Source organism: Pseudomonas sp. GW823-FHT05G12 (assembly GCF_058795575.1).
In genome coordinates this window covers 2,502,495-2,560,165 of record NZ_CM179501.1, presented here as the reverse complement: position 1 = coordinate 2,560,165, position 57,671 = coordinate 2,502,495, and the positions used below count along the sequence as shown (strand labels likewise).

At 63.7% G+C, this 57,671-nt stretch carries 47 protein-coding genes and 1 pseudogene (2 of these 48 cut by a window edge); 27 read left to right on the top strand and 21 right to left on the bottom strand.

Annotation, left to right across the window (positions count from 1 at the left end; translation table 11 throughout):
* Positions 1–556, top strand: the 3' end of a protein-coding gene (locus AC3RCM_RS11635) for an acyl-CoA dehydrogenase C-terminal domain-containing protein (protein WP_492629617.1). Its footprint begins 1,214 nt before the window's first position; 556 of the gene's 1,770 nt are visible here — the last part of the coding sequence; its start codon lies beyond the left edge, outside the window; the stop codon is at positions 554–556.
* A gap of 261 nt (positions 557–817) precedes the next feature.
* Positions 818–1,825 (top strand): FecR family protein, encoded by a 1,008-nt coding sequence (locus AC3RCM_RS11630; protein WP_064492545.1) that lies wholly within the window; start codon positions 818–820, stop codon positions 1,823–1,825.
* A gap of 13 nt (positions 1,826–1,838) precedes the next feature.
* Here AC3RCM_RS11630 and AC3RCM_RS11625 read toward each other — a convergent pair whose 3' ends face one another.
* Positions 1,839–3,158: a Na+/H+ antiporter family protein gene (locus AC3RCM_RS11625; protein WP_064492546.1), complete on the bottom strand. Its 1,320-nt coding sequence runs from the start codon at positions 3,156–3,158 to the stop codon at positions 1,839–1,841.
* Positions 3,159–3,404: 246 nt separating this feature from the next.
* On the opposite strand from AC3RCM_RS11625, the pseudogene AC3RCM_RS11620 reads away from it, so the two are divergent.
* The 8 genes and pseudogenes from AC3RCM_RS11620 to AC3RCM_RS11585 form a co-directional block, all read left to right on the top strand.
* Positions 3,405–4,643 (top strand): annotated as a pseudogene (locus tag AC3RCM_RS11620) (methyl-accepting chemotaxis protein); the annotation flags it as partial.
* Positions 4,644–4,793: 150 nt separating this feature from the next.
* On the top strand, positions 4,794–5,549 hold the full coding sequence (locus tag AC3RCM_RS11615; RefSeq protein ID WP_241792063.1) for a methyl-accepting chemotaxis protein: 756 nt from the start codon (positions 4,794–4,796) through the stop codon (positions 5,547–5,549).
* 94 nt (positions 5,550–5,643) lie between these two features.
* On the top strand, positions 5,644–6,660 hold the full coding sequence (locus tag AC3RCM_RS11610; RefSeq protein WP_104887756.1) for an ABC transporter substrate-binding protein: 1,017 nt from the start codon (positions 5,644–5,646) through the stop codon (positions 6,658–6,660).
* The gene (locus AC3RCM_RS11605) at positions 6,657–7,505 is read left to right on the top strand and encodes an ABC transporter permease (protein ID WP_049587118.1); all 849 of its coding nucleotides are present in this window, start codon (positions 6,657–6,659) and stop codon (positions 7,503–7,505) included. Before AC3RCM_RS11610 ends, AC3RCM_RS11605 begins: the two co-directional genes overlap by 4 nt.
* Positions 7,506–7,598: 93 nt before the next feature.
* Positions 7,599–8,462 carry a LysR family transcriptional regulator gene (locus AC3RCM_RS11600; RefSeq protein WP_003247790.1) on the top strand — a complete coding sequence of 288 codons (864 nt, stop codon included), beginning with the start codon at positions 7,599–7,601 and terminating at the stop codon, positions 8,460–8,462.
* 135 nt (positions 8,463–8,597) lie between these two features.
* Positions 8,598–9,515: an AEC family transporter gene (locus tag AC3RCM_RS11595; protein ID WP_019751855.1), complete on the top strand. Its 918-nt coding sequence runs from the start codon at positions 8,598–8,600 to the stop codon at positions 9,513–9,515.
* A gap of 34 nt (positions 9,516–9,549) precedes the next feature.
* Complete coding sequence (locus AC3RCM_RS11590) at positions 9,550–10,161, top strand: cell wall hydrolase (RefSeq protein WP_003247785.1); 612 nt, start codon at positions 9,550–9,552, stop codon at positions 10,159–10,161.
* Between the two features lie 206 nt (positions 10,162–10,367).
* Positions 10,368–11,219, top strand: a complete 852-nt coding sequence (locus AC3RCM_RS11585; protein WP_010954417.1) for a CAP domain-containing protein — start codon at positions 10,368–10,370, stop codon at positions 11,217–11,219.
* A gap of 1 nt (position 11,220) precedes the next feature.
* Here the strand turns inward: AC3RCM_RS11585 and AC3RCM_RS11580 are convergent, their stop codons facing one another.
* Positions 11,221–12,198, bottom strand: a complete 978-nt coding sequence (locus AC3RCM_RS11580; protein WP_104887758.1) for a GlxA family transcriptional regulator — start codon at positions 12,196–12,198, stop codon at positions 11,221–11,223.
* Positions 12,199–12,302: 104 nt separating this feature from the next.
* On the opposite strand from AC3RCM_RS11580, the gene AC3RCM_RS11575 reads away from it, so the two are divergent.
* Positions 12,303–12,914 (top strand): LysE family translocator, encoded by a 612-nt coding sequence (locus tag AC3RCM_RS11575; RefSeq protein WP_010954419.1) that lies wholly within the window; start codon positions 12,303–12,305, stop codon positions 12,912–12,914.
* A 48-nt stretch (positions 12,915–12,962) separates the two neighbouring features.
* On the opposite strand, the gene AC3RCM_RS11570 is transcribed toward AC3RCM_RS11575, so the two are convergent.
* Both AC3RCM_RS11570 and AC3RCM_RS11565 read right to left on the bottom strand, forming a co-directional pair.
* Entirely contained in the window at positions 12,963–14,162 is a 1,200-nt protein-coding gene (locus tag AC3RCM_RS11570; RefSeq protein ID WP_104887759.1) for an MFS transporter, read from the bottom strand.
* Between the two features lie 106 nt (positions 14,163–14,268).
* Positions 14,269–15,174, bottom strand: a complete 906-nt coding sequence (locus tag AC3RCM_RS11565; RefSeq protein WP_064492680.1) for a LysR family transcriptional regulator — start codon at positions 15,172–15,174, stop codon at positions 14,269–14,271.
* 117 nt (positions 15,175–15,291) lie between these two features.
* On the opposite strand from AC3RCM_RS11565, the gene AC3RCM_RS11560 reads away from it, so the two are divergent.
* The 3 genes from AC3RCM_RS11560 to AC3RCM_RS11550 all read left to right on the top strand — a co-directional run bounded on the left by AC3RCM_RS11560 (position 15,292) and on the right by AC3RCM_RS11550 (position 19,691).
* Complete coding sequence (locus AC3RCM_RS11560; protein WP_003247774.1) at positions 15,292–15,642, top strand: cupin domain-containing protein; 351 nt, start codon at positions 15,292–15,294, stop codon at positions 15,640–15,642.
* A gap of 262 nt (positions 15,643–15,904) precedes the next feature.
* Complete coding sequence (locus AC3RCM_RS11555; protein WP_409322523.1) at positions 15,905–18,322, top strand: glucose/quinate/shikimate family membrane-bound PQQ-dependent dehydrogenase; 2,418 nt, start codon at positions 15,905–15,907, stop codon at positions 18,320–18,322.
* A gap of 100 nt (positions 18,323–18,422) precedes the next feature.
* The gene (locus AC3RCM_RS11550) at positions 18,423–19,691 is read left to right on the top strand and encodes a carbohydrate porin (RefSeq protein WP_064492650.1); all 1,269 of its coding nucleotides are present in this window, start codon (positions 18,423–18,425) and stop codon (positions 19,689–19,691) included.
* Positions 19,692–19,733: 42 nt separating this feature from the next.
* On the opposite strand, the gene argE is transcribed toward AC3RCM_RS11550, so the two are convergent.
* A complete protein-coding gene (argE, locus tag AC3RCM_RS11545; RefSeq protein ID WP_392525839.1) occupies positions 19,734–20,894 on the bottom strand; it encodes an acetylornithine deacetylase in 1,161 nt (386 codons plus the stop codon).
* Positions 20,887–21,564, bottom strand: coding sequence for a DUF1028 domain-containing protein (locus tag AC3RCM_RS11540; RefSeq protein WP_104887760.1), 678 nt, complete (start codon positions 21,562–21,564; stop codon positions 20,887–20,889). Before AC3RCM_RS11540 ends, argE begins: the two co-directional genes overlap by 8 nt.
* Positions 21,565–21,881: 317 nt before the next feature.
* Between AC3RCM_RS11540 and AC3RCM_RS11535 the strand changes: the two genes are divergently transcribed.
* Both AC3RCM_RS11535 and AC3RCM_RS11530 read left to right on the top strand, forming a co-directional pair.
* Positions 21,882–23,201: a flavin-containing monooxygenase gene (locus tag AC3RCM_RS11535; RefSeq protein ID WP_104887761.1), complete on the top strand. Its 1,320-nt coding sequence runs from the start codon at positions 21,882–21,884 to the stop codon at positions 23,199–23,201.
* Complete coding sequence (locus AC3RCM_RS11530; RefSeq protein WP_014590706.1) at positions 23,201–23,617, top strand: RidA family protein; 417 nt, start codon at positions 23,201–23,203, stop codon at positions 23,615–23,617. Before AC3RCM_RS11535 ends, AC3RCM_RS11530 begins: the two co-directional genes overlap by 1 nt.
* Positions 23,618–23,815: 198 nt before the next feature.
* On the opposite strand, the gene AC3RCM_RS11525 is transcribed toward AC3RCM_RS11530, so the two are convergent.
* Both AC3RCM_RS11525 and AC3RCM_RS11520 read right to left on the bottom strand, forming a co-directional pair.
* Complete coding sequence (locus AC3RCM_RS11525) at positions 23,816–24,556, bottom strand: SDR family NAD(P)-dependent oxidoreductase (protein ID WP_064492653.1); 741 nt, start codon at positions 24,554–24,556, stop codon at positions 23,816–23,818.
* 177 nt (positions 24,557–24,733) lie between these two features.
* Positions 24,734–25,561 (bottom strand): amidohydrolase family protein, encoded by an 828-nt coding sequence (locus AC3RCM_RS11520; RefSeq protein WP_274141795.1) that lies wholly within the window; start codon positions 25,559–25,561, stop codon positions 24,734–24,736.
* 148 nt (positions 25,562–25,709) lie between these two features.
* Between AC3RCM_RS11520 and AC3RCM_RS11515 the strand changes: the two genes are divergently transcribed.
* Complete coding sequence (locus AC3RCM_RS11515) at positions 25,710–26,648, top strand: LysR family transcriptional regulator (RefSeq protein WP_064492655.1); 939 nt, start codon at positions 25,710–25,712, stop codon at positions 26,646–26,648.
* 80 nt (positions 26,649–26,728) lie between these two features.
* Here AC3RCM_RS11515 and AC3RCM_RS11510 read toward each other — a convergent pair whose 3' ends face one another.
* The 4 genes from AC3RCM_RS11510 to pgm form a co-directional block, all read right to left on the bottom strand.
* Entirely contained in the window at positions 26,729–29,134 is a 2,406-nt protein-coding gene (locus tag AC3RCM_RS11510; protein ID WP_492629616.1) for a TonB-dependent siderophore receptor, read from the bottom strand.
* Positions 29,135–29,201: 67 nt separating this feature from the next.
* Positions 29,202–30,146, bottom strand: a complete 945-nt coding sequence (locus tag AC3RCM_RS11505) for a FecR domain-containing protein (RefSeq protein WP_198747671.1) — start codon at positions 30,144–30,146, stop codon at positions 29,202–29,204.
* Positions 30,143–30,655, bottom strand: a complete 513-nt coding sequence (locus AC3RCM_RS11500) for a sigma-70 family RNA polymerase sigma factor (protein ID WP_010954430.1) — start codon at positions 30,653–30,655, stop codon at positions 30,143–30,145. The genes AC3RCM_RS11505 and AC3RCM_RS11500 overlap by 4 nt, the downstream gene beginning before the upstream one ends.
* A gap of 78 nt (positions 30,656–30,733) precedes the next feature.
* A complete protein-coding gene (gene pgm / locus AC3RCM_RS11495) occupies positions 30,734–32,371 on the bottom strand; it encodes a phosphoglucomutase (alpha-D-glucose-1,6-bisphosphate-dependent) (RefSeq protein ID WP_064492658.1) in 1,638 nt (545 codons plus the stop codon).
* Positions 32,372–32,544: 173 nt separating this feature from the next.
* Here pgm and AC3RCM_RS11490 point away from each other — a divergent pair, with 173 nt between their 5' ends.
* Positions 32,545–33,192: a DUF1345 domain-containing protein gene (locus tag AC3RCM_RS11490; RefSeq protein ID WP_020191439.1), complete on the top strand. Its 648-nt coding sequence runs from the start codon at positions 32,545–32,547 to the stop codon at positions 33,190–33,192.
* 274 nt (positions 33,193–33,466) lie between these two features.
* A complete protein-coding gene (locus AC3RCM_RS11485; RefSeq protein WP_003247746.1) occupies positions 33,467–33,727 on the top strand; it encodes a DUF1652 domain-containing protein in 261 nt (86 codons plus the stop codon).
* Here AC3RCM_RS11485 and AC3RCM_RS11480 read toward each other — a convergent pair.
* The 6 genes from AC3RCM_RS11480 to tpx all read right to left on the bottom strand — a co-directional run bounded on the left by AC3RCM_RS11480 (position 33,724) and on the right by tpx (position 45,782).
* Positions 33,724–35,811 (bottom strand): putative bifunctional diguanylate cyclase/phosphodiesterase, encoded by a 2,088-nt coding sequence (locus AC3RCM_RS11480; protein WP_409320402.1) that lies wholly within the window; start codon positions 35,809–35,811, stop codon positions 33,724–33,726. The two genes, AC3RCM_RS11485 and AC3RCM_RS11480, sit on opposite strands and share 4 nt — an antisense overlap.
* Positions 35,812–35,940: 129 nt before the next feature.
* The gene (locus AC3RCM_RS11475; RefSeq protein ID WP_064492660.1) at positions 35,941–37,431 is read right to left on the bottom strand and encodes an efflux transporter outer membrane subunit; all 1,491 of its coding nucleotides are present in this window, start codon (positions 37,429–37,431) and stop codon (positions 35,941–35,943) included.
* The gene (locus tag AC3RCM_RS11470) at positions 37,428–40,535 is read right to left on the bottom strand and encodes an efflux RND transporter permease subunit (RefSeq protein WP_457250560.1); all 3,108 of its coding nucleotides are present in this window, start codon (positions 40,533–40,535) and stop codon (positions 37,428–37,430) included. Before AC3RCM_RS11470 ends, AC3RCM_RS11475 begins: the two co-directional genes overlap by 4 nt.
* Complete coding sequence (locus tag AC3RCM_RS11465; RefSeq protein ID WP_064492662.1) at positions 40,532–43,630, bottom strand: MdtB/MuxB family multidrug efflux RND transporter permease subunit; 3,099 nt, start codon at positions 43,628–43,630, stop codon at positions 40,532–40,534. Before AC3RCM_RS11465 ends, AC3RCM_RS11470 begins: the two co-directional genes overlap by 4 nt.
* The gene (locus AC3RCM_RS11460; RefSeq protein ID WP_064492663.1) at positions 43,627–44,934 is read right to left on the bottom strand and encodes an MdtA/MuxA family multidrug efflux RND transporter periplasmic adaptor subunit; all 1,308 of its coding nucleotides are present in this window, start codon (positions 44,932–44,934) and stop codon (positions 43,627–43,629) included. The genes AC3RCM_RS11465 and AC3RCM_RS11460 overlap by 4 nt, the downstream gene beginning before the upstream one ends.
* A 347-nt stretch (positions 44,935–45,281) precedes the next feature.
* Positions 45,282–45,782 (bottom strand): thiol peroxidase, encoded by a 501-nt coding sequence (gene tpx, locus AC3RCM_RS11455; protein ID WP_003247734.1) that lies wholly within the window; start codon positions 45,780–45,782, stop codon positions 45,282–45,284.
* A 300-nt stretch (positions 45,783–46,082) separates the two neighbouring features.
* On the opposite strand from tpx, the gene AC3RCM_RS11450 reads away from it, so the two are divergent.
* Positions 46,083–47,270 (top strand): Bcr/CflA family efflux MFS transporter, encoded by a 1,188-nt coding sequence (locus AC3RCM_RS11450; protein WP_492629615.1) that lies wholly within the window; start codon positions 46,083–46,085, stop codon positions 47,268–47,270.
* Positions 47,271–47,341: 71 nt separating this feature from the next.
* On the opposite strand, the gene AC3RCM_RS11445 is transcribed toward AC3RCM_RS11450, so the two are convergent.
* The 3 genes from AC3RCM_RS11445 to AC3RCM_RS11435 all read right to left on the bottom strand — a co-directional run bounded on the left by AC3RCM_RS11445 (position 47,342) and on the right by AC3RCM_RS11435 (position 51,475).
* Positions 47,342–48,622, bottom strand: coding sequence for a serine/threonine transporter (locus AC3RCM_RS11445; protein WP_012052080.1), 1,281 nt, complete (start codon positions 48,620–48,622; stop codon positions 47,342–47,344).
* Between the two features lie 411 nt (positions 48,623–49,033).
* Complete coding sequence (locus tag AC3RCM_RS11440; RefSeq protein WP_103462591.1) at positions 49,034–50,230, bottom strand: amino acid aminotransferase; 1,197 nt, start codon at positions 50,228–50,230, stop codon at positions 49,034–49,036.
* Between the two features lie 219 nt (positions 50,231–50,449).
* Positions 50,450–51,475, bottom strand: a complete 1,026-nt coding sequence (locus AC3RCM_RS11435) for an Ldh family oxidoreductase (RefSeq protein ID WP_409322621.1) — start codon at positions 51,473–51,475, stop codon at positions 50,450–50,452.
* Between the two features lie 142 nt (positions 51,476–51,617).
* Here AC3RCM_RS11435 and AC3RCM_RS11430 point away from each other — a divergent pair, with 142 nt between their 5' ends.
* The 7 genes from AC3RCM_RS11430 to AC3RCM_RS11400 form a co-directional block, all read left to right on the top strand.
* Complete coding sequence (locus AC3RCM_RS11430; RefSeq protein WP_064492667.1) at positions 51,618–52,490, top strand: MurR/RpiR family transcriptional regulator; 873 nt, start codon at positions 51,618–51,620, stop codon at positions 52,488–52,490.
* 22 nt (positions 52,491–52,512) lie between these two features.
* A complete protein-coding gene (locus AC3RCM_RS11425; protein ID WP_003247722.1) occupies positions 52,513–53,265 on the top strand; it encodes a transporter substrate-binding domain-containing protein in 753 nt (250 codons plus the stop codon).
* A gap of 103 nt (positions 53,266–53,368) precedes the next feature.
* The gene (locus AC3RCM_RS11420) at positions 53,369–54,088 is read left to right on the top strand and encodes an ABC transporter permease (protein ID WP_003247720.1); all 720 of its coding nucleotides are present in this window, start codon (positions 53,369–53,371) and stop codon (positions 54,086–54,088) included.
* The gene (locus AC3RCM_RS11415) at positions 54,085–54,795 is read left to right on the top strand and encodes an ABC transporter permease (protein ID WP_003247716.1); all 711 of its coding nucleotides are present in this window, start codon (positions 54,085–54,087) and stop codon (positions 54,793–54,795) included. The genes AC3RCM_RS11420 and AC3RCM_RS11415 overlap by 4 nt, the downstream gene beginning before the upstream one ends.
* A gap of 16 nt (positions 54,796–54,811) precedes the next feature.
* Positions 54,812–56,056, top strand: coding sequence for an NAD(P)/FAD-dependent oxidoreductase (locus AC3RCM_RS11410; protein WP_121783654.1), 1,245 nt, complete (start codon positions 54,812–54,814; stop codon positions 56,054–56,056).
* 22 nt (positions 56,057–56,078) lie between these two features.
* A complete protein-coding gene (locus AC3RCM_RS11405; RefSeq protein WP_010954443.1) occupies positions 56,079–56,861 on the top strand; it encodes an amino acid ABC transporter ATP-binding protein in 783 nt (260 codons plus the stop codon).
* 428 nt (positions 56,862–57,289) lie between these two features.
* Positions 57,290–57,671, top strand: the start of a protein-coding gene (locus AC3RCM_RS11400; protein WP_020191450.1) for a gamma-glutamyl-gamma-aminobutyrate hydrolase family protein. It continues 428 nt past the right edge of the window; 382 of the gene's 810 nt are visible here — the first part of the coding sequence; the start codon lies at positions 57,290–57,292; its stop codon lies beyond the right edge, outside the window.

Sequence of the window (57,671 nt, the reverse complement as noted above, 5' to 3'; positions counted from 1 at the left end):
CGGCCTGGAAAGCTGCGTGCTTGGCCAGCAGGTGTACGGCGGTCATGGCTACATCCGCGAATGGGGCCAGGAGCAACGGGTGCGAGACGTGCGCATTGCACAGATCTATGAAGGCACCAACGGCATCCAGGCCCTTGATCTGCTGGGGCGCAAGGTGCTGGCCGACGGTGGCCAGGCGTTGGCCAGCTTTGCCAGCGAAGTGCGCGCCTTCAGTGTGGATGCGCCCTTGCACCGCGAGGCCCTGCAGGCGAGCCTGGCGCGGCTGGAGGCCACCAGCAGCTGGCTGCGGGCGCAGGCTGGCGAGGATGCCAACCTGGTCAGCGCGGTAGCGGTTGAGTACCTGCAGCTGTTCGGGCTGACGGCCTATGCGTACATGTGGGCGCGGATGGCGGCGGTGGCGCTGGCCAAACGTGATGAGGACGACGCGTTTCATGGCGCGAAGCTTGCCTGTGCGGCGTTCTATTTCCAGCGGGTCTTGCCGCGGGGGTTGGGGCTGGAGGCGAGCATTCGGGCCGGTAGTGGCAGCCTTTATGGGCTAGAGGCCACACAGTTCTGACCGGTGGGTCGCCGACGCGCTTGTTGCAAGGGCAGCCGTGTGCTGCGAAGAGGCCGGTACCTGCAAACACTGACATCTTCGCAGCACCAGGCTGCACCGGAGGCCATTGCAGGCATCGTCTTTTGCCCGCGAAGGGTTCTCAAACACTGAAAAACCGTGGCTAATCCGACGAAAAACCGGCACAACTGATAGTCATTCGCCATTACATTGGTTCTCGGGAGCCCTCCCGCAAGGGTAGAATGCGCAAAACCCGGAGCCGCAATGAACCACGACCGCCTCAATCCCAACCCAGACGATGCCATCACCGACGCCGCAGCGCATTGGTGCATGCGCCTTCACGCCGAAGATTGCACGCAGGCCGAGCGTGAAGCATTCGCTGACTGGTTGGCGGCCGACCCGCGGCATGACGAAGAATATCAGGCGATGCTGGAAATCTGGCAAACAGCCGACCTGCTGCCGCGCAGCGCCACCGTCATCGACTTCAACCCACCCGCCAGACACGCCGCCCGCCCTCGCAACTGGCGGCCGCTGGCGTCTGCTGCGGCCATCGCCCTGGCAGTGCTGCCGCTGGCCGGCTGGATGGGGTGGGAACAGGGCTGGTTGCCCAACCACTACCAGCACTTCGAAGCCGGTGACCGCATGCAGACCGTGGAGCTCAGCGACGGCAGCACGGTACAGCTCAACCTCCACACCGAACTCACCTTCCTCAACTACAAGGACCAACGCCAGGTCACGCTCAAGCGCGGCGAGGCGTTCTTCAAGGTGCGACACGACAGCAGCCACCCGTTCATCGTGCGTGCCGGCAGTGGCCAGACCCGGGTCACCGGCACCCAGTTCAACGTGTGGAAGTACCAGGACCAGGTGAAGGTCACCCTGGTGGAAGGTTCAGTGCTGGTGTCCAGTGAGGGCAATGCCGGTGGCTACCGCCTTGGCCCTGGCATGCAGGCCAGCTACCACAAGGGCGACTTCGAGCCGCAGCTGGAGCAAAGCGACGACTATGGCAACAGCCTGGCATGGCGCAGCGGCAAGCTGGTGCTCGATAACCTGAGCCTGGAACAGGCGCTGCCGGTGATCAACCGCTACCTCGACGCCCCGCTGCTACTGGCCGATGCCAGCACCGGCCGCATTCGCATCAGCGGCATCTACAACACCCGTGAAGTGGGGCACCTGGTCAACAACCTGCCCAAAGTCCTGCCGGTCTACCTGACCCGCAGCAAGGACGGCAGCACCGTGCTCAATCGCATCTCGCCGCCGCCCGACAAGGGCTGACGCCCTCCCCGCCTTACAAGGTCATCGCTGCCAACCAGCCGAACGCCATCAACGGCAGGTTGTAATGGATGAAGGTGGGCACCACGGTGTCCCAGATGTGGTGGTGCTGGCCATCCACGTTCAGGCCCGAGGTCGGGCCCAGGGTCGAGTCCGAGGCAGGCGAACCTGCATCGCCCAACGCACCGGCAGTACCGATGATGCACACCGTGGCCAACGGGTCGAAGCCCAGTTGCACGCACAGCGGCACGAAGATCGCAGCCAGGATCGGCACGGTGGAGAACGACGAGCCGATCCCCATCGTCACCAAAAGGCCTACCAACAGCATCAGCAAGGCACCGATGCCCTTGCTGTGGTCGATCCACTGCGCCGAGGTTTCCACCAGGCTCTTAACCTCACCGGTGGCCTTCATCACCTCGGCAAAGCCGGACGCGGTAATCATGATGAAGCCGATCATGGCCATCATCTTCATGCCTTCGGTGAACAGGTCGTCGGTCTCTTTCCACTTGACGATGCCCGACAGCGAGAAGATCAGGAAACCGACCATGGCACCGATGATCATCGAGTCCAGCAACAGCTGGACGATGAAGGCTGCAGCGATCGCCAGCCCGGCCACCAGCAAGGTCAGCGGGTTGTACTGCACGCTCACCTGCTCCACCTGCTGGATGCGCGCCAGGTCGTAGTCACGTTTCTTGCGGTAGCTGATGAACACCGCCACCAGCAGGCCGACGAGCATGCCGGCAGCCGGGATGGCCATGGCGTGGGTGACGTTGACGCCGCTTACATCGACACCCGCGCGGGCAACATTGGCCAGCAGGATCTCGTTGAGGAAGATGTTGCCGAAGCCCACCGGCAGGAACATGTACGGGGTGATCAGGCCAAAGGTGATCACACAGGCGATCAGCCGGCGGTCGATACGCAGGCGCGTCAGCACGTACAACAGAGGGGGTACCAGCAGCGGAATGAAGGCAATGTGGATGGGCAGGATGTTCTGGGACGACACGGCCACCGCCAGCATCAGGCCGATCATCAGCCATTTGAGCTTGCCGCCATTGGCGTCGCCCCGCCGGTCGATCATGCCCAGGGCGCGGTCGGCCAGCGCATGCGCCAGGCCAGACTTGGCAATCGCCACGGCAAAAGCACCCAGCAGTGCATAGGACAAAGCCACCGTGGCACCACCACCGAGGCCACCGTTGAAGGCCTTGAGCGTGCCTTCGATGCCCAGGCCGCCCACCAGCCCACCGGCCAGGGCGCCGATGATCAGGGCGATGACCACGTGCACGCGGGACAGGCTGAGTATCAGCATGATGCCGACCGCGGCGATCACTGCATTCATGGTTGGCTTACCTCATTACGACAGAAAAAAGCGCGAACTCTGAAGCAGTGGGCGGCAGATGTCAAAAGCGCCTTGATGCGGCGCGTTAGTGGCGTTCAAATTTAAATTGAATGTTTGAATAAAGAAAAAACGGCAGGGGCCGATATTGTGGGAGGCAGCGAGGTGCCTGGCGGGAGCGCTTTGACACCTCCCGGCCCCATCGCAGATACAGCCATAACCCTTATTGCCAAAAAGGGATCCGCCCCCATGCCTTTGCGACAACTTTCCATCCAGTGGAAGATCACCCTGCTCGCCGGTCTCTGTCTGGCCGCTATCGTCACCTTGCTCGTCGGCCTGTCGCTGTACCGCATGGATCACAGTTCGGACCTGGTCAAGGCCAGCAGCATGCAGATGCTGACCGAGGCGGCGCAGTCGCGTATCGAGTCACAAGGTGAAGTGCAAGCGTTGAACATTCGCCGCCAGTTCATGGATGCCTACCAGTACGGCGCCGGCTTCGCCCGTCAGGTGCTGTTCCTGCGCGAGCAGGCCGAAAAGCGCTTTCTCGATGCCTTCGACCTGCGCGAGGACATGACCCGCCAGGTGCGCGCCGCACTGCAAGCCAACCCCGACCTGCTCGGCCTGTCACTGGTGTTCGAGCCCAATGCCCTGGACAACAAGGACAGCCTGTTTGCCGGCAAGGCAGAATTGGGCAGCAACGAAACCGGGCGCTTTGCCCTGTACTGGTCGCAGCCACGCGCTGGCCAGCTGACCTCGATGGCCCTGCCCGAACATGACATGGCCAACACCGAGATCGGCCCCAGCGGCCAGCCGGCCAACACCTGGTGGGTATGCCCACGCACCTCCGGCAAGGTGTGTGTGGTGGAGCCCTACTTCTACGACATCGACGGCCAGCAGGTGCTGATGACCAGCATCGTGTTCCCGCTGGCGGTCAACGGCAAGATCATTGCCACCCTGTCCATCGACATCAACCTCAATAGCCTGCAGGCACTGAGCCAGGAGGCCAGCCGCAGCCTCTACGAAGGCCGCACCACGGTCGGCATTCTCACCCCGGTCGGCCTGTTGGCCGGCTACAGCGCCGATGCCAGCAAGCTGGCCCAGCGCTTCGACCAGGTAGACCCGACCAAAGGCGCCGAGCTGGTGCGCAAGCTGGCCGAGGGCAAGCTGACCACCCTCCACGACCGGCAGCGCTTGAAGGTGCTGGCGGCATTCCGGCCAATCCCGGACGCCCAGCCCTGGGGCGTGTTGCTGGATGTGCCGGAAAACGCCCTGACCGGGCCGGCCGAAACCCTGAAGCAGGAACTTGACGCGCTCAATACCAGCGGCACCTTGCTGGAACTGAGCCTGGGCCTGGCCGCCGCCATTGCTGGCTTGCTGCTGGTATGGCTGATGGCCCGCGGCGTTACCCGGCCGATCCTCGGCGTGGCAGCCATGCTGAAGGACATTGCCAGCGGCGAAGGCGACCTGACCCGTCGCCTGACCTACCAGAAACAGGACGAACTGGGCGAACTGGCCGGCTGGTTCAACCGCTTCCTCGACAAGTTGCAGCCAACCATTGCCGAGGTCAAACGCTCGGTGCAGGCCGCTCGAGGCACGGCCGACCAGTCCTCGGCGATTGCCACTGAAACCAGCGCCGGCATGGAACAGCAGTACCGCCAGGTCGACCAGGTGGCCACCGCCTCGCATGAAATGAGCGCCACCGCCCAGGACGTTGCCCGCAGCGCCGCCCAGGCTGCGCAGGCGGCGCGCGATGCCGACCAGGCCACCCGCGAGGGCTTGGCGGTAATCGACCGCACCACCAGCAGCATCGGAGCCCTGGCTGCCAACATGAGCGACACCATGGCCGAAATAGAAGGCCTGGCGCAGAACAGCGAGAAGATCGGCTCGGTACTGGAAGTGATCCGCTCGATCGCCGAACAGACCAACCTGCTGGCGCTCAACGCTGCCATCGAAGCTGCCCGCGCCGGAGAGGCCGGCCGTGGCTTTGCCGTGGTCGCCGATGAGGTGCGCAACCTGGCCCAGCGCACTCAGGAGTCGGTGGAAGAAACCCGTCAGGTCATCGAAGCCCTGCAGAACGGCACCCGCGAAGTGGTCGGCGCCATGGACCACAGCCACCGCCAGGCCCAAGGTGGCGTGGAGCAGGTCGGCCAAGCCGTCACGGCATTGCAGCGCATTGGCCAGGCGGTGACGGTGATCACCGACATGAACCTGCAGATCGCCTCTGCCGCCGAGGAGCAAAGCGCGGTAGCCGAGGAAATCAACAGCAACGTGGCGACCATTCGTGATGTCACTGAATCCCTGTCTGGCCAGGCCAACGAGTCGGCGCGGGTCAGCCAGTCGCTGAACAGCCTGGCCAACCAGCAGCAAGCGCTGATGGACCAGTTCCGCGTCTGAAGCGAACGGGGCCACTCCAGTGGCCCTGAAACTGACAAAACCTCGTCGTCTACACTTGCCCCACTGCCAAGGCGTGGCGAACGACGAGGTTTACATGAAGAGCATTTCAACGCTGCTGGCCGGCCTGCTGTTGACGGTGGGTTTGGCCAGCACCGACAGCGCCGCATCGGCAGAGCAACCTGCGCCTATCCATTTTGGTGCCATCGGCTGGGAAAGCGGCGCCCTCACCACCGAGATCCTGCGCCTGATCGTGGAGCGCGGCTACGGCTACCGCACCGACACCCTGCCTGGCAGCACGGTCAGCATGGAGGTGGCCCTGGCGCGCAATGACCTGCAAGTGATCGCCGAGGAATGGGCCGGGCGCAGCCCTGCCTGGGTCAAGGCCGAACAGGCCGGCCAGGTGTTCGCACTGGGCGATACGGTCAAAAATGCAGAAGAAGGTTGGTGGGTACCGGCCTATGTGATCGAGGGCGATGCCGCACGCAACCTGAAGCCCGTGGCGCCTGAGCTGCACAGTGTCGAGGACCTCAAGCGTTACCCGCAGGTATTTTCCGACCCCGAATCGCCCGGTAAAGGGCGTTTTCTCAACAGCCCAAGCGGCTGGACGTCTGAAACCGTCAACAGCCAAAAGCTCAAGGCCTATGGCCTGGATGGTCTCTACAACAACTTCCGCAGTGGCTCCGGCGCCGCGATGGACGCCGAGATCGGTTCGGCAATCCGGCGCGGCAAACCCGTGCTGTTCTACTACTGGAACCCGACCCCGCTGATGGGGCGCTACAAGCTCATCCGGCTGGAAGAACCCCCGTTCGATGCCCAGGCCTGGGCCACCCTCACCGACCCCGCCAACCCCAACCCGAAAGGCAGCCGCTCGCTGCCGGCAAAGTTGTCGATTGGCGTGTCCAAAGCCTTTCGCGAAACCTACCCAGACCTGGTCAGCGTGTTCGAACAGGTAGACCTGCCCATCGATCGCCTGAACAAGGCCCTGGCCGTCATGAGCGAAAAACGCACGCCCGCGCGCGAAGCCGCCCTGACCTTCCTGCGCGATAACCGCGAGGTGTGGAAAGCCTGGCTGCCGGCGGACATCGCCGCCAAGGTCGAGGCCAGCCTGTGAGCAGCGGTTTCCCGCAGACCCTGCAGTTTTCCTTTGCCGACAGCATCAACCGCCTGGTCGACTGGTTGGTATTGAACTACGGCGACCACCTGCGCAGTTTGTCTGACCAGTTGCTGCAACTGCTGGTCGGCCTGGAGAACCTGTTGCGCCTGTTGCCTTGGTGGCTGTTGTTGTTGCTGGTGGGTCTGCTGGCCTGGCACGCCAGCCGCAGCCTGCTGCGCAGCGCCGTGCTGGTCGCGCTGCTGGCCTTGATCGGTATGCTCGGGCTCTGGGACAAGTTGCTGCAGACCCTGGCCCTGGTGCTGGTCAGTACCGGCCTGTGCGTACTGGTGGGTGTACCGCTGGGCATCCTGCTGGCCGCCCGGCCACTGGCCAGACGGCTGCTGTTGCCGGTCCTCGATGTGATGCAGACGCTACCTGCGTTCGTTTACCTGATCCCGGTGCTGATGCTGTTTGGCCTGGGCAAGGTGCCTGCCGTGTTCGCCACGCTGATCTACGCCCTGCCGCCGCTGGTGCGGTTGACCGAACTGGGCCTGAGCCAGATCGACCCCTCGTTGTTGCAGGCCGCACACGGCCTTGGCGCAAGCCGCTGGCAGCGGTTGCGGCGCATTGCCCTGCCCCTGGCGCTGCCAAGCATCATGGCCGGGCTCAACCAGTCGGTCATGATGGCCTTGTCGATGGTGGTCGTGGCGTCGATGATCGGCGCCCGTGGGTTGGGTGAGGATGTGCTGGCGGGAATCCAGACCTTGAATGTTGGCCAAGGGATGGAGGCCGGGCTGGCAATTGTCGCCCTGGCCATGGTGATCGACCGGATCAGCCAGGCCTATGGGCGTAGCAGTCGCTGAGCCGTATCGGCAAGGCCTGGAAGCAGCCTTGTGCTGCGAGAGGGCCGGGCCTGACAATACGCCTCTGTCAGCTGAGAGCCGGACCTCAACCGCATGTCCCTGAAAGCCCTGCGCACCTTGGTGACCATCGCCCGCCACGGCACCTTTGCCCGCGCCGCCGACCTGCTCAGCCTCACCCCCTCGGCGGTCAGCCTGCACATCAAAACCCTCGAAGACGAACTGAAGGTGACCTTGTTCGACCGTAGCCGCAGGCAGGTGGTGCTGACCGAAGCCGGCCAGTTGGCGGTGGCCCGCGCCGAAAGCCTTCTGGCTGCCTATGACGAACTGGCCGATGCCCTGGCCAGCGGCCCAAGCCTGCGCGGCCGCTTGCGCCTGGGGGCGATACACACGGTGCTGGCGCGGCGTTTGCCCAAGGCGCTGGTGTGGATCAAGGCCCATCACCCGCAGCTACACATCAGCGTGGCCTCGGGCATGTCGGCGGAGCTGGCGCGGCGCGTGGAAGACGGTGAGCTCGATGCAGCGATCACCACCGAACCGGTCAGCCCTTACCCGCAGAACCTGGACTTTACACCGCTGTTCGAGGACCGTTTCTGGGCCATTGCCAGCCCTGAGCTGGCCGGGTATAGCGTGCCGCAGTTGCTGGCCAGCCAGCCATTCCTGCGCTTCGACAAGCGTGCCTGGGCCGGCCGGCAAATCGAGCAGGAGCTACGCCGCCAGCAGGTGCAGGTGAGCGAACTGATGGAGCTGGACAGCCAGGAAGCCCTGGCGCGCATGGCGGTGATGGGCCTGGGCGTGGCGGTCATCCCCATGGCGGATGACGACCTGCAACGCTTGCCACCCGCCACCTGCCTGCCGTTTGGCGAGCCGCAGCTGACCCGGCGGGTGGTGTTGCTGGAGCATGAAAAAAGCCAGCGGCGGCATTTGAGTGCGGTGTTGAAGACCGCCCTGGAAGCCTGAAGCCAGGCTGATCCAAGGCGCGATATGCCCCCACCAACATGCATTTTTCCTCAACGGTCACTGAAGAAAACAACGTTTTTACAGATCGATCCGCCCCCGTAGTCTGTGCACGTACCCGACCACGGAATGCTCACCATGCTGCACTTGCTGCTAACCACCCTGCTCCCCATCATCCTGCTGATTGCCCTGGGTACCTTCCTGCGCCTTCGCGGTTTTCTTGCCGAAAGCTTCTGGCCTGGTGCCGAGCGCCTGAGCTACTACGTCCTGCTGCCGTCGCTGTTCCTTCATGGCCTGGCCACCGCCAACCTCGATGGCATACCGGTGCTGGGCATGGCCGGCGCACTGATGCTCTCGACCCTGGCCGGTGCCGTGTTGCTGGTGCTGTATCAGGGCGCGGCGAACCATGATGGAGCCGATTTCACTTCGGTGTTTCAGGGCGGTATCCGCTTCAACAACTACATCGGTGCCACCCTGGCTGCGGGGATTTACGGCAGCGCCGGGATTGCCCTGGCGGCGGTGGCCAACGCAGCCATCGTGCCCTTGGTCAACCTGCTCTGCGTGCTGGTGTTTGCCCGCTTCAGCGCCCGTCACAGTTCGCCCGCCACAGTGCTTCGGGCGATCTTCGCCAACCCGTTGATCGTCGGCTGCGCAGGGGGGCTGGTGCTACGGGCCACGGGGCTGGGCTTGCCGGCCGGTATCGACGCCACGGTCAAGGCCTTGGGCCAGGCCGCACTGCCTTTGGGCCTGCTGTGTGTCGGCGCTGCCCTGGGCGGCGCCAGCCTCGGCCAGCAGGTACGGCCGCTGATGGCGGCATCGACGTTCAAGTTCCTGGTCATGCCACTGACCACCTGGGGCGTTTGCCGGCTGCTCGGCCTGAGTGGCCAGGCAGCGGTGGTGGCGGTGTTGTTCCAGGCGCTGCCAACCGCTTCGTCATCTTATGTCATGGCCCGGCAAATGGGCGGCAATGCGCCACTGATGGCCACCCTCATCGCCCTGCAGACCGTGGCTGCGGCCGCCACCCTGCCTTTGGTATTAATGCTTACGCTTGGCTAGACTGAAATTCTGCCCACTGCCTGGTAATGTGCCCATGCGCCTTCACTTGATGCTGATCGGCTTGACCTCGGCCCTGCTCGCAGACCCCCTGTATGCCGCTGATCCAGCCAAAGCCGCCGTTGCCGAGGACAAGGCCGCAGTGCTTGAAGAAAAGGTCGTCGAAGATGCGCCGCCCCCCAGGAAGGCAGAGAAACTGACCCCAGGCGAAACGCAGGCAGTGGACCCGGCTGGCCAGGCGCCGCTGGATGACAGCATCACCTGCCTGGCACGTACCATCTACTGGGAAGCCAAAGGCGCCGACGCCAAAGACATGACCGCAGTGGCCAGTGTAGTGCTCAACCGCCTGGGCCACGATGGCTTTCCCGACACCATCTGCGCGGTAGTCAAACAGGGTGTGGAGACCAAGGCCTGTCAGTTCTCATGGTGGTGTGACGGGCGCCCGGACCAGGTCGAGGAACCGCAACGCTACGACGTTGCCAAAGAGATCGCACGCAAGGCGCTGAACCAGCAGTTGAAAGACCCCACCGGCGGTGCGTTGTACTTTCACGATCGAACGGTGCGCCCCGACTGGGCGAAGGCTTATCGCAAGACCGCGCAGACCACCCACTTCCTGTTCTACAAGCCGAACCAGGCGTTGGCCCATTGACGCGTAAACGGCTGACAACGCCGGCCCGATGCGAATGACTGGCACCTGACCGCACTTTTCCACGGGCCTGGGGTCTACTCCCTCTTTTGCCGCCAGTAACGATTGCCGGTGTTTTCATTGCCTTGCACGACCTCGGGCCAAAAGCCCCGGGCTTGTGTAGGATGAGCAGCGCACACCACGACGCTGCCAGTCATAGGGAGATCCACATGCGCGTCCTGACATCCGTTGTCGCCTTGTCACTGGGCCTGGTCGTTTCGACCGGTGCGCTGGCAGCCACCGGCGAAGAGGCGCAGTTGATCGATTCGATCAATGTCTACCGCAGCAAGGCCCAGCCCTGCGGTGGCGAGGCGTCGTTGGAACTGCCGCCGCTCAACAGCGACACACGCCTTGCGCTGTCGCCAGAGGGCACCCGCGACCTGCAACAGGCCATGACCCGCGCCGCCTACCCCATGGTCAGCGTCCAGGCCATCAGCCTGTCGGGGCCACGCGACGCACGCGCCGCCATGCATGCCATCGAGGAAAGCTTCTGCCAGGTGGTGCTCGACCCGCAATTCGTCGATATCGGCGTCAGCCAGGAGGGCCGCGACTGGCGCATCGTGCTGGCCCGGCCGCTGCTCAGCGGCCGCCTGGGCGACTGGCAGGCCGAGGGACAGAAGGTGCTGCAGGAGGTCAACGCCGCGCGCAAGGTGCCACGGCAATGCGGCGGCCAGCCGTTTGCCGCCGCCCCGCCACTGAGCTGGAGCACAGTGCTGGCCGGGGTCGCCGCCAACCACACACGGGCCATGGCCAACCAGAACTTCTTCGACCACATCGACAAAGATGGCCGCACACCCGGTGACCGGGCGGAACTGGCCGGGTACCTGTACCAGCAGATCGGCGAAAATATCACCGCCGGGCGTGACACCGCGCAAAAGGTCGTCAACGGCTGGCTGGACAGCCCGGGGCACTGCGCCACGCTGATGAATCCGGACTTCCGTGAATTGGGCGCTGCCTATGCGATAGACCCCAAGAGCGATGCAGGGATCTACTGGACAGGGTTGTTCGGGACGCCGCAATAGATCACGTGAGCGGGTAATGACCTGCACGCAACTGCAGGGCCGTACACCCAAACCGACGCCGCACGCACTTGCCAAGGTAGCTGGCATCACCCAGGCCCACCTCATCGGCAATCTGCGCCAGGCTGTGGCTGGAGTTGAGCAAACGCCAGCGCGCCTGCTGCAAGCGCATCTCCAGCCACCAGGCCTTGGTGCTCATACCGTGGCTGGCCTGGAACTGCCGGTCCAGTTGACGCCTGCTGATGCCCAGCTCTGCGGCCAGTTGCTCCACGGCCAACGGTGTGCCCAGGTGATGACGCATCAGTGCTTGCGCCCGTTGCACCTGGCGCCCCTGACCAGCACCCAGCTCCAGCGAGCGCAAGGCGTGACGGCTGTCGCGGGTCTCGTCCACCAGCATGTCAGCCAGCCCTTTGAGCGCACGGGTTCGCCCGCAAGCGCGTGACAGTAGTGCAACGGCCAGGTCTATGGCGGCAGTGCCACCGGCGCACGTGATGCGGTTGCCATCGATGCAGTACAACTGCTCGCGCAGCAGCTGCAACTGCGGAAACGCAGCACGAAACTCGGCTTCGTGACGCCAGTGCACCACCACCTTGTGCCCCTGCAACAGGCCGCAGGCAGCCAGCAGGAAGGCGCCATTGTCGACCCCCACCAGCTTGACTCCCGCCTTGGCGGCCTGCCTGAGCAACGCCTGGTAACGTGGCGCCAGCGCCGCGGTGGCCATGGCACTGCGACCGCCGAACACCACCAGGTAGTCGAATAGGTCAAGGTCGAGCTGATCGGCAATGGCCTCGACCTGCAGCACTGCGCCACTGCTCGACGGTACCGGCTCAAGGCTGAGCCCCGCCACCGTCCAGCTGCAATAGCGTTGTTGGCTGTAGTCCTCGTCGTCGGCGCTGAAGCGCAATTTGTCGAGAAAGGCGCCAAACGGCAGCAAGGCAAAATCCGGTAACGGCATGATCAGCAAGCGAATGTCGGGCGGCATGAAACCACGTCCAGAAAAGACTCTTGTATGACCAGATAATACTCTTTCAGCGTGAGCGTTGCGCCATAGACTGTCGCCCTCTCTCGAACAAGGCAGTTTTCAACATGGCACTGGACACCTGGCTCATCTACCTGCTGGCCAGCATCGGCCTGTCGCTGACCCCAGGGCCCAACAGCCTGTTGGCGTTGACCCATGGCGCGCTCTATGGCGCACGGCGAACGCTGTTCACCATCGTGGGCGGGGTATTGGGTTTCAGCGCCCTCATCGCCTTGACCATGTTCGGCCTCAGCGCACTGCTGCAGACCTCGGCGGCAGTGCTGAGCGTCCTGAAGTGGGTGGGTGGGGCTTATTTGATCTGGCTGGGCATTCAACTGTGGCGCAGTCCAGGCCTGCAGCTGGAATTGACCGCGCACAGCGCGCGGCTGGGCAATGCCGGGCTGTTTCGCCAGGGCCTGCTTTCGGCCATGGCGAACCCCAAGGTGCTGCTGTTCTATGGTGCCTTCCTGCCGCAGTTCATCGACCCACAGCGAGGGCTGGTGCTGCAATTTGCGGTGATGGCCGCGACCTTTGCCAGCGTCGAATTTCTGGTCGAATACCTGCTGGCGCGCCTGGCGTTTCGCATTCGGCCATGGCTGGCCAAGGGTGGCAAAGGTTTCAATCGTTGCTGCGGGAGCCTGTTTGCCTTGATTGGCCTGGCGCTGCCGCTTGGCCGATAGCGGGCCCGCGAACACGAGCGAAGCCCGTGCCCTGCACCGCGTAACGGTTCAACCCCGGCGTGCTTTGAGTAGGAACACAACCAGCGCCACACCCGGCAACCCCGCCCCCACCAGTGCCACGCCCTGCCAGCCAAACTGGCTGAACAACGCACTGGCCACCGCCGACCCCAGCGCCCCGCCGAGGAAGATGCTGGTCATGTACACCGCATTCAGCCGCCCGCGGCTGGCCGGGTCCAGTGCGTACACTTCACGCTGGCCGATGACCATGTTCATCTGCACTGCAAAGTCCAGCAACACGCCGGTAAGGCCCAGGCCAATCACGCTGTATCCCGGCACTGTCAGCCCCAGCAACAAGGCCGCCGGCGCCAGCAACAGCGCCAGCAGCGAGCCTGCCCGGGCATGCCCGGCATCGGCCAGGCGGCCGGCCATGGGCGCAGCAACGGCACCCACCGCGCCGACAAGGGCGAACACAGCGATCTGGCTTTGTGACAGGCCATGCTCCCCGGCAAGCGCCATCGGCACCGCCGTCCAGTAAAGGCTGAACGCTGCAAACATCAATGCCTGGTACAACGAACGCTGGCGCAACAGCGGATAACGACGCAGCAGTGTGAGCAGCGACAGCATCAGCCTGGCATAGCTGGCTTTGTGCTCGGGCCGCCGCTGCGGCAAGGTCAATGACAGCAACAGGATGATCGCCAGCATTACCCCGGCGGCGCCAATGAACACCGCACGCCAGCCGAAGTGGTCGGCCACCAGGCTCGACAGCGGTCGCGCCAGCAGGATGCCCAGCAGCAAGCCGCCCATGATGTTACCGACCACACGTCCACGCTGCTGCTCCGGCGCCAGGTGCGCCGCCAGCGGGATGAGCATCTGCACCGACACCGAACTGAAGCCGATCAGCAGTGCGTAACCCAGGAACAGCTGCCCCTGGCCACTGCTGCTGGTGCCCGCCAGCAGCAGGCTGACGCAGGCCAGGACCGCGGTGGCCACCATCAGGCGGCGGTTTTCCAGCAGGTCGGCCAGCGGTACCAGCAATAACAGGCCCAAGGCATAGCCCAACTGCGTGAGCGAAACGATCAGGCTGGCATGCTCGGTGGACAGCCCCAGGTCGGGGGCGATCAGCCCGACGATGGGCTGGGCGTAGTAGATGTTGGCGACAATCGCGCCGCAGCAGAACGCCAGCAGCACTACCAGAGCCCGACTCAGGCTGGCGGCTGCCGGTTGCGCTGTCGCAAGGGAGGGGTTCATGCGAAGTTCCTCGACAAGGGTTGGGTATATGCTGGCCACCTTACCCATGGACGTCAGCGCCGAGAATCCCGCGGTGGCGCAATGCGGCTTTGCGCACTGCGCAACACTAGTGACCGTGTATGAGCAAATTTTCGCAAAAGTCGATGAATGCGTTTACTCGCCGTGAGCCCCGGTGGTTGGGCATATACAGGGCGTTGATGCTGCTATTGGCTGCGCCAGGACTGGCCTGCCAGTCGGGGAATACCCGTTGCAGGCGCCCTGCCAACACATCCTCGCGTACCAGCCAATCAGCCAGCAGTGCGATACCACTGCCTGCCAGTGCCGTTTCACGCAACATGTCGGCATTGGCGCTGCGCAAGGGCCCGCTTACGTCCAGTTCCAGGCTGTCCTGGCCACAGGTCAGGCGCCAGGGGCGCGCTTTGTGCCCATAGCGAAAGCGCAGGCAGGCATGGTCAAGCAACTCCCGGGGATGCTGCAGTGGCTCACGCCCGGCCAGGTAAGCCGGGCTGGCCACCAGCCAACGCTGAAAACGGCCGAGCCGGCGGCACACCAATTCGTCATTGGGCGAGGGGTCACCCAGGCGAATCGACAGGTCATAGCGCCCGTCAAGCAAGTCGTCCAGGCGGTCGCTGAGATCGATGTCCAGTTCCAGCGCCGGGTGCTGCGCCAGGAATGGCCCCAGGTGCGGGGCGATGACCCGCCGGCCGAACTCCACTGGCAGGCTCAGGCGCAGTACACCCACAGGCTCCTCGCCGCGATCGGCGATGCTGGCATCCGCCTCGTCCAGTGCTTCAAAAATGCCCCGTGCCCGCTGGTAGTAACGGGCGCCGGCCTCGGTCAGGCTGACCTGGCGCGTCGAGCGGTTGAGCAAGGTGGCGCCCAGCGACGCTTCCAGCGCATCGACCAGACGTGTCACCGACGATGTCGCCAGCCCTAGCCTGCGCGCGGCAGCAGAAAAGCCTTGGGCATCGACAGTGGCCACGAACATTTTCATCGCCAGCAGCTTGTCCATGTTCAGCCCGTCTTCCAAAACTCGGAAAGTTCTTACAAACAGCCGGGCGGGTCAAGCCGCGCGCGCCAAGGCGATTGCGTCCATAGTGGAATCCACCCATTTCCAAGGAGGCTTACCATGACCCTGAACAACCTGCTGACCGCCCTGCCGCCCTGCGATCCCGCCAGCGCCGAACGTGTCGACGAATTGCTCAGCCGCCCAGGTATCCGCGTGGAACGTATCGTCTCCAGCGGGCAGGCCAGCCCACCCGGCTTCTGGTACGACCAGGCCGAAGGCGAGTGGATCATGTTGCTCAGTGGTGCTGCCGCCCTGCGTTTCGAGCACGAGCACCACACCCGCCTGCTGGCGCCGGGCGATTGTCTGGACATCCCCCCGCACGACCGCCACCGCGTGGAATGGACCGCGCCCGGCACGGCCACCATCTGGCTCGCGGTGTTCTATAGCAGCAGCACCCCATGGCCGGCCTGAAGGGGCCATGCCGGCCCGTGCACAAGGCGCAATTGTCCCGACGCCGTGCAAGGTTGGGCTTACGACCAACGCATGAATACAAATCGAAGAGGCGTCATAAACGCCTCGTTCAATGCGTTTTTCTGCACCTTATCTATACTTTTGGCCACATCTTCGTAAGTTCAGCCCTGCGACAATCAGCCTCGCTCAATTATGTACCAACTTGTTAATTAGCAAGCTAAGGGCTTAAACTGCGCGCATTCCACCTGCTGAGATCCCTGGCATGAAAGAAACACCGCGCGCCTCTGGCGCCACAAACTTCATCCTGGTCGGCCTGGGCGTGATCATCGCCCTGCTCGGCCTCCTCCTCGCTGCTGGCGGCGTCAAGCTCGCCGGTCTGGGCGGTTCCTGGTACTTCCTGATCGGCGGCTTGGCCATGGCCATCGCCGGTGTCCTCATTGCTCGCCGCAAGAAGGCGGGCGCCTGGCTGTATGCCGTGTTCCTGGTCGGTACTGCCATCTGGGCACTGATCGATGCGGGCCTGGTGTTCTGGCCGCTGTTCTCGCGCCTGTTCATGTTCGGCGCAATCGGCATGGTCGTGGCGCTGGTCTACCCGCTGCTGGCGCGTGCCAACGGCGCCAGCGCCGGGCGCGGTGCGTACGGCGTAGCCGGGGTAATGGCCGTGGTACTGGTGATCGCGGTCGGCAACATGTTCGTTGCCCACCCAAGCGTCGCCCCCACCGGCAAAGGCCCGGGCATGACCCCGGTCGAAACCGGCAAGGAACAGAAAGACTGGGCCCACTATGGCAACACCGAAGGTGGCAGCCGCTTCGCCGCGCTTGACCAGATCAACCGGGACAACGTCAACAAGCTGAAAGTGGCCTGGACCTACCAAACCGGCGACGTTGCAATCAGTGACGGCAACGGTGCCGAAGACCAGCTCACCCCGTTGCAGATCGGCAGCAAGGTGTTCATCTGCACCCCGCACAACAACCTGATCGCACTCGATGCCGACACCGGCAAAGAGCTGTGGAAGAACGAAATCAACGCCCAGTCCAAGGTCTGGCAGCGTTGCCGTGGCATGGCCTACTTCGACGCCACTGCAGCCATCGCCCAGCCAACCCAGCCGAACAGCTCGCCGATCACCGGCGTTAGCGTAGCGGCCGGTGCCAACTGCCAGCGTCGCCTGCTGACCAACACCATCGACGGCCGCCTGATTGCCGTCGACGCCGACACCGGCGAGTTCTGCCAGGGCTTCGGCAACAACGGCCAGGTCGACCTCAAGGCAGGCCTGGGTGATGTCCCGGACTCCTACTACCAGCTGTCCTCGGCACCGCTGATGGCCGGCACCACCGTGGTGGTCGGCGGCCGTGTTGCCGACAACGTCCAGACCGACATGCCAGGCGGCGTGATCCGTGGTTTTGACGTGATCACCGGTGAAATGCGCTGGGCCTTCGACCCGGGCAACCCGGAAGATCGCCAGGCTCCGCAGGGCGACAAGACCTACGTGCGCAGCACCCCGAACAGCTGGGCACCGATGTCCTACGACCCGGCAATGAACACCGTGTTCCTGCCGATGGGCTCGTCCTCCACCGACATCTACGGTGTTGAGCGCAGCAAACTGGACCACACTTACGGCGCTTCGGTGCTGGCCCTGGACGCCACCACCGGCAACCAGAAATGGGTGTTCCAGACCGTGCACAACGACCTCTGGGACTTCGACCTGCCCATGCAGCCAAGCCTGATCGACTTCACCAAGGACGACGGCCAGTCGGTACCTGCGGTGGTGATCGGCACCAAGGCCGGGCAGATCTACGTGCTCGACCGCGCCACTGGCAAGCCGCTGACCCAGGTCGACGAAGTACCGGTCAAGCCAAGCAACATCCCGAACGAGCCGTACTCCCCTACCCAGCCCAAGTCGGTGGGCATGCCGCAGATCGGCGCGCAGACCCTGACCGAATCGGACATGTGGGGCGCCACCCCGTATGACCAGTTGCTGTGCCGCATCGACTTCAAGAAGATGCGCTACGACGGCCTGTACACCGCGCCGGGTACCGACCTGTCGCTGAGCTTCCCGGGTTCGCTGGGTGGCATGAACTGGGGCAGCATTTCTACCGACCCGGTACATGGCTTCATCTTCGTCAACGACATGCGTCTGGGCCTGTGGATCCAGATGATCCCGTCGCAGAACAAAGGTGGCGCGGCTTCCGGTGGCGAAGCACTGAACACTGGCATGGGCGCGGTACCGCTCAAGGGCACCCCGTATGCCGTGAACAAGAACCGCTTCCTGTCGGTCGCCGGCATTCCATGCCAGGCACCGCCGTTCGGCACCCTGACCGCCATCGACATGAAGACCCGCCAGGTGGCCTGGCAGGTGCCGGTCGGCACCGTTGAAGACACCGGTCCGCTCGGTATCCGCATGCACCTGCCGATCAAGATCGGCCTGCCAACCCTTGGCGGCACCCTGTCGACCCAAGGCGGCCTGGTGTTCATCGCAGGTACCCAGGACTTCTACCTGCGCGCCTATGACAGCAGCAACGGCAAGGAAATCTGGAAGGCTCGCCTGCCCGTGGGCAGCCAGGGCGGCCCGATGACCTACGTCTCGCCGAAGACCGGCAAGCAGTACGTGGTGATCACCGCTGGCGGCGCCCGCCAGTCGACTGACCGCGGCGACTATGTGATTTCTTACGCTCTGCCGTAAGACCGCGTCGCCTGCTTCGCGGGCAAGCCCGCTCCTACAAGGCCCCTGTAGGAGCGGGCTTGCCCGCGAATGCCCCTCAAAGACAATCCGAGATTCTGTAATGCCATCCGCAATTCGCATCACCCCCACCCTGCTGCTGGCCCTGGCCAGCACCACCGCCCTTGCCAACGACGACCTCATGACCCGCAGCACCCTGACCGGTGACTGGGGCGGCCTGCGCCATCAACTCGAAGAAGACGGCGTCAAGATCACCGGCGACTACAGCGGTGAAACCGCCTACAACGCCCACGGTGGCCTGCACCGTTCGGCGCGCTATTCGCAGAACGTCAAGCTGGGCGTGCAGTTCGACCTGTCGAAACTGTACGGCCTGGACAACGGCGGCAAGGTCCAGCTGACCATCAACGACCGCCGCGGCAACAGCGCTTCGGAAGACTTGGTAGGCAACCGCCTGCCAATCCAGGAAAACTTCGGCGGCCTGTACACCCGCCTGACCGAGCTGAGCTACGAGCGCACGCTGTTCACCCCGGCGCTCAACGTCAAGCTCGGCTACATGGCCATGGGCAACGACCTCGGCGGCCTGGACAGCGGTATCCTGTGCAACTTCATGAACGCCGGCTTCTGCGGCCACCCGCTGAACATGTCGGGCGGCAGTGGCTGGACCAACTACCCCAACGCCCACCTCGGCGTGCGCGTGAAGTACGACCTGTCACCTGCCTGGCAGTTGCGCGTGGCGGCGTTCAACGTCGACCCCGAAAGCAACGGCAACTCCAGCCGCGCCTGGCACCTGGGGCCCAAGCACACCACCGGCACCGTGGTACCGGTAGAACTGGTATACAAGCTGCAGGCTGAACTGCCAGGCGAGTACAAGCTTGGCTACTACTACGACAGCTCTGATGTGAAACGCATCGGCAGCGATGATGAAGTGTCCGGCCGGGGTGGACATTACCTGCTGGTCGACCAGGCGGTGTGGAACGACCAGGCCTCCCCAGGCCGAAGCCTGCACGCCTTCGGCCAGTACTCGGCGTCGAGCAAGGCCGCTTCGCCGTTCACCAAGTGGTATGGCGCCGGCGTGGTGCTGTACAAGCCGTTCGAAGGCCGCCCAAAGGATACCGTGGCACTGGGTTACGGCCGCGCCGTACCCAACCCGCGTAGCCGCGATGTGCTGGAAGATGCCGCGTTCAACGCGGGCCAGCAGTTCCCGGACATCGACAGCGCCGAGCAGTTGATCGAACTGAGCTACGGCTACCAGGCCACGCCATGGCTGAACCTGCGCCCTGATGTGCAATACATCATCGAGCCAGGGGCGTTCTCGGGCAAAGACATCGACAACGCACTCGTGGTCGGCCTGCAGGTCAAGGCGACCTTCTGAACCGCCGGGGCCGCACTGCGGCCCCATCCGCCGGCGCAACCCTCAAGCCTGTTTGAGGTAGTCCACCAGCCTCAGCAGCATGGCATCACAGCCGCGCAACTGCTCGACACTGACAAACTCATCCGGCTTGTGGCCCTGGTCCATGCTGCCAGGCCCGCACACCACGGTGGGGATGCCCGCCTGGTCGAACAAGCCACCTTCGGTACCAAACGCTACCGTACCGAACGTATCCGAACCGCTGAGTAGCGCCACCAACCGCGCAGCCTCGCTGTCTTCCGGTGTCGCCAGCCCCGGATAGGCACTCAGCGGCGCCAGGCGAATGGCGCTGGCGGTATTGACCTTGCGCATACGCGGCAGCAACTCGGCTTCAGCATAGGTTTGCAACTGGTCGGCGACCGCCTGCGCCTCGAACCCTGGGAGCGCACGCACTTCGAAATCGAACTCGCACTCGTCCGGCACGATGTTCAGCGCCCTGCCCCCTTTGATCACGCCGGTCTGCACCGTGGAGAACGGCGGATCGAAGCGCTCGTCGTGATGAGCCGGCAGTGCCAGGGCATCGCCGATTTCACCCAACTTGCCAATCAGTTTCGCCGCATACTCGATGGCGTTCACCCCATACGGCGCGTACGCCGAATGGCACGCTGCGCCCTGTACCTGGCAACGCATTGCCAGCTTGCCCTTGTGCCCCAGCACCGGTTTGAGTTCGGTGGGTTCACCGATCAGGCACAGCCGTGGTTTACACGGGCGCTTTTCGAGGGCAGCCAGCATCGAGCGCACGCCCAGGCAACCGACTTCTTCGTCGTAGGAAAACGCCAGGTGTACCGGCATGCGCAACGGCTGCGCGAGAAACGCGGGCACAGCAGCCAACACCGAGGCGATAAAGCCTTTCATGTCGGCCGTGCCGCGGCCATACAGGCGGCCGTCACGCTCACTCAGGGCAAACGGCTCGACCGTCCAGGCCTGGCCATCCACCGGCACCACATCGGTATGCCCAGACAGCACCACACCACCAACATCCTTGGGGCCGACAGTGGCGAACAGGTTGGCCTTGGTGCCCTCCGGGTTATGGAACAGCTCGCATTCCACCCCCAGCTCGGCCAGGTAATCACGGATAAAACTGATCAGCGCCAGGTTGGAGTCGCGGCTCACCGTGGCAAAGCCGATCAGCCGGGCCAGCAGTGCGCGACTGGCAAATTCACTCATCGCCCGGCACCCCATAGCTTGGCGCGGCGGTCGGGTTGAGGGCGCGGGTGACGTAATCCTGCATCTGCGGGCGATAGGCTTGCCACAGGCCATCGAGCACGCCGATCGGGTCGCTGTCGGCCCAGTCGACGCGCAGGTCCACCAGCGGCCAGGTCAGCTCGCCAGCAATCTTCAGCGCCGCCGAGTGCACGGGCCCCGCTTCGCCACCCGCGGCCATCGCCGCGTGCATGGCTGCCAGCAGGCGGTCGGCCAGGTGGCCGCCGGCCTGCTCGAAGGCCAGCACCATGGCTTCGATCACCTGGGTCGAGGACAGCAGGTTGCCAGCCGCCGCGCATTGTTCGCCGGCCATTGCATGGTGTGTGCCCAGTGCTTCCCGCCCGGTGAACAGGGCCACCTGGCCGTGGCTGTCGATCACCGTGACCTGGCGGTACTCGCTCCAGCCATTGGCACTGAGCACCCTGTCCAGCGCAGCGGCGGGCGGCAACTGGCCATGCTCCAGGGTATCGAGAATCTGCGGGCCCAGCGCCGGCAGGGTGATGTTCTGGGTCGAGACTGCGCCCACACCGGCACGCACCCAGGGGCAACGGGCACCCACGGCGATGCTCGACGAGCTGATGGCAATACCGACCTGGCCGGTTTCCTGGCAACGACCAATGATGGAGAACGTCATGTCATGGTTCCTGTTGTGCTGTGCGATACACGGCATTCTGAGTGGAACCTTCGGGCGGGCGAAACGACCTTTTTCCGAGGGGGTAGGCAGGAAAAAACTATGCTCTAGGGCCCGCCCTCCGCACCCGCTCGAAAAACCACGTCACCCACCCGGCCAACCTGCCCCACAGGCCAGAGAAATCAAGGCCTTCGCCGTTTTATCGGCAAGCACCAGCTAAATACTATTTTCGCCATTTCCACGGCATCCCTAGTCTGGCTCCAGGCAACGGCGGTCCTCCAAACCGACCTGACAATAACCGCCTGAACAAGGGCTCGGACATGACACTGAACAACCTCGAAATCGACACCCTCGTCGTCGGCGCCGGCCAGGCCGGCGTGGCCATGAGCGAACACCTGAGCAAGCTTGGCGTGCCGCACCTGGTACTGGAGCGCAACCGCATCGCACAGGCCTGGCGTACCGGCCGCTGGGACTCGTTGGTCGCCAACGGCCCGGCCTGGCACGACCGCTTCCCGGGGCTGGAATTCAACCTCGACGCCGATGCATTCGCCGGCAAGGATCAGGTGGCCGACTACTTCGAGCAGTACGTACGCAAGTACAACCTGCCCGTGCGCACCGGCATTGAAGTGAAGCGCGTGGTGCGTAACAGCGACCGCCCTGGCTTCACCATCGACACCAGTGAAGGCGTGATTCGCGCCAATCGCGTAGTCGCCGCCACCGGCCCGTTCCAGAAACCAGTGATCCCGGCCATCGCGCCGAAAGACAGCAACCTGCACCAGATTCATTCCGCCGCTTACTTCAACCCAGAGCAGTTGCCTGAAGGCGCGGTACTGGTGGTCGGTGCCGGCTCTTCCGGCGTGCAGATTGCCGAAGAGCTGATGCGCGCCGGACGCCAGGTGTACCTGTCGGTCGGCGCCCACGACCGCCCGCCGCGTGCCTACCGCAACCGCGACTTCTGCTGGTGGCTGGGCGTGCTGGGCGAGTGGGACGCGGAAATTGCCAAGCCCGGTCGCGAGCATGTGACCATCGCAGTCAGCGGCGCCCGTGGAGGCCACACCGTGGACTTCCGTGCCCTCGCCCACCAGGGCATGACCCTGGTCGGCCTGACCCAGTCGTTCGAAAACGGCGTCGCGCACTTCCAGGACAACCTGGTCGAGAACATCAACCGAGGAGACGAAAACTACCTGGCCCTGCTGGATGCGGCCGATGCCTACATCGAACGCAACGGCCTGGACCTGCCGGAAGAGCCCGAAGCCCGCCAGCGCCTGGCCGACCCGGAGTGCATGCGCAACCCGCTGCAGCAGCTGGACCTGGCCAAGGCCGGCGTCAGCAGCATCATCTGGGCCACCGGTTACGGCGTGGATTTCAGCTGGCTGCAGGTAGACACCTTCGATGCCAACGGCAAGCCCCAGCACCAGCGTGGTGTGGCCCGTGAGCCGGGCGTGTACTTCCTCGGCCTGCCGTGGTTGTCGCGCCGTGGTTCATCGTTCATCTGGGGGGTGTGGCACGACGCCAAGCACGTCGCCGGCCACATCGCCACACAACGCACCTACACCGCCTACCGCGACCGCGAGCAACGCGCAGCGGATGAGCAGCAAACCGCCAAGATCAGCAATGTCAGCACCCTCGGAGCCCACTGATGCCTACCCATACTCGCATCCGCATGTTCAACACCAAGGAAACCTACCCCAACCAGACCCTGGACAACGACTTGTGTCAGGCCGTGCGGGCGGGCAATACCATCTACGTGCGCGGCCAGGTCGGTACCGACTTCGAAGGCAAGCTGGTGGGCCTGGGTGACCCGCGCGCACAAACCGAACAGGCGATGAAGAACGTCAAGCAACTGCTTGAAGAAGCCGGCTCGGACCTGTCGCACATCGTCAAGACCACCACCTACATCACCGACCCGCGTTTCCGCGAGCCGGTGTACAAGGAGGTGGGCAAGTGGCTCAAGGGCGTGTTCCCGATTTCCACCGGGTTGGTGGTAGCCGGGTTGGCCCAGGCCGAGTGGCTGATGGAGATCGACGTGATCGCCGTGGTACCCGATCAGCAATGACCGCAGGCCTGAATGGCGGGTGGTGACTGCCACCTGCCGTCCAGCCACGCCTGGGTTGCCCGTGCCGCAGCGTGCAAGCGCTGAGGTGCGGGCACGTCAACGGACGACAGTTCCACGCTGACACGTCGCCCGCAGTTCGCGCGTGGCTGGCTACCCGGCGCAGCTCCAACGCCATTGGGCGTACCACACCCAGTCCATTCAGTAGGTCGCCCTCCCGCCGCTGAGGTCAAACACAAAGCCAGTGGTAAAGCTGCACTCAGGCCCGGCGATCCAGCTGACCATGTTGGCAATCTCCTCGGCCTTGAGGAAGCGCCCCATGGGGATCTTGGCCTTGCTCGCGGCAATATGCTCGGCCGTCATCTCGGCCATCAGCGGCGTCTCGACCATCGCCGGTGCCACGCAGTTGAGCAGCACGCCATCCTGCGCCAGCTCCTTGGCTGCCGCCTTGGTGAAAGCGATGACCCCGGCCTTGGCTGCCGAATAGCCCGAGATGTACTGCACACCCTCCTTGCCGGCCATGGAGGCGATATTGACGATGCGCCCGTAGCCGCGCTCACGCATGTGCGCGATGGCGGTGCGGCAGCAATAGAACACACCGTTCAGGTCGATGGCGATGACCTTGTCCCAGGCCTCTGGCGGGTACTCCCAAGACGCCACCACCGGGCCGTTGATGCCGGCATTGTTGACCAAAATCTGCACCTGCCCCAAACGCGCCAGCGTCTGGGCAAAAGCCGCCTCCACCGAGGCCAGCGACGACACATCCACTGCCTGGCGCAGCACCGGCTCGAAGCCGTTTTCCGTACTGCTCCAGCCATCGACGGCAAGGTCCCAGATCACCACCTGGGCGCCGGCGACATGCAAGCGGCGGGCAATCGCCAGGCCGATGCCACGCATGCCACCGGTGACGATAGCGGTTTGGCCTTGCAGGTACTGGCTCATTGTTCAGCTCCATTTTCGACAGAAGGAATATCCGGCAAGCGACGCAGGTCACATGCCTTTTGGGGCGCTAGCCGAGACGATCCTCCAGGCCATGGAGGATGCCGCCCGGGACGGGTGTTCTGTTCAGTGTTCATCAGGATTGCGCGCTTGTTGTTGGAAGGGCACACAACGGAGGGGCTAGGCAAACCCGAACAATCGCCGAGGGGTGTCCCACATCACTGTGCGGCGCAGCCGGGCATCTGGCATCAGGCGCTCGGCCAGCTTCAGCAGCGGGCCGTAGTCCACCCGCGCGGGCTGGCGAATGAACGGCCAGTCCGAACCCCACACACAGGCTTGGGCGCCAAAGGCTTCGAGCAGGGCCTGCACGTATGCACAGCTCTGTTCGAACAAGGCATCCGCTGCGGCAAACTTCTGCATGCCTGACAGCTTCACGCAGGCGCGGCCACTGTCGGCCAGCCGCAGCAACGCCTGGAAGCCGGCCTGCTGCACACCGGCAGCGACATCCGGGCGGCCGCAATGGTCAATCAACAGACGAGCCTGCGAGCCTTGCAGCAGGCCGTGCAGGTCCAGCAACTGGTCGTCACACACCTGCAGCTGGGCGAACAGGCCAAGCTCGGCGAGCTTGCCGAACAGACCGTCAACGCCCTTGAGGCTGGCTACCCCGTACAGCGCGGGGTTGAAGGCGATACCCACCACGCCTTGCGCCTGCAAGGCCGCCAGCGCATCAAGGTTGATGTCCGCCTTGACCACCGCCACCCCCTTGAACCGCCCCTGCCCGCTGGCCAAGGCATGCAGCAGGCAGCGGTTGTCGGTGTGGTAGCCGCTGTTGGGGCCCACCAGCAAGGCATGTTGCACGCCGTAAGCGTCCATCACCCGGGTGAACTGCGCCTGGGTGGCGACCTCCTGGCCGGAGGGCGCATAGGGTGCGTCGGGGTGATAGGGGAAACGGGGAGGGTCAAACAAATGGTTATGGCAATCGATCTTCGCTTCGTCAAATATGTTCACCCAGCACTCCCGTCAAGCGCCACTGCGCTTGTCTGCAGATCTTGTTATTGTGCGCCGCAAGGGCGATTAGGCTGGGGTTCACGATACTGTGTGGCCGGCTTTGACGCTCATGCCCAGATGGCGAAAACCATAACCGAAGGTAATACACATGCTGCTTGGCAACGAAGGCGCGGACGCAAGCCCCATGGTGTTCAAGCTGCGGCACATGGAAGTGTTCAGGGCGGTGATGCTGACGGGCTCGATCAGCGCGGCGGCCAAATTGCTGTATGTGTCGCAGCCGGCGGTGAGCAAGCTGATCCAGTACATCGAAGCGCGCCTGGCCTACCCGCTGTTCGAGCGCGTCAACAACCGCCTGGTGCCGACGGCCGAAGCGCAGGTGCTGTTTCGCGAGGTCGAGCGGGTGTACCAGGCAGCGTTGCAGGTCAACGAATGCGCCCTCGCGCTGGGCGCTGGCGGCCAGCGCAAGTTGCGTATCTCGTGTAGTGCATCGTTGTCCACGGTGGTGATCCCGATGGCCCTGGCCCAGCTCAAGCGTGAATCACCGTCACTGAATATCGAGTGGCAAACCTCGTTGATGGGCGAAATGCCCAATCAGATCCTGTCGAAGAAGGTTGACCTGTCGATCGCCGCCCTGCCGGTGGTGCACGACCACCTGCATTCGCAAGCGTTCATGCGTGGACGCATGGTGGTGGTGATGCCGCCGGGTCACCCTTTGGCCGGTCAGCCCGCGCTGACCTTGCAGCAGCTGGAGGGCCATGCGTTGCTGCTGTTCCGGCCCGACATGCCGTTTGGCAAGCTGTTGGCCGAACACATCGGGCGCCGCGGGCTACAGCTGAAATCACTGTTGTCGTTCACCAATGCCAACGAGGCTGTGGCGTTGGTCAAGCAAGGCATGGGCATCAGCGTGATCGACGAGTTCGTTGCACAGGACAGCGGGCTCGCGGTGGTGCCGTTGGCCGATGAGATTCACTTCGATATCAGCTTCGTCTATTCGCGCTTCGAGCCGCCCTCGCATGCAGCGGTGCAGTTGATGCGGGTGTTGCAGGGGCAGGCGCAGAAGCTGGGGCGGGCGCTTGCGCCGGGCTGATCATCTACGCAACCGCCCCACCGAGTCGCCTGATTCCCGGTCGCACCCGCTCCCGCTGGGTAGGTATACAAGGGTCCGGTTTAAAAGCCGACCGTGGCCGAGAGCAAATAGGTCCGCGGCGTAGACAGGGTCAACCCCGGCTCACTGTCATCCGACGCCCCCGCCGAGCTCCAGTAGCGATCATCGAGCACATTCTCGACACTGGCCCGCAAGGTAACCTCGGTGGCGTCCACCTTGAAGGCGTAACGTGCGCCCAGGTCATAACGCTCCCAGCCATCGATGCGCTTGCTGTTGTTCTGGTCCAGGTACTGGGAACTTGAGTGAATGCCGCGCGCTGTGAAGGTTAGGCCGTTCACCCCTGGCACGTCCCATTCAGCCCCCAGATTGACGTTGTATTCGGGCGTGGCCGGCGCACGGTTGCCATCGTAGGCACCGCCGACGGTGTCGGTCAGCTCGCTGTCGATAAACATCACCCCACCCAACACCCGCACGCCCTGCACCGGTTCACCGAACACACTCAGCTCGATGCCGCGGTTGTCACGCTTGCCATTGGGGCCGAACACCCGCGAGGTGGGGTTGGTCTCGTAGGCCGGCTGGCGAATGCGGAAGGCGCTGGCGGTAAAGGCCACCTGGCCGAGGTCGTACTTGGCCCCCACCTCGATCTGGCGGCTGGTGAACGGCGGGAAGATCTGGTCTTCGTTGATCGAGGTCGATGGGGCGATCTTGCCTTGGCTCAGGCCCTCCATGTAGTTGGCGTACAACGAGAGCTGGTCGGTGACCTTGAGCAATACGCCCCCAGAAGGCGAGACCTTTTCTTCGTCATAGCCCGTATCGCCTTTGACGCCGTCGCTCCAGTCATCCACCTGCACCCGTTGCCAGCGCGCACCCAGGGTCAACAGCAGGCGGTCGTCAAAAAAGCCAAGGGTGTCGGCCAGGGCCACGCCGGAGAAGCGGTTTTCCGTGTAGACCTCGGGGTCGAGGCGGGTTGGCGTACCGGGTGTCGGTGCGGCCACCGGGTTGTAGAGGTTGCTCGGCGCCGAGGCATAGCGCGCCCCGCCGTTGGTGAAGTCCATGTAGTAATAGGTGGCGGCCAGGTTCAGCTCGTGGCTGACCGGCCCGGTATGGAACCAGTGACGTAAACCGGCCATGGCGGTGCGCACCGACTCGTCCCGGGTAAAGTCACGCGGCTGCACGGTGAAGTCGCCGGCATCGTTGGTGATCGACACGTTATGGCGCAGGAAGTCATGGTTGCTCTTGCGCGCACCGACCGCACCATAGGCCAGCAGCGATTCGCTGATATCGTACTCGGCGTTCAGCGCACCGAAGGTGTCGTTGGTACGCGCCTTGCTCCAGGCCTGGGCGTAGTTGTGACGTACGTCATTGGCATTGGGCACCTTGGCATTGGCACCGACCAGCACACGCTCCTGCGGGGCGTCGGTGTCGCGTTCGGTGTGGCCAAGGTCTGCCGAGAGACGCAGGCGCTCGCCTCGAAAATCCAGGCCCAGCACCGCCATTTCACGGTCGACGCGCTGGTGGTCCCATTCGGTATCACCGGCCTGCTTCACGCCATTGAAGCGCACGCCGAACTGCTGGCCTTCACCAAAGCGACGGCCGATGTCCACTGCGCCGCCAGCCTGGCCGGCCGAGGCGTAGCTGCCGGTGAATTCGGTGATCGGCTTGTCAGCGGCTCGCTTGGGCTGCACGTTGATACCGCCGCCCACGCTGCCACGCGGCGATATGCCGTTGATCAACTGGCTGGGGCCTTTGATGATGTCTACCCGGTCGGCCATTTCCATGTCGATCGAATAGGTCGGCAAGATGCCATAGAGACCGTTGTAGGCCACATCACTGTTGAACAGGCTGAAGCCGCGAATGGTGAACTGCTCGAAACGCCCGCCCGCCGGGTTGGTAGCACGCACCGAAGGGTCGCTGGCAATCAGCTCGCCCAAGGTGCGCGCCTGCTGGTTCTTGACCAGTTCGCTGGTGTAGCTGGTGATGCTGAACGGGGTTTCCATGAAGTCGCGCGAACCGAGCAAGCCTTGCGCGCCCTGGCGTGCCACTTGGCCACCGGCATACGGCTGCGTTTCGTTGCCTGCGGCCAGGCCGCCGACGATGCTGGTGGGGGCGATTTCCAGCGCGCCACTGGCCTGGGGGGCTGGCATCAGGGTGAAGGCCCCCTCACCCACCGGTAGCGCCTGCAAGCCGCTACTGCGCAGCAACTGGCTGAAGCCTTCATCGACACTGTAACGACCGGACAAGCCGTTACTTTGCCGGCCCTCTACCAATGCCGGGTCGAGCGAAAGGCTGACACCGGCCTGGTCGGCGAAATGGGTCAAGGCGGCACCCAGGCTGGCTGGCGCCACCTGGAACGTACGCCGGGCCGGCTCATCGGCCCATGCGGGTGCACACAACAGCAGGCTCATCGCGAACAATGGATGTGCTGCGCGCGCCAGTGGGCGCAGGCGGCAGGATTTTACTGCAGGCATTGAACAAGGCTCCCCTTTTATTTTCTCCTACCGGTAATGACCGGCGAGTGAAAAAAAGGGGACAGCCTCATGCTCGATTTTCTCGTGCGGTCAGGCTCACCCAATAACGCGTGCGGGTCTGCACTTGCAACGGCAGGCTGGCGGCGAGCAGGGCCAACACCCGGTCGGTGTCGTCAAGGCGGAACGTGCCGGTAACACGCAAGCGCTCCAGTTCTGGTGCCCAGCGCAGTACGCCGGGGCGATACCTGCGCAGTTCGTGCAGCAACTCGCCCAGTGGGCGGTCGTCCAGCCGTAGCGCACCTTCGCGCCAGCCCAGTTGCCATGCGTCGAGGGCTTTGACAGGGCCAACGCCAGCCGCCTGCAAACTGGCCTGTTGGCCGGCCTGTAGCATCACGGCAGATCCACGCAACGGCTGCAGGCTGACTAAACCCTTGATCGCCGACACCCGGCAGGCCTCATCAAGCAGGCGCAGGCACGCCTCGCCCTCACTGAGCACCACCCGGCCGTAAGGCACCTGCAAGGTGAGGCTCAGGTTAGCGGGCACGCTGACGGCCACTTCACCGCGCAGCAGTGCCACGCGGCCTGCACCCAGCTCGATATCGACCGCACTGTCGGTGTTCAACTGCAACAAGGTGCCGTCGCTCAGCAGTGCCTGCCTGCGCTCCCCGACTGCGGTGCGCATGTCGGCGGTCCAGGCATCCAGCGGCAGCTCACGGCTCACCAGCCAGGCCACCGGCAACAACGCCGACACACCCAGGGCTTGTTTGAGCAGAGCCCGACGACCGGCATCCGGACGATCCAGGGCGGCCATCGCCAATGCGCCGGGCAACCCGGCAAACCGCGCTCGCAGCAGCGATGCCTTTTGCCAGGCGTCTTCGTGCAGGTGACTGCTGGCGCGCCATTGCGCCAGACGCAGCAGGTCAGATTCGCTTGCGTCGCCAGAATCCAGCAATGCCAGCCAACGGGCTGCAGCACGCAGCGCCTCGCGGGTTTCTGGGGGGTGGGGGCTCATTGCAACTCGGCCAACAGGCAATGTTCGTACGCCTGCGCCATGTAGCGTTTCACCGAGCGCTGGCAGACGCCCAGGCGCTGGCCAATTTCGGCGTAGCCCAAGCCTTCCAGCTGGCTCCAGAGAAAGGCCTTGCGTATCGCCGGCTTGAGGCCGTCGAGCAATTCATCCAGTGCTTGCAGGGTTTCGAGCAGTACCCAGCGCTGTTCTGGCGACGGCACGTGTTGCTCGGGCAACTGCGCCAAGGCATCAAGGTAGGCCTGCTCCAGGCTACGTCGCTGGTGGAAGTTGCTGAGCAAACGCTTGCCCACGGTCAGCAGGTAGGCACGCGGTTCGCGTATGTCTGCCAGCGGCTGGGCGCTGGCCAGAATGCGCAGAAAAGTATCCTGGCTGAGGTCGGCGGCATCCCAGGCATTGCCCATACGCCGGCGCAGCCAGGCTTCAAGCCAGCCGCGATGCTCCCGGTACAGGGCAGGCAGGCCAGGCTCCGGTGGCGGCGCGGCGTCGATCATGAGGAGGGTCCTGCGGCGGAGTAAATAAGATTAATTCTAATTTACATCACACCACAGAACCAAGCGGTTTGTTACCGGTCAGGCAATGGCTTCATCGACCAGCACTTGTGCTTCCTGCACCAGACGCTGCAAATGCGCCTCGTCGATGAAGCTTTCGGCGTAGATCTTGTAGATGTCTTCAGTACCCGACGGGCGCGCGGCGAACCAGCCATTGGCAGTCATCACCTTAAGCCCGCCAATCGCCTGGCCATTGCCTGGGGCGTGGCTGAGGATCTGCACGATCGGCTCACCGGCCAGCTCTGTCGACTTCACCTGCTCCGGCGCCAGCTTGCTCAGCAACGCCTTCTGCCGCGCATCGGCCTTGGCCTCGACACGGGTGGCGAACGGCTTGCCCAGCGCCTCGGTCAGGTCGGCATAAGCCTGGCTCGGGTTACGCCCGGTACGGGCGGTCATTTCGGCGGCCAGCAAGGCCGGGATCAACCCGTCCTTGTCGGTGGCCCACACCGAGCCATCGCGGCGCAGGAACGAAGCCCCTGCACTTTCTTCGCCACCAAAACCGAGCGAACCGTCGAACAGGCCCTGGGCGAAGAACTTGAAGCCCACCGGCACCTCATACAGATCGCGGCCCAGCCGTTGGGTAACGCGGTCGATCAGGCCGCTGGAGACCACGGTCTTGCCCACGGCGGCGTCACTGCGCCACTGCGGGCGGTGGCGGAACAGGTAGTCGATGGCCACGGCGAGGTAGTTGTTGGGTTGCAGCAGGCCGTCAGGGGTGACGATGCCGTGGCGGTCGTGGTCCGGGTCGCAGGCGAAGGCCACGTCAAAGCGCTCGCGCAGGCCTATCAGGCCCTGCATGGCATACGGCGAGGAAGGGTCCATGCGGATCTGGCCGTCCCAGTCGACGGTCATGAAGCGGAAGGTCGGGTCGACCTCGGTGTTCACCACTTCCAGGTCCAGCTGGTAGTGCTTGGCAATGGCCGACCAGTAGCGTACCCCTGCCCCGCCCAGCGGGTCGACGCCCAGGCGCAACCCGGCGCCACGGATGACATCGAAATCGATGACGTTTTCCAGGTCGGCCACATAGTTGCTGACGTAATCGTGGCGGTGGGTGGTCGGCGCCTGCAGCGCCTGGGCATGGTCCATGCGCTTGACGCCCGCCAGGTTAGCCGCCAGCAGCTCGTTGGCCTTGCCCTCGATCCACTTGGTCACGTCGCTGTCGGCCGGGCCGCCGTTGGGCGGGTTGTACTTGAAGCCACCGCTTTGCGGCGGGTTGTGCGACGGGGTGATGACAATACCGTCAGCCAGGCCCTGCGTGCGGCCGCGGTTGTGACAGAGGATGGCGTGGGAAACCGCCGGCGTAGGCGTGTATTCGTCATCCTTGGACAGCATCACCTGCACGCCGTTGGCGGCCAGCACTTCCAGTGCGCTGGCGGTCGCCGGCGCTGACAGGGCGTGGGTATCGGCGCCGATGAACAGCGGGCCATCGATGCCTTTTTCCTGGCGGTACAGGCAGATCGCCTGGCTAATGGCCAGGACGTGATACTCGTTGAAACTCAATTCAAGCGAACTGCCCCGGTGCCCCGAGGTGCCGAAGGCCACGCGCTGGGCCGCCACGGCAGCGTCTGGGCGGCCCGTGTAATAAGCGGTAAGCAGCCGGGGAATATCGACCAGCACGCTGGCCGGAGCCGGCTTGCCTGCCAAAGGACTGAGCGTCATGCAAAAACCTCGAGTTCAACGGATGTTGGTGTTGGAACGTGCAGTGTACTGAGAGTTGCAATGCCGTGCGATGGGGGCATCAAAGAAACCCCAGGCCCTGCAGGGTATTGCGCATCCCGCCCAACCCTATGACGGTCTAGAGTACAAGCCATACCCCTTGTGAACGAGGCTCCATGGCTTTCCATCGCCTGACCCGCACCCACCCTCGCCTGAGCATCGCCGCTGCAGTCGGCCTCGCTGGCGCCTGGCTGATCCCCGCCGGTGATACCGTGCAGCACATCCTCGCTGGCTGGAACCTGGGGGTGTGGCTGTACCTGCTGCTGGTGCTCTACCTGAGCTGGACAGCCAGCCCGGAAAAGGTCCGCAAGGTCGCCGGCGTCGAAGACGAGAACGCAGGCCTGGTCCTGCTGACCGTGTGCATCGCCGCCATCGCCAGCCTTGCCGCGGTCACCCTGCAACTGGTCTCCAGCCGCGGCCTGCAAGGCACGGCCCTGGCCGTGCACTATCTCTACACTGGCCTGACCGTCGCCGGTTCCTGGCTGCTGATCGGCTGCATATTCACCCTGCACTACGCCCGCCTGTTCTACACCGGGCAAAACCACGAACCCCCACTGCGCTTCGCTGATGGCGAGCGCAACCCGGATTACTGGGACTTCCACTACTTCTCGTTCACCATCAGCGTGGCGGTGCAAACCTCAGACGTGGGTGTCGCCGGTCGTGGGTTGCGGCGGGTGGTGCTGGCGCATTCGCTGGTGGGCTTCGTGTTCAATACGGCGATTCTGGGGTTCACTATCAACATCGCCGCCGGGTTGTTGGGTTAAGCAAGCCGCTCGTCTGAAAAACCTGCGCGTCGAACGTCCGCGAAAGTCACCAAACCCGATGGTTACCTGGCACCTTGCGGCCGGGAAAACGTTTGCCATGCAGCCAGCCGTCACACTGCGCCCATGACAAGGGTGTGACCAGTGTCAAGCATTCGCACATTTGTCGTACTTGCAACCGAAAATTGCGCCTAGCAGGTGCTATCTTTAGTTTCCCGGCGGCCGCATCGATGTGGCCACCCGCTCATCACGTCCAGGTACGGACAAGGAGGCTGGCATGAACAAGATGACGTTCCCCAACGCCTGCCAGGTGATGCGCTGGCATTTCCATCCGTTAGGTTTCGAGGCCAGCATGGATGCGCCACGCAGCATGGTCGCGCGGCTGTTCGACCGCGCCAGCGGTGAAACCCTGCTGGCGATTGCGGGTATCCCCTGTGCAGCGATCATGGCCGCCGCCGATGTAGAGCGCATCATCGAGGCCGTCGAGGCGGAAATGGATGCGTTCATACCCGCCTTTACCTTGCGCGATGCAGTCTAGCCCGCAGCAGTGAGTTCCGGGGCCATGGCCTGCAACTTGCTCATGAACTGCTCGGCCGGCACGGGCTGGCCCAGCAGGTAGCCCTGCAACGAATCACATCCCAGACGGGTCAGGAAGTCCTGCTGCTTGTCGGTTTCAACCCCCTCGGCAACGATACGCAGGCCCAACGCCTGGCCCAGTGCGACGATTGCCGAAACAATCGCTGCATCGTCACTGTCCTGCTCCAGATCACGTACGAACCCGCGGTCGATTTTCAGCTCGTTGGCTGGCAGGCGTTTGAGGTACATCAGGCTGGAATAGCCCGTACCAAAGTCATCGATGGACAAGTCCACGCCCATGTCGGACAGGCGCTGCAGCACGGTCAGGCTGGCGTCGGCATCGTGCATGGCGGTGGTTTCGGTAATTTCCAGTGTCAGGCAGTTTGCTGGCAAGCCGTTCTGCTGCAGGGCGCGGGCCACGCTGTCGACCAGACCGGCATGGCAGAACTGGATGGCCGACAGGTTCACCGCCATGCGCCAGCCATGGTGCCCCTGGTCCAGCCACTGACGCATCTGGCGGCAGGCCTCAGTGAGTACCCACTCACCGATGGGGATGATCAGGCCGGTCTTTTCCGCCAGGCCGATGAAGCGGTCAGGCAGCAGCAGGCCCTGCTGCGGGTGCTCCCAGCGCAGCAACGCTTCGGCACCGATCGGCTGGCAGGCCTGGGCGTCGAACTTGGGCTGGTAATGCAAGCGGAACTGGCGCTGCTCCAGCGCCAGGCGCAAGTCCTGCAACAGCTGCAACTGCTGGCGCGCATTGCTGTTCATCGACACATCGAAGAAGCTGTAACCGTTCTTGCCGGCGCTCTTGGCATGGTACATGGCAGCGTCGGCGTTACGCAGCAGCTCATGCTGGTCCTGGCCGTTGCCCGGATACAGGACGATGCCCAGGCTGGCCGACAGTTGCAGGTCGTGCTCGGCCACGCGGAAAGGCCGGGACACCAGGTTGACCTGCTTGACCGCCACGTCCATGGCATCGTTCGGCTCCTGCAGTTCCACCAGCAGCACGAATTCGTCGCCGCCAATCCGAGCCAGCGTGTCCTGGCTGTGCAGGTGACCGCGCAGGCGGGCCGCCACTGCCTTGAGCAGAAGGTCACCGATATGATGGCCAAAGGCATCGTTGACGGGTTTGAAGCCGTCCAGATCAATGAACATCAGGGCAAAACAGCCGCCCTGCTCCGCCACTTTGGCGATGGCCTGTTCGATACGATCGGCCAGCAAGGTACGGTTGGGCAGATCGGTGAGGGTGTCGTGCAGGGCCAGTTGGGTCAGTTCCTGGTTGGCCAAGGTCAGCGAACGGGCCAACTCGGCAGTACGTGCCTCGAGACGCGCGTCCAGCACCGAAGTCAGCAAAGCCACTGCCAGTACTGCCAGCGTGGTGATCAGCACCAGGTAAACCAGGCTGTCACCCTGCAATCCGCCCCCCAGCGCGCCGCAAAAGCTACCCTCGGGGAAGTTCGCCGCGGCCATGCCGGTGTAATGCATGCCAACGATGGCAACGCCCATGACCACCGCCGCCAGGCCGCGGATCTGCCGTACATAGGGGGTGTGCTTGCGCAGGCGGAAGGCAATCCACAATGCCGCCGCCGAGGCGCCTACGGCAATCAGCAGCGAAGCGCCGAACAACGTCGGGTCGTAATCGATGCCAGGCAGCATGCGCAGCGCGGCCATGCCGGTGTAGTGCATGCAAGCGATACCGGCGCCCATGATCAGCGCGCCGAACCCCAACTGCAGCGCTGGCAGGCTCGGCTGGCTGACCAGCCACAAGGCAAAGCCCGAGGACAGCACAGCGATCAGCAGCGAGAACGCGGTCAGGGCCAGGTCGTAGCCCAAGTCGATGGGCAAGCTGAAGGCAAGCATGCCAATGAAGTGCATCGACCACACGCCGATGCCCATGGCCAACGCACCGCCGCCCATCCACAGGCAGGCCGCGCGGCCCTTGGCCGTGGCGATGCGGCCGGTCAGGTCAAGGGCGGTATAGGATGCCAGGATCGCCACGCACAGCGAAATCAACACCAGCGAAGAGGAGTAGCTACCGGTCAGCATTGAAAGTTCCAGCGCCGGGACAGGGGGCCCGGCAAAGCTGACGATTGTACTCAAGCTTAAGGGAAACGCACGGGGTTTTTGCGAATGGGAATGGATCCAATAACCCCAGCGCCCCGCCCCTGCGCGTGGTCAATTCTGCTCGGCAAACGCCTGCTCTGCATCCCAGCCGCCGCCCAACGCAGCCACCAGCTGCACACTGGCCACCAGGCGCCCTTGCAGCAGGTTCAGCACGCTGCGCTCGTTGCTCAGCGCCGTGGTTTGCACGTTGACCACATCCAGATAGCCGATCAGACCGGCACGGTACTGGTTCTCGGTCAGGCGCAACGACTCACGGGCGGCATCAAGCGCCTCTTGGCGCACCACGGCTTCATCGCCATACACCTTCAGCTGAACCAGCAGGTTTTCCACTTCCCTGAAGCCGTCCAGCACGGTCTGGCGGTACTGCGCCACCGTCTGGTCATACACGGCCACCGTGCGGTCGACCTCGGCGCTGCGTTTGCCGGCGTCGAACAGGGTCAGCGCCAGCTGCGGGCCCACCGACCAGTAGCGGTTGGGCAGCTCGATCCAGTTGCTGAAGCTGCTGCTGGAATAACCACCACTCATGCTCAGGCTGAGGTCCGGGAAATAGGCTGCCCGCGACACCCCGATGTTGGCGTTGGCCGCCATCACGTTGCGTTCGGCTGCAGCGATGTCCGGGCGCCGCTCCAGCAGCTGCGAAGGCAGCGAAACCGGTATTTGCGGCAACGCGGGAATCGCCTTGCTGTCGGCCAGGGCGAAGTCGGCCGGAGCCTTGCCCAGCAGCACGGCGATGGCATTTTCGAACTGCGCACGCTGCCAGATCAGGTCAATCAGGTCAGCCTGGGTGCTTTTGAGCTGGGTGCGTGCCTGGGCCACGGCATCCGGGCCGGCGACACCGGCGCGGTACTGGTTTTCGTTCATTCGCAGCGAGCGCTCATAAGCCGCCACGGTGGCTTCCAGCAAGCGCTTCTGCTCATCGATAACCCGCAATTGCAGGTAGTTCTGCACCAGCTCCGACTGTTGGCTCAAGCGGATCGACGCAAGGTCGGCGAAACTGGCTTCGGCACTGGCTTCGTTGGCATTCAGGGTTTCGCGCAGCTTGCCCCACAGGTCGATCTCCCAGCTCACGCCCAACTGCGCGTTGTAGGTGTTGCGAATGCCGCTGCTGTTATTGGACAGGCTGGAACTGGAGCTGCCGGTGCCCTGCGCCGAGCGGTTCTTGCTGGTGCTCAGGTCCAGACTGGGGAACAGCGCCGCACGGCTGCTGCGCACCAGCGCCTGGGCCTGGCGATACTGGGCTTCTGATTGCGCCACGGTCTGGTTGCTGCGGTTGAGCTCTTCGACCAGCGCATTGAGCCCGGCATCGCCGTAGATTTCCCACCAGGCGCCGCGGGCGATGGCGTCGGACGGCGAGGCCTGGGTCCAGCCTTCGGCGTGCTTGAACTGCGCCGCCGTGCTGTTCAGCTCGGGGCGTTGGTAGTCGGGGCTCAGGGTACAGGCACTGAGCAAGGCCACGCACAACCCGGCGCCGAGCAGGCGCGAGCCACGGCCACGGGTCAGTGCCTGCAGGGCACGGTGAAGTGGGGTCTGGGCAAAAGTCATAGCGGGGTTTCCAGAGCGGCGTCGGTACGCACGCCGCGCCAACGGTTGAAACGGTGGCGCAGGCGGTCCAGGTACAGATAAACCACCGGCGTCGTATAAAGGGTGAGGATCTGGCTGAACACCAGGCCACCGATGATGGTCAGGCCCAGCGGCTGACGCATTTCTGCGCCTTCAGCCTGGCTCAGCAGCAACGGCAATGCGCCAAGGATCGCCGCCAGGGTGGTCATCAGGATCGGCCGCAGGCGCAGCAGGCAGGCCCGGCGGATCGACTCTTCCGGCGAAAAGCCCTGATGGCGCTCCAGCTGCAAGGCCAGGTCGATCATCAGGATGGCATTCTTTTTCACCACCCCGATCAACAGGAACAGCCCCAGCAACGAGATCAGGCTGAACTCGCCACCGGTGACGTACAGCGCCAGCAAGGCACCGACGCCCGCCGAAGGCAGTGTCGAAAGAATGGTCAGCGGGTGAATGTAGCTTTCATACAGAATGCCCAGCACCAGGTACACCAGCAGCAGTGCGCCAAGAATCATGAAGGGCTGGCCCTGCTGGGTCTGGGCAAAGGCATCGGCAGTGCCGCCGAGCTTGGCAATCACCTCCTCGGGCAGGCCCAGTTTGGCCACCGCGCGCTCCAGTGCCGCCATGGCCTGGTCGGGGCTGTAGCCCTCGGCGACGTCGAAGGCAATGTCTTCCGAAGCGAACTGGCCTTCGTGGCTGACCCGGTCGTTGGCCAGGCTGTTCTCGTAATGGGCGATGGTCGACAGCGGCACCCGGGCGCCGTCGGCGGTGATCACCTGCACTTGCTCCAGCGTGCTCGGATCCCAGGCGTATTTGGGGTTGATCTCCAGCACCACCTGGTACTGGTTGAGGCTGTCGTAGATGGTGGAGATCTGCCGCTGGCTGTAGGCGTTGTTCAGTACTGCGGTGACCATGTCCATGTCGATGCCCAGGCGCTTGGCCTGGTCACGGTCGACCACCAGCGTCACCTGTTGGGTACCGGCACCATCGCGGGCGTCGATGGCGGTCAGCTCAGGCAGTGCACGCAGCGCCGCGACCACCTTGGGAAACCATTCGCGCAACGCCGCCAGATCGCCGCTTTGCAAGGTATACAGGTACTGAGAAGAGGTCTGGTCACGCCCACCGCCCCCCAGTTGCAGGTCCTGGTCAGCCATCAGGAACAGGCGCCCGCCGGGCACCTTGGGCAGTTCCTTGCGCAGGCGCTCGATCACCTTCTGCGCGTCGATCTTGCGCTCGCTGATCGGTTTCAGGCGCACCAGCACAAAGGCGTTGTTGGTACCGCTGTTGCCACCGATGAAACCGGCGACGCTCTGTACTGCCGGGTCGGCCAGCAAGGCGCGGCGGTAGATTTCCATCTTCGGCTGCATCACCGTGAACGACAGGCCGTCGTCACCCCGGATGAAGCCCATCAACTGGCCGGTATCCTGCTGGGGCATCAGCGTCTTGGGCACCACCACGTACAGGGCGATGTTGATGCCGATGGTGGCCAGCAGGCTGAGCAGGGTCAGCCGCTTGTGGCGCAGGGCCCAACCCAGGCTGCGGTCATAGGCAGCAACCATGCGCTGATGCAGCTTGTCGCTCCAGCGCTGCAGGCGTGTCTGCTCGGCCTGTTGCGGCTTGAGCCAGCGGGCGCAGAGCATCGGTGTAAGGGTGAGCGACACTACCAGCGAGACAATGATCGCCGCCGCCAGGGTGATGGAAAACTCCTGGAACAGGTTGCGCACGATACCGCCCATGAACAGGATGGAGACGAACACCGCCACCAGCGACACGTTCATCGACAGCAAGGTGAAGCCCACTTCCTTGGCGCCCAGGTAGGCCGCCTTCATCGGCGGCTGGCCGTTCTCGATGTGCCTGGAGATGTTTTCCAGCACCACGATGGCATCGTCCACCACCAGACCGGTGGCAAGGATCAGCGCCATCAGCGACAGGTTGTTGAGCGAGAAACCGCACACGTACATGACCGCGAACGTACCCACCAGCGATACCGGCACCGCCAGGCTGGGGATCAGCGAGGCGCGCAGGCTGCCGAGGAACAGGTAGACCACCAGGATCACCAGCACCACGGCGATCAGCAGGGTGTGCTCGGCCTCTTTGAGGGTGGCCTTGATCACGGGCGAGCGGTCCATGGCCACGTTCAGTTGCACGCTGGCTGGCAGCAACGACTGCAGTGCCGGAAGCTGCGCCTTGATCTGGTCGACCGTTTCGATGATGTTGGCGCCGGTCTGGCGGTTGACCACCAGCAGCACCGCTGCCTGGTCGTTGAAGAAGCCGCTGTTGTAACGGTTTTCAACGCCGTCGGTGACGGTCGCCACGTCAGACAGGCGCAGAATGGTACCGTTCTGTTGGCGAATCACCACCGGCTCGTAATCCTTGGCGCTTTCCAGCTGGTCGTTGGCCCGCACCTGCCAGTTGCGCTCGGCGTCTTCGACAAAGCCCATGGGCCGGCGCTGGTTGGCGTTGGATACTGCGGTGCGCACTTCGTCCAGCGACAGGTTGTACTGGTTGAGCAGTTGCGGCTCGACGGCAATGCGCACGGCCGGCAGCGAACTGCCACCGATCTGCACCTCCCCTACCCCCGACACCTGAGCCAGGCTCTGTGAAAGGATGGTGTCGGCCAGGTCATACAGCTGGCCTTTCTGCAACACATCCGAAGTCAGCGACAGCACCATGATCGGCGCCTGCGACGGGTTGATCTTCTTGTAGGTGGGCATGCTGCGCATGCCACTGGGCAGCAGGTTGCGGGTAGCGTTGATCGCCGCTTGCACCTCGCGGGCTGCGCCATCGATGTCACGGCCCAGCTCGAAGCCGATGACTACCCGTGTCGAACCCTGGTTGGAGCTGCTGGTGAGCGTGGTGACGCCGGCGATGCTGCCCAGCTTGCGCTCCAGCGGTGTGGCCACGGTGGACGCCATGACCTCGGGGCTGGCACCAGACAGGTTCGCCGACACCACGATCACCGGGAAGTCCATTTGCGGCAGAGGTGCCACCGGCAGCAAGCCAAAGCTGACCCCGCCCAGCAGCATGATCGCCAGGCTCAACAGCATGGTCGCCACCGGGCGACGAATGAAAGGCCCGGACAGGTTCATGCCTGGGCCTGCTTCACGTCAGTGGCCGGGCGCAGGCGGCGGGCCAGGCGATCGAAGTACAGGTAGATGACCGGAGTGGTGAACAGCGTCAGCACCTGGCTGACCAGCAACCCGCCGACCATCACCAGGCCCAGTGGCTGGCGCAGCTCGGCACCGGAACCGGTGGCAAGCATCAGCGGCACCGCACCAAATAGCGCGGCCAGGGTGGTCATCAGGATCGGCCGGAAGCGCAGCAACGCCGCCTGGTAGATGGCATCGCGCGGGCTCATGCCCTGATTGCGCTCGGCCTCCAGGGCGAAGTCGATCATCATGATCGCGTTCTTCTTGACGATACCGATCAGCAGGATGATGCCAATGATGGCGATCATGCCCAGGTCGTTACCGCTGATGAGCAAGGCCAGCAAGGCACCGACCGCCGCCGACGGCAGGGTCGAGAGGATGGTGATCGGGTGGATGTAGCTTTCGTACAGCACCCCCAGCACGATGTACATGGTCACCACCGCCGCCAGAATCAGCAGCAGGGTACTCGACAGCGACGCCTGGAAGGCCTCCGCCGCACCCTGGAAGCGGGTCTGCACACCCAGCGGCATGCCGATGTCCTTCTGCACCTGCTCGATCACCTGCACGGCTTCGCCCAGCGACGCGCCGTGGGCCAGGTTGAACGACAAGGTCACCGCCGGGAACTGGCCGATGTGGGAAATAGCCAGCTGCGCTTGACGCTGCTCGATCCGCGCCAGCGCCGAAAGGCGCACCTGGCCGCCATCGGTGGCCTTGACGTGGATCGACTCCAGCGCCTGCGGGCCGATCGTGGCGGCGTCCCTGGACTGCAACACCACGCGGTACTGGCTGGCCTGGGTGTAGATGGTCGAGATCTGCCGCTGGCCGAAGGCGTCGTACAGGGCATTGGTGATCTGCGAGACGCTGATCCCCAGGCGGCTGGACATGTCACGGTCGATTACAAGGTACACCTGCAAGCCCTTGTCCTGCAGGTCGCTGGCCACATCGGCCAGTTCCGGGCGCTGCTGCAGCGCCTGCACCAGCTTGCCGCTCCACTGCGCCAGCAGGTCGGCGTCCGGCGACGACAGGCTGAACTGGTACTGGGTCCGGCTGACCCGGTCCTCGATGCTGAGGTCTTGCACCGGCTGCATGAACAGGCGGATGCCCACCAGCCGGTCGACCTGCGGCTGCAGGCGGCTGATCACTTCGCTGGCGCTGACATCGCGCTCGCCGTGGGGCTTGAGGTTGATCAGCAGGCGACCACTGTTGAGCGTGGCGTTGTCGCCGTCTACGCCAATGTAGGACGACAGGCTCTGCACGGCCGGGTCTTGCAGGATGACCTTGCTCAGGGCCTGCTGACGTTCGCTCATGGCAGCGAACGAGGTGGACTGCGGCGCTTCGGAAATACCCTGGATCACCCCGGTATCCTGCACCGGGAAGAAGCCCTTGGGCACGACCATGTACAGGAACACCGTGAGCACCAGGCTGGCCACCGCCACCAGCAAGGTCAGCGGCTGATGCTTGAGCACCCACTGCAGAGCACTGCCGTAGTGCTGGATCAGCCAGTCGATCCAGGCGCCACTGGCGCGGTAGAAGCGGCCTTGTTCTTCTTCCTTGGGCTCGCGCTTGAGCAGACGCGCGCACATCATCGGCGTCAGGGTCAGGGACACCACCAGGGAAATCAGAATGGCCACTGCCAGCGTGATGGCGAACTCGCGGAACAGGCGACCGACCACGTCCGCCATGAACAGCAACGGGATCAGGACCGCAATCAGCGAGAAGGTCAGCGAAATCAGGGTGAAGCCAATCTGTCGGGCGCCCTTGAGTGCCGCCTGCATGGGCGTCTCGCCCTCTTCGATATGCCGGGAGATGTTCTCCAGCATGACGATGGCATCATCGACCACAAAGCCGGTGGCGATGGTCAGGGCCATGAGTGTCAGGTTGTTGACCGAGAACCCGGCCAGGTACATGACCCCGAACGTCCCGATCAGCGACAGTGGCACGGCAATCGACGGAATGAGGGTGGCGCTGAAACGGCGCAAGAAAACGAAGGTGACCATCACCACCAGAACGATGGCGATCAGCAGTTCGTGCTGCACGTCCTTGACCGCGGCGCGGATGGTCTGGGTGCGGTCGGTCAGCACCGATACATCGAGGCCCGCCGGCAAGTTGTCGGTGATCGACGGCAGCAGGCCCTTGATGCGGTCGACCACTTCGATCACGTTGGCGCCCGGCTGACGCTGGATGTTCAGCAGCACTGCGTGGTTCTGGTTCGCCCAGGCGGCCAGCCGCTCGTTCTCGGCGCCGTCGACGATTTCGGCCACATCTTTCAGGCGCAGCGGCGCACCGTTGTTGTAGGCCAGGATCAGGTTGGCGTATTCCTCGGGAGAGCGCAGCTGGTCGTTGGCATCGAGCATCGACACCCGGGTCGGGCCGTCGAAGTTGCCTTTGGGCTGGTTGACGTTGGAGGCACCGATCAGCGTGCGCACGTCATCCAGATTCAAGCCATTGGCCGCCAGGGCGTCGACGTTGACCTTGATGCGTACCGCCTGGCGCTGGCCACCGGCAATGCTGACCATGCCCACGCCGCTGATTTGCGCAAGCTTTTGCGCCACGCGGGTGTCGACCAGGTCGTTGAGCTTGGGCAGCGGCATGGTCTTGCTGGAGATGGCCAGGGTCAGCACCGGGGTGTCGGCCGGGTTGACCTTGTTGTACACCGGCGGTGCCGGCAGGTCACTGGGCAGCAGGTTGCTGGCGGCGTTGATCGCGGCCTGCACCTGTTGCTCGGCAACGTCCATGTTCATGTCGAGGTTGAAACGCAGGGTCAGCACCGACGCGCCGCCAGAACTGGTCGAGGCCATCTGTTCCAGGCCCGGCATCTGGCCGAACTGGCGCTCCAGTGGCGCGGTGACGGCGCTGGTCATCACCTGCGGGCTGGCGCCGGGGTAGAGGGTCATGACACGAATGGTCGGGTAGTCCACCTGCGGCAAGGCGGAAACCGGCAGCAACTTGTAGGCGATCAGCCCGGCCAGCACGATGGCCAGCATGCTCAGCGTGGTGGCGACCGGGCGCAGGATGAACAGGCGCGAGAGGTTCATGCGCCCGCCTTGCCTGCTGCGTTGCCGGGTTGTGCTTCACCTGTTTGCGCCGCGCCCTTGGCTTCCTGCCCTTGCAGGTGCTGGCCCGGGCTGGTCGGCACTTGCGAGCTGTCTTCGACCACTTCCACCTTGGTGCCTTCGCGCAGGCGGTCGGTGCCTTCCAGCACCAGACGGTCGCCAGCCTTCAAGCCGTCGAGAATGACGCTGTTCTCGCCATCGCTGGCGCCCACCTTCAGCTTGCGGACATTGACGGTGCTCTGCTCGTTGACCACATAGGCGAAGGTGCCATCGTTGCCAAACTGGATGGCCGCGGCCGGGGCCATGACCACCTGCTTGAGGGTGTCGGCCAGCAAGCGCACGTTGACGAACTGGTTGGGGAACAGGGCCAGGTCCTTGTTCTCGAAGCGGCCTTTGAACTTCAGCGTGCCGGTGGTGGTGTCGATCTGGTTGTCGATGCTGCCCAGCACACCGGTGGACTGCAGCTTGCTGTCACCGCGGTCCCAGGCCTCGACCGGCAGGCTGGCGCCACTGCGGTAGCGCTCCAGCACCGTGCTCAGTTCGGTTTCCGGCAGGGTGAAGGCGACGTTGATCGGCTCGGTCTGGGTGATCACCACCAGCGCGGTGGTGTCGTTGGCGGCCACCAGGTTGCCCAGATCGAGCTGGCGCAGGCCCACACGGCCACTGATCGGCGCACGGATCTGGGTGAAATCGAGGTTCAGGCGGGCGTCGTTGACCTGTGCCTGATTGGTCTTGACCAGCCCCTGGAACTGCGCAACCTGGGCTTCGGCGGTGTCCAGTGTTTGCTTGGCGATGCTGTCTTCAGCGTACAGGCCTTTATAGCGGGCCAGGTCGACCTGAGCGTTCTTCAACTGTGCCTGGTTCTGCGCCAAGGTGCCTTCGGCCTGCTGCAGGGCGATGCGATAAGGGCGCGGGTCGATTTCGGCCAGCAGGTCGCCAGCCTTGACGCGCTGGCCTTCCTTGAAGTGGATTTTCACCAGTTCGCCAGCCACGCGGCTGCGCACATTGACCGTATTGGTCGCGGTAACCGTGCCCAAGGCTTTGTAGTAGAGGGGGAAGTCGCCTATCCGCACCGGCACGACGCGTACGGGTACCGGGTCGCTGGAGCCGCCAAAACCTGGGCGGCCGCCGATCATGCCCATGCCCTTGCCACCGCGCCCGCCACCGGCTTCTTTATGCGCAGGCGTCGCTGCGGGCCACAGCCACCAGGCTAGTGCAGCCACCAGCAGCAGGATCAGCAGGCCGACGAGCCAGCGACGAAGGGAACGGGAATTGGACGCTTGCATGGGTTGAACGAACCTTGTTCGGAATGACGACTTGAGGAGGATGAACGATAAGCACTGCCATCGTTTTAGCAAAGGGCCTTTACCAGAGGTTTACCTTTGCCTGACGTTGCCAAGAGGCGGAATTTTAAATGAAAACGGCCCGGAACGTGTTCCGGGCCGTTACAGGGTGTTGCTTGGAGCGGTGGCGGGCCTGAAGGTTCGGTTGCCTGGTCTGGCCCTTTCGCGGGTGAACCCGCTCCTACGGGGATGTCACAGCCTTTGAAACCTGTGCCGCACGTTGTAGGAGCGGGTTTACCCGCGAAGAGGCCATCACAGGCTACAGACGCCCGCCCTGCCCCACGCAATCCTTACTTCAGTACAGCCAGCGCCGCGTCGTAGTTCGGCTCGTCAGCAATTTCGCCAACCAGTTCGCTGTGCAGCACCTTGTCGTTCTCGTCCAGCACCACCACGGCGCGGGCGGCCAGGCCGGCCAGCGGGCCGTCGGCGATGGCTACGCCGTAGTTCTCGAGGAACTCGCGGCCACGCAGGGTCGACAGGTTCTTCACGTTGTCCAGCCCTTCGGTGCCGCAGAAGCGTGCCTGGGCGAACGGCAGGTCAGCCGAGATGCACAGCACCACGGTGTTGGCGACGTCGTTGGCCTGGGCGTTGAACTTGCGCACCGAGGTGGCGCAGGTTGGGGTATCGACGCTTGGGAAGATATTCAGCACCTTGCGCTTGCCGGCGTAGTCTTTCAGCGACTTGTCAGCCAGGCCTTCACCTACCAGGGAGAAAGCCGGAGCCTGGGCGCCGGCCTGTGGCAGGTTGCCGTTGACCTGGACCGGGTTGCCTTTGAGAGTCACTTGAGCCATGACGAAATCCTTATGCGGGGTTTGAAAAGGACACTGAGTTAAGCATGAAGGCAGCCGGGTGCCTATGGGGGCAGGTGAAATTGTTCCATTGCCGGACGATTTTTGTGGACAAAAAATGCCGATAGCCGCGGTTACGGCCAGTTGCCTCACCGCTGCCGAACGCCCATCCCGGCCTCTCCATACAATTCCTACACCTCTATCGGAAGTTTCGCTACCAAGCTCACCTTGTACATCTTTAGCGTACTGATCTACTGGAGGACGAAAGCTATTTCTTGCAGTTCCAATCGAGGAGTTAATGGCATGAACCGCCCCGCTGGTTCGCTCCGGCGCCACCTGTGCTCAACGTTGCTGATTTTGTTATGTCTGCTGGGTGTGTTTCCTCTGGACGTGATCCTCCCATCATTCCCTGCGCTCTCAGATGAGTTTCGGGTCGACACAAAACAGATTGCGTACTCAGTGAGCTTTTTTGCTGTTGGTGTGGCCATGGCGCAAATCGTGATCGGCCCACTGTCGGATGGCATCGGGCGCAAGCGTTTGTTGCTCGCTGGGTTGAGCGTATCCATTGTGGGGGCGCTCGGTTGCGTATTTTCAACTCATTATGAAACGTTCATGGCCTTTCGCTTGGTGCAGGCCCTGGGTTGCGGCAGCCTCGTGCTAGGCCAGGCGCTTGTGCAGGACCTCTACAGCGGTACACAACGCAATGCCATGCGCATCCTGTTAACAAGCGCGAGCGGGTTGTTCATCTCCCTGTCACCGCTGGCAGGTGCCTTTCTTCAACAGTCCTTTGGCTGGGAGGCCAGCTTTACGGCATTCGTGATCATCGCTGCAATCGTTTCACTTTTATCGTGTGTGCTGCTTCATGACACACCTGCGTCGCGCGACCGGGCGCCAAGCATGTCCAGTTATCGGGTGATGCTGCGAGACACGGACTATCTCGCGCATGCCATGCTCTCCAGCCTCGCCTTTGCCTGCCATTTTTCCTTTATCGTCATAGCGCCCTTGCTGCTGATGGGCAGGCTGGAGCTGACGGCCTATCAATTCTCTCTGGTCTTTATCGGCTATGGGTTGGCATACATCGTCGGCGGCATGGCTGCGACCTACCTGAACAGTCGCGTAAGCCCGCAAGCTCAAATAAAAGCAGGCTTGCTGCTTATAAGTACTGCGGGCATTACCCTTTTGATGTGGGAATGGGTGGCAGGGTTATCTGTGCTGGGGGTTCTACTGCCGATGATTGTCTGTACCACCGGGACAACCCTGGTACGCCCCGCCGCAACGACCCAGGCTTTGGCGCGCTATCCACGTCAGGCAGGTGCGGCAGCGTCGCTCAATACGACATTGCTGTTCGCCGGTGCCGGTTTGACGAGCAGTGTGGTCGCAGGTTTGGAAAGCGAGCTACCGGCAGGCTTGGGCGTGCTGTTCGTGGTGGCCAGCCTGTGCGGAGGGTGGCTGCTTGCATGCACCAAGGACGATGGAATGCAGCGCTGCTGAAACCTTGATCAGGCAAAAAAATGCCCGGGTGGCGGCAAGCGACCCGGGCATTCTTGAATGAAACGGGTGAATCAGCTTACAAGGCCGTACACCACCGAAGTCAGCGCAACCAGGCCGACCACAACGACGAACACGTTGGAGGCCGCACCGCTGTACTTGCGCATCGATGGCACACGGCGAATGGCGTACATCGGCATCAGGAACAACAGCACCGCGAGAATCGGGCCGCCGAGCGACTCGATCATGCCGAGAATGCTCGGGTTAAGGGTGGCGACGATCCAGCACACCACCAGCATCAGTGCGGCAACCACGCGGTCCAGGGCCTTGGCGCCTGGGCGCGCACCGGTCTTGGCGATGATGCCCTTCAGGCCTTCGCTGGCGCCGATGTAGTGGCCGAGGAACGACTTGGCGATGGCCACGAAGGCGATCAACGGCGCAGCGAACGCGATGGTCGGGTTGCTGAAGTGGTTGGCCAGGTACGACAGGATCGACAGGTTCTGCGCCTTGGCTTCGGCCAGCTGGGCGCTGCTCAGGGTGAGCACGCAGCTGAACACGAAGAACAGCACCATCACCACCATCAGCAGGTGGGCACGACGCAGGATCTGGCCGCTGCGCTCATCGGCGTGCTCGCCGTAACGGCGCTTCTGGTCGACGGCAAAGGCCGAGATGATCGGCGAATGGTTGAACGAGAACACCATCACCGGAATGGCCAGCCACAGGGTGTGCAGGAAGGCCGAGGCCGGCGGCACCTCTGTGGCGCTGTCGAGAATGCCACCGGTCCAGTGCGGCACCAGGTACAGGCCCAGCAACGCCAGCGCAACGATGAACGGGTAGACCAGCAGGCTCATGACCTTGACCGTGGCCTGCTCCCCGCAGCGCACGATGGCCAGCAGGCCGAGGATCAGCACGAATGACAGGATTGCCCGTGGCGGCGGCTGCATGTGCAGCTGGTGTTCCATGAAGCTGGACACGGTGTTGGTCAGCGCCACGCTGTAGATAAGCAGGATCGGGAAGATGGCGAAGAAGTACAGCACGGTGATCGAGGCACCGGCGGTGATGCCGAAATGCTCCTTGACCACTTCGGTGATGTCGCTGCCATCGCGCCCGGAAAGGACGAAACGGGTCAGCCCGCGATGGGCGAAATAGGTCATCGGGAAGGCCAGCACGGCCAGGATCAGCAGCGGCCAGAAGCCGCCAAGGCCAGCGTTGATCGGCAGGAACAGTGTCCCGGCGCCGATGGCTGTGCCGAACAGGCCCAGCATCCAGGTGGTGTCGTGACGCGCCCAAGTGCCGAGGGCGGCGGGGGTCGATTCTGCAAAGCGTTGTTCAACGCTTGGGGCCTGCTCATTCATTCCGGGTGAAGCTCCACTCGCAAGACTGCAACAGGCTGAGAATGGCGAAATAGACGTTTCGCCCAACTCAACCGGAAAAGAGGGGCGCGATTGTGCACGGAAAGGTTGCACTTGCGAAGCCCTTTTCCGAGGAGCGGTTGCACTTGTCTTTACAAGCGGAAGGCATTGCTGGTGTCGATCGATGGAATGTAGTGGCCTGGGGGCCTGTGGGGCAGCCTCTGGGGGCAGCCTGTGGGAGCGGGCTTGCCCGCGAAGCCAACACCGTGGTGAATGGCACGGGCTTCGCCCGTGTTCGCGGGCAAGCCCGCTCCCACAGGGATCACGCCAGCTTTCAGAAATTGAGCAAGACAGTTGCTCCCACAAAGTCCAACCGCGCCCCACAGGAGGGGCCGCAGCTGGCCCTTCGGCGAGTTACTTCTGAACGGCAGCGAACGCTTCGGCAACCCGTTGCAGGTTGGCCGGGCGCAGGCCGGACATGCACACACGGCCGCTGTCGATCAGGTACACGCCGAACTCGTCACGCAGGCGACGTACCTGCTCGACGCTGAAGCCGGTGTAGCTGAACATGCCGCGCTGGCGCAGGAAGAACTGGAAGTCCTGGCCCGGCAGCAGCACGGCCAGGGCATCGACCAGCGCCTGGCGCATGTCGAGGATACGCTTGCGCATCACTTCGACTTCTTCGGCCCACTGGGCATTCAGGCCAGCATCGCTCAGTACGCCAGCAACCAGCTGGGCGCCGAAGTTGGGCGGGCTGGAGTAGTTGCGGCGCACGGTGGCCTTCAGCTGGCCAAGCACGCTCTGGGCAGTGGCCTCGTCATCGCACACCACCGACAGGCCGCCCACCCGCTCGCCATACAGCGAGAAGATTTTCGAGAAGGAGTTGCTCACCAGGCACGGAACGCCCGCACGGGCCATTTCGCGGATGGCGTAGGCATCTTCCACCAGGCCTTCGGCGAAGCCTTGATAAGCGATGTCGAGGAACGGGATCAGCTGGCGCGCCTTGACCACTTCGACCACTTGTTGCCACTGGTGCTGCTCCAGATCGGCACCGGTAGGGTTGTGGCAGCACGGGTGCAGCAGCACCACGCTGTTGGCCGGCAGGCTCTGCAAGGTGGCCAGCATGCCGTCGAAGTCCACGCCACGGGTGGCCTGGTCGAAGTACGGGTAGGTGTGCACCTTGAAGCCTGCACCCTCGAAGATGGCGCGATGGTTGTCCCAGGTCGGGTTGCTGACCCAGACTTCGGACTGCGGGAAGTAGCGCTTGAGGAAGTCGGCACCGACCTTCAGGGCGCCGGAGCCACCCACGGTCTGTACGGTGGCCACACGGCCGCCGGTCACGGCCGGGTGATCAGCACCGAACAGCAGCGCCTGGATGGCTTGGCGGTAGCTGGCCAGGCCTTCCATCGGCAGGTACAGGGAGGCTTCGTGGTCCTGACCGGCAATGCGTTTTTCCACCGCATCCACCGCCGCCAGTTGCGGCACCACGCCGGCCTCATCGTAGTACAGGCCAATACTCAGGTTGACCTTGTCGGCGCGCGGGTCGGCCTTGAAGGTTTCCATCAACGAGAGGATCGGGTCGCCGGCATAGGCATCGACATGTTTGAACACAGCGTGCAGCTCCTTGGATCAGGACGGTACGGAAAGTCAGTGTTGAGCATACCCGGAGTGCGGGTTCAGGAACATCCACTATTGTGCAAGGTTGTCTATGCAACATTGCATGACCGGGATGAGGGCTGGATTCTTCGCGGGTAAACCCGCTCCTACGGGTTCAGCGCACAGCCTGGGAACAGCTCAGGCACCTGTGGGTTTACCCGCGAAGAGACCGGGTCATCCAAGCAGCGCTTTCAGGCCTTGCAGCTCCTGCTCGGTCACCGCCACCCCCTCCTCCTCGGCCACCTCGCGCTCACGATAGCGCCGCTCGCCCGGCATGCGCGTCAGCCCCACCGCCTGCATGTGCTCCACCAGCTCGCGGCTGCGCTGGGCAAACCGCTGGCCTTCGGCCTTGCCCGGGTCGATGACGATGATCAACTGCCCGGTCCATGGCGTTTTCGCCCCCGGATGCCCGGACCAATCGAACTCCCAGGAGAAATGACCGCCGGTCAGCGCCGCCGCCAGCAGCTCGACCATCATCGACAACGCCGAGCCCTTGTGCCCGCCAAATGGCAGCAAGGCACCGCCTTCCAGGATCGCCTTCGGGTCGGTAGTCGGCTGGCCATCGGCATCCACCCCCATGCCCTCCGGCAATTGCTGGCCAGCACGTGCGGCAATCTGCACATCGCCATGAGCCATGGCACTGGTGGCCATGTCGAAAACGATCGGGTCATGCTCGGCGCAAGGCGCAGCAAAAGCGATGGGGTTGGTACCGAACAGCGGCTTGCGCGCACCATGCGGCACCACGCAGGTCATGCTGTTGACCACGCTGAGTGCTACCAGGCCCTCTTCGGCGAACGGCTCGACATCCGGCCATAGCGCGGCGAAGTGGTGCGAGTTGTGGATCGCCAGCACGGCAATGCCTGCGCTGCGCGCCTTCGCCACCAGCAGCTCACGGGCGGCCGCCAATGCCGGCTGGGCAAAACCGCCCGCAGCATCGACACGCACATAGCCGGCGGCCACGTCGCTGACCTGTGGCGTGGCCTGGCCATCGACCCAGCCGCTGGCCAAGGTCGAGACATAACCGGGCATGCGGAACACCCCATGGCTATGGGCGCCATCACGCTGGGCGCTGGCGCAGTTGTGGGCCAGCACCCGGGCCACGGCCTCGCTGCACCCATGGCGCTGGAAAATGGCCTGCAACAGGCTTTGCAGCTCGGTAAAAGGCACGCGCACAACGGTGCTGGTGGAAGGTGCGGACATCTGAAGCTCCTTGTTGATTTTGGAATGGCTACAGCGTTGCAACGACAAAAACTTTCCTTCATGTGACAGCAATCTGTCAAATGTTGACTTGATGACAGAAAACATTCATTTTCTTCCCAAGCCTCACCCCTGGAGCCGCAGCATGAGCCAACTGATCAAGCAACGCCTGGAAAACAGCCTCGAAGGGGCCGCTGCCTCGGGTCGCAAGATCGCCACCTACATGCTTGCCAACCTGCACGAACTGCCGTTCCAGACCTCGGCCAGCATTGCCGCCAAGCTGGGCGTCAGCGAATCCAGCGTCGGGCGCTACTGTCGCTCACTGGGTTATGCCCACCTCAAGGCGCTTAAGCAAGACCTGCAGAACGATCTGGGCGATGGCCCGTGGCTGGTGGGTGATCGCTTGCAAGATTACCGCCAGAACCAGGACGCCAGCGACAACGCCGGCAGCCTGGAGCTGGAAATCGCCGCCCTGGTGCGCGTACACGAATACCGCCAGAGCCCCGCCTGGCACAACGTGGCGCAACGCCTGGCGAGCAAACCGCGGGTGTTCATCGCCGGCTTCCAGACCGAGCGCGGCATCGCCATGTGCATGAGCCACCTGCTGCAATACCTGCGCGATTGCGTGCAACTGGTCGACATCAGCGCCGGGCACTTCGGCGAAGTGCTGCTGGGCCGTGCCGAAGACAGCGCCCTGGTGGTGTTCGAGGCGCGCCGTTATTCCCGCCATGCTCTGATGCTGTGCCAGAAGGCGCGCGAGGCTGGCATTGCGGTCACCCTGGTGACCGACACCTTCTGTGACTGGGCGGATGCCAATGCCGACGAGGTGTTCCGCATCCCCACCGAGTTCAACCTGTTCTGGGAATCCACCTCGACGATGCTGTCGTGGGTGCATCTGATGGTCAACGAGGTCTGCAAGAAGCTCGGACCGGATGTTGAAAAACGCTTGGAAGCAACTGCCGCTCTACATAACGAATTCGTCGGCTACACCTCGTGGTCGACGGGCAAACAACAATAGCAAGAGTGCAATGAGGTGCGAGATGAACAAGTCCATGGCCTTGCTGGGTGCGTGCGCCCTGCTGCTGGCGGGTGCCGCCAGCGCTGAAACCCTGCGGTTCGCCACCGAGGGTGCCTACCCGCCCTTCAACTATGTAGACGCCGATAACAAGCTGCACGGCTTTGATGTCGACATCACCCATGCCCTGTGCGAACAGATGAAAGTCGAATGCACGCTGGTGGCCCAGGACTGGGAAGGCATCATCCCCGCCCTGATGGCGCGCAAGTATGACGCGATAGTGGCATCGATGATCGACACCGAAGAGCGACGCAAGAAGATCGCCTTCACCGAGCACTACTACCGCACGCCCCTGACCGTGGCGGTTGCCAAGGACAGCAAGATCGACAGCGCCCAGACCGACTTTGTCGGCTACACCGTCGGTGCGCAGTCTTCCTCTACCCAGGCCATCTACGCCGAAGACGTGTACGGCAAGGCCGGTGCCGACGTGAAACTGTACCCGACCATGGACGAAGCCAACGCAGACCTGGCGGCCGGCCGCCTGGACGGCGTGATTGCCGACAAATTCCCGCTGCACGAGTGGATGAACAAGAACGGCGGGGATTGCTGCAAGATCCTTGGCGACGTGGCCGACACCAAGGCCGATGCCGCCATCGCTGTGCGCAAGGACGACGAAGCCCTGCGCCAGCGCCTGAATACCGCGCTGCAACAGATTGTGGCCAACGGCACCTACCAGAAGATCGCCAGCAAATATTTCGCTTTCGATATCTACAACTGATCTTCAGGAAGTTGTGCGAACGCCCAGTGGGGGCGGCCTTGCGTCGCGACAGGGCCGCAAGGCCGCTCCCACAAGGCCGCATAACCTGCCCAAGAGGTTCGTCATGCTCGATCAATTGTCCTTGCTGTCTTTCGCCAGCGGAGGCTGGGGCCAGGCGTTGCTGGCCGGCGCGCTGGTTACTGTTTCCCTGGCCCTGGCCTGCCTGCCCATCGGCCTGCCACTGGGCCTGGTGGTCGCGCTGGCGGCGCGCTCGCGCAAACGCCTGCCACGGGCCTGGGCCACCACTTTTTCCACCGTCTTCCGCGGCCTGCCCGAGCTGCTGACGTTGCTGATCATCTATTACGGCTGCCAGATCGCCGCGCAGAAGATCCTCGCCGCCATGGGCTACCAAGGTGAGTTCCTCATCAACACCTTCCTCGCCGCGATGATCGCCTTCAGCCTGGTGTTCGCCGCGTTTTCCAGCGAGATCTGGCTGGCCGCCTTCAAGACCCTGCCCAAGGGCCAGCTGGAAGCCTGCTCGGCGCTTGGGCTTAGCAAGCGCACCGGCTTCTTCAAGGTGCTGCTGCCGCAACTGACCCGCATCGCCCTGCCCGGCTTGTCCAACAACTGGCTGTCGCTGCTCAAGGACACCTCGCTGGTGTCGACCATCTCGCTGGTCGACCTGATGCGCCAGACCAACCTGGCGGTCAGCGTAACCAAGGAACCGATGTTCTTCTACGGCGTCGCCTGCCTGGGCTACCTGCTGTTCGCGGCACTGTCCGGGCGCGTGTTCGCCTACATCGAACGGCGCAGCAACCGCCACCTGCAAGGAGCACGCGCATGAGCTTCGATCAACTGCTGGCAATGGTGCTCGACCCCGACCTGCTGGAGCGCTATGGCCCGCGCTTCATCGACGGCCTGCTGGTAACCGCCAAGCTGGTGGCGATTTCCTTCAGCCTGGGTGCTGTGCTCGGTCTTCTGCTGGCCCTTGCACGCCTGTCTCGCAGCCTGGTGCTGCAGCGCATGGCTGCCGGCTACGTGTACTTCTTCCGCGGCTCGCCGCTGCTGGCGCAATTGTTCCTGCTGTATTACGGCCTGGGTTCGCTCAAGGGTTTCTGGCAGGACGTCGGCCTGTGGTGGTTCTTCCGGGATGCGTGGTTTTGCACCTTGCTGGCGTTCACCCTGAACACCGCCGCCTATCAGGCCGAGATCTTCCGCGGCAGCCTGATGGCGGTTGCGCCTGGCCAGCATGAAGCGGCGCGGGCGCTGAACCTGAAGCGCTCGACCACCTTCTTCAAGGTGATATTGCCGCAGTCGCTGCTGGTGGCCATTGGCCCGTTGGGCAACGAACTGATCCTGATGATCAAGGCCAGCGCGATCGCCTCGCTGGTGACGATCTACGACCTGATGGGCGTGACCAAACTGGCCTTCTCGCGCAGTTTCGACTTCCAGATCTACCTGTGGGCCGCTGTGCTCTACCTGGTGATCGTCGAACTGGTGCGGCGCCTGCTGAAACACCTGGAGGCCCGCCTGGGCCGCCACCTGAACTGACCGAAGGATACGTTTCATGCATTGCCAGACCCTTGTCCTCGGCGCCGGCATCGTCGGCGTCAGCACCGCGCTGCACCTGCAGGCACGCGGGCGCCAGGTAATTCTGATCGACCGCGACGAACCGGGCAGTGGCACCAGCCACGGTAACGCCGGGCTGATCGAGCGCTCCAGTGTCATCCCCTATGCCTTCCCGCGGCAACTGAGCGCACTGCTGCGCTACGGCCTGAACCGCCAGCCCGATGTGCGCTACAGCCTGGCGCACTTGCCCAAGGCCGCACCGTGGCTGTGGCGTTACTGGCGCCAGTCGGCACCCGGGCGCCTGGCCGGCGCCGCCGCCGATATGTTGCCGCTGGTGCAGCGCTGTGTCGACGAGCATGACGCGCTGATCGCTGCCGCCGGCCTGGAAGGCCTGGTGCAAGCCAAAGGCTGGATCGAAGTGTTCCGCGACCCCGCGCTGTTCGAGCAGGCAAAAACCGATGCCAAGGGCCTGAGCCGCTACGGCTTGCGCTTCGAAATCCTTGAATGCGGGCAGTTGCAGGCACGTGAACATCAGCTGGACGCCACCGTGGTCGGTGGCATCCACTGGCTCGATCCGAAAACCGTGAACAACCCCGGCGCGCTCACCCGTGGCTATGCGGCGTTGTTCCTGCAACGCGGCGGGCAGTTCGTGCATGGCGATGCGCGCAGCCTGCGCCAGGCCAATGGCCAATGGCGGGTAGAGAGCCAGCGTGGCCCGATCACTGCCGACGAGGTGGTGGCCTGCCTTGGGCCACAGTCAGCCGACCTGTTCAGCGGCCTGGGCTACCAGATCCCGCTGGCAATCAAGCGGGGCTACCACATGCACTACAGCACCCGTGACGGCGCTCAGCTGGAGCACTCGATCTGCGACACCCAAGGCGGCTACGTACTGGCGCCGATGGCGCGCGGCGTGCGCCTGACCACCGGCATCGAGTTCGACGCAGCCAGTGCACCTGGCAATCAGATTCAGCTGGGCCGCTGCGAGGCCTTGGCGCGCAAGCTGTTCCCGGCCCTCGGCGAACGTCTGGACGACACGCCATGGCTGGGCCGCCGCCCCTGCCTGCCCGACATGCGCCCGGTGATCGGGCCGGCGCCGCGCCACCCAGGGCTGTGGTTCAACTTCGGCCATGCCCATCACGGCCTCACGCTGGGCCCGGTCTGCGGCCGGCTGCTGGCCGAGCTGCTCACTGGCGAGCCCCCCTTCACCGACCCCGCGCCTTACAGCGCGACCCGTTTCGACTGAACCCACGCGGGAGAACAACAAGATGACCGCACCACTGAGCCTTGCCACCCTTGCCCCCGAACCCGACCCGCGTCCGGTGCTGATCCGCATCGAAGGCCTGAACAAACACTATGGCGCGTTCCACGTGCTGCGCGACATCGACCTGCAGGTGCGCGAAGGCGAACGCATCGTGCTGTGCGGGCCGTCCGGCTCGGGCAAGTCGACCCTGATCCGCTGCATCAACCGCCTGGAAGTCGCCCAGCAGGGCAGCATCCAGGTGGACGGCATCGACCTGGCGGCCACCACTCGCGAGGCGGCACAGGTGCGCAGCGACATCGGCATGGTGTTCCAGCACTTCAACCTGTTCCCGCACATGAGCGTGCTCGACAACTGCCTGCTGGCCCCCACCAGCGTGCGCGGGCTGTCACGCAAGGACGCCGAGGAGCGGGCACGCATGTACTTGAGCAAAGTCGGCATCGAAAGCCAGGCGCACAAGTACCCCAGCCAGCTGTCCGGTGGCCAGCAGCAGCGCGTGGCAATCGCCCGGGCGCTGTGCATGAAACCGCGGATCATGCTGTTCGACGAGCCCACTTCGGCGCTGGACCCGGAAATGGTTGCCGAGGTGCTGGATGTGCTGGTGCAGTTGGCTGGCACGGGCATGACCATGCTGTGCGTCACCCATGAAATGGGCTTTGCCCGGCAGGTAGCCGAGCGGGTGCTGTTCCTTGAGGGTGGGCAGATCATCGAGGACAGCCCGCCGCAGGTGTTCTTCAACCAGCCGCGCACCGAGCGGGCCAAGGCGTTCCTGGCGCAGATCCTGCACTGATTGAAAGCCTGTCACTGTGGGAGCGAGTATACCCGCGAAGAAGACACCGCCGTGGATGGCACGGGCTTCGCCCGTGTTCGCGGGCAAGCCCGCTCCCACAGTGACCGAGGTTACTTCAAGTTACCTAATCATTGCGCCGCTGCAATGACCCAACTGCATCGTTAAATATTATTGACCGCAGACCCTGCCAAACCCACGCCGCGACAGGCCCGCATCGGTTTCAACCCCCAGAAAACGGCGTATCCCCCGCGTTAAAGCCTGCTTCCGTCGTTTGACATATCGAACGGCTCTGGCAAGCTATCTACAAGCCCCGACCGGAATCGTCGCCTCTGACGAGCCGGCAGTGCTCGGGGCTACAGGCAGCACCCAGGGCCCCGAGCCGTGCGCCTGCACAACAACGACAGGTCGAACCTGTCCCAAGGTGACATATGTCCAACAGCAACATTGGCAACAAGCAACCTTCCCTGCGCAAACCCGTCGTCCTGATGACCATGGGCAGCCAAGAGCGCAAAGGCCATGACTACCAGGTCATGACCCACAAATACATTACCCCGCTGGTCGAGTTCTCCGGTTGCGTCCCGGTATTGGTGCCTACCTGCTGCGGCACTGAAGACCTCGAGACCTACCTGGACATGGCCGACGGCGTGTACCTGACTGGCGCTGGCAGCAACATCGACCCGGCCCTGTATGGCCAGGAAAACCAGACCCCAGGCAAAGGCCAGGACCAGAACCGCGACCTGTTCGACATTCCGCTGGTCAAGGCGGCGATCAAGCGTGGCCTGCCCATCTTCGGCATCTGCCGTGGCATGC

Bases quoted from the DNA above. Each gene is read 5' to 3' on its own strand.
- AC3RCM_RS11630 (WP_064492545.1), top strand. From the start codon at position 818: ATGAACCACGACCGCCTCAATCCCAACCCAGACGATGCCATCACCGAC.
- AC3RCM_RS11625 (WP_064492546.1), bottom strand. From the start codon at position 3,158: ATGAATGCAGTGATCGCCGCGGTCGGCATCATGCTGATACTCAGCCTG.
- AC3RCM_RS11615 (WP_241792063.1), top strand. From the start codon at position 4,794: ATGGAACAGCAGTACCGCCAGGTCGACCAGGTGGCCACCGCCTCGCAT.
- AC3RCM_RS11610 (WP_104887756.1), top strand. From the start codon at position 5,644: ATGAAGAGCATTTCAACGCTGCTGGCCGGCCTGCTGTTGACGGTGGGT.
- AC3RCM_RS11600 (WP_003247790.1), top strand. From the start codon at position 7,599: ATGTCCCTGAAAGCCCTGCGCACCTTGGTGACCATCGCCCGCCACGGC.
- AC3RCM_RS11595 (WP_019751855.1), top strand. From the start codon at position 8,598: ATGCTGCACTTGCTGCTAACCACCCTGCTCCCCATCATCCTGCTGATT.
- AC3RCM_RS11590 (WP_003247785.1), top strand. From the start codon at position 9,550: ATGCGCCTTCACTTGATGCTGATCGGCTTGACCTCGGCCCTGCTCGCA.
- AC3RCM_RS11585 (WP_010954417.1), top strand. From the start codon at position 10,368: ATGCGCGTCCTGACATCCGTTGTCGCCTTGTCACTGGGCCTGGTCGTT.
- AC3RCM_RS11580 (WP_104887758.1), bottom strand. From the start codon at position 12,198: ATGCCGCCCGACATTCGCTTGCTGATCATGCCGTTACCGGATTTTGCC.
- AC3RCM_RS11575 (WP_010954419.1), top strand. From the start codon at position 12,303: ATGGCACTGGACACCTGGCTCATCTACCTGCTGGCCAGCATCGGCCTG.
- AC3RCM_RS11570 (WP_104887759.1), bottom strand. From the start codon at position 14,162: ATGAACCCCTCCCTTGCGACAGCGCAACCGGCAGCCGCCAGCCTGAGT.
- AC3RCM_RS11565 (WP_064492680.1), bottom strand. From the start codon at position 15,174: ATGGACAAGCTGCTGGCGATGAAAATGTTCGTGGCCACTGTCGATGCC.
- AC3RCM_RS11560 (WP_003247774.1), top strand. From the start codon at position 15,292: ATGACCCTGAACAACCTGCTGACCGCCCTGCCGCCCTGCGATCCCGCC.
- AC3RCM_RS11555 (WP_409322523.1), top strand. From the start codon at position 15,905: ATGAAAGAAACACCGCGCGCCTCTGGCGCCACAAACTTCATCCTGGTC.
- AC3RCM_RS11550 (WP_064492650.1), top strand. From the start codon at position 18,423: ATGCCATCCGCAATTCGCATCACCCCCACCCTGCTGCTGGCCCTGGCC.
- argE (WP_392525839.1), bottom strand. From the start codon at position 20,894: ATGAGTGAATTTGCCAGTCGCGCACTGCTGGCCCGGCTGATCGGCTTT.
- AC3RCM_RS11540 (WP_104887760.1), bottom strand. From the start codon at position 21,564: ATGACGTTCTCCATCATTGGTCGTTGCCAGGAAACCGGCCAGGTCGGT.
- AC3RCM_RS11535 (WP_104887761.1), top strand. From the start codon at position 21,882: ATGACACTGAACAACCTCGAAATCGACACCCTCGTCGTCGGCGCCGGC.
- AC3RCM_RS11530 (WP_014590706.1), top strand. From the start codon at position 23,201: ATGCCTACCCATACTCGCATCCGCATGTTCAACACCAAGGAAACCTAC.
- AC3RCM_RS11525 (WP_064492653.1), bottom strand. From the start codon at position 24,556: ATGAGCCAGTACCTGCAAGGCCAAACCGCTATCGTCACCGGTGGCATG.
- AC3RCM_RS11515 (WP_064492655.1), top strand. From the start codon at position 25,710: ATGCTGCTTGGCAACGAAGGCGCGGACGCAAGCCCCATGGTGTTCAAG.
- AC3RCM_RS11510 (WP_492629616.1), bottom strand. From the start codon at position 29,134: ATGCCTGCAGTAAAATCCTGCCGCCTGCGCCCACTGGCGCGCGCAGCA.
- AC3RCM_RS11505 (WP_198747671.1), bottom strand. From the start codon at position 30,146: ATGAGCCCCCACCCCCCAGAAACCCGCGAGGCGCTGCGTGCTGCAGCC.
- AC3RCM_RS11500 (WP_010954430.1), bottom strand. From the start codon at position 30,655: ATGATCGACGCCGCGCCGCCACCGGAGCCTGGCCTGCCTGCCCTGTAC.
- pgm (WP_064492658.1), bottom strand. From the start codon at position 32,371: ATGACGCTCAGTCCTTTGGCAGGCAAGCCGGCTCCGGCCAGCGTGCTG.
- AC3RCM_RS11490 (WP_020191439.1), top strand. From the start codon at position 32,545: ATGGCTTTCCATCGCCTGACCCGCACCCACCCTCGCCTGAGCATCGCC.
- AC3RCM_RS11485 (WP_003247746.1), top strand. From the start codon at position 33,467: ATGAACAAGATGACGTTCCCCAACGCCTGCCAGGTGATGCGCTGGCAT.
- AC3RCM_RS11480 (WP_409320402.1), bottom strand. From the start codon at position 35,811: ATGCTGACCGGTAGCTACTCCTCTTCGCTGGTGTTGATTTCGCTGTGC.
- AC3RCM_RS11475 (WP_064492660.1), bottom strand. From the start codon at position 37,431: ATGACTTTTGCCCAGACCCCACTTCACCGTGCCCTGCAGGCACTGACC.
- AC3RCM_RS11470 (WP_457250560.1), bottom strand. From the start codon at position 40,535: ATGAACCTGTCCGGGCCTTTCATTCGTCGCCCGGTGGCGACCATGCTG.
- AC3RCM_RS11465 (WP_064492662.1), bottom strand. From the start codon at position 43,630: ATGAACCTCTCGCGCCTGTTCATCCTGCGCCCGGTCGCCACCACGCTG.
- AC3RCM_RS11460 (WP_064492663.1), bottom strand. From the start codon at position 44,934: ATGCAAGCGTCCAATTCCCGTTCCCTTCGTCGCTGGCTCGTCGGCCTG.
- tpx (WP_003247734.1), bottom strand. From the start codon at position 45,782: ATGGCTCAAGTGACTCTCAAAGGCAACCCGGTCCAGGTCAACGGCAAC.
- AC3RCM_RS11450 (WP_492629615.1), top strand. From the start codon at position 46,083: ATGAACCGCCCCGCTGGTTCGCTCCGGCGCCACCTGTGCTCAACGTTG.
- AC3RCM_RS11445 (WP_012052080.1), bottom strand. From the start codon at position 48,622: ATGAATGAGCAGGCCCCAAGCGTTGAACAACGCTTTGCAGAATCGACC.
- AC3RCM_RS11435 (WP_409322621.1), bottom strand. From the start codon at position 51,475: ATGTCCGCACCTTCCACCAGCACCGTTGTGCGCGTGCCTTTTACCGAG.
- AC3RCM_RS11430 (WP_064492667.1), top strand. From the start codon at position 51,618: ATGAGCCAACTGATCAAGCAACGCCTGGAAAACAGCCTCGAAGGGGCC.
- AC3RCM_RS11425 (WP_003247722.1), top strand. From the start codon at position 52,513: ATGAACAAGTCCATGGCCTTGCTGGGTGCGTGCGCCCTGCTGCTGGCG.
- AC3RCM_RS11420 (WP_003247720.1), top strand. From the start codon at position 53,369: ATGCTCGATCAATTGTCCTTGCTGTCTTTCGCCAGCGGAGGCTGGGGC.
- AC3RCM_RS11415 (WP_003247716.1), top strand. From the start codon at position 54,085: ATGAGCTTCGATCAACTGCTGGCAATGGTGCTCGACCCCGACCTGCTG.
- AC3RCM_RS11410 (WP_121783654.1), top strand. From the start codon at position 54,812: ATGCATTGCCAGACCCTTGTCCTCGGCGCCGGCATCGTCGGCGTCAGC.
- AC3RCM_RS11405 (WP_010954443.1), top strand. From the start codon at position 56,079: ATGACCGCACCACTGAGCCTTGCCACCCTTGCCCCCGAACCCGACCCG.